General features: G+C 42.4%; 40 protein-coding genes, 1 other RNA gene, 1 pseudogene and 1 riboswitch (1 of these 43 only partly in view). Of the genes and pseudogenes, 5 read left to right on the top strand and 37 right to left on the bottom strand.

Features of this window, described 5'->3' with window-relative positions; all coding sequences use genetic code 11:
- Both G630_RS0110250 and G630_RS0110245 read right to left on the bottom strand, forming a co-directional pair.
- Positions 1-1,559: the 5' portion of a DUF3298 and DUF4163 domain-containing protein gene (locus G630_RS0110250; RefSeq protein ID WP_026498518.1), read on the bottom strand. It extends 325 nt beyond the left edge of the window; 1,559 of the gene's 1,884 nt are visible here — the first part of the coding sequence; it begins with the start codon at positions 1,557-1,559; its stop codon lies beyond the left edge, outside the window.
- 166 nt (positions 1,560-1,725) lie between these two features.
- Positions 1,726-2,835: a cation diffusion facilitator family transporter gene (locus tag G630_RS0110245; RefSeq protein ID WP_026498517.1), complete on the bottom strand. Its 1,110-nt coding sequence runs from the start codon at positions 2,833-2,835 to the stop codon at positions 1,726-1,728.
- Between the two features lie 91 nt (positions 2,836-2,926).
- Between G630_RS0110245 and G630_RS21455 the strand changes: the two genes are divergently transcribed.
- The gene (locus tag G630_RS21455; RefSeq protein ID WP_049946166.1) at positions 2,927-3,568 is read left to right on the top strand and encodes an NUDIX hydrolase; all 642 of its coding nucleotides are present in this window, start codon (positions 2,927-2,929) and stop codon (positions 3,566-3,568) included.
- 24 nt (positions 3,569-3,592) lie between these two features.
- Here the strand turns inward: G630_RS21455 and mnmA are convergent, their stop codons facing one another.
- From mnmA to thrC, 13 genes are all read right to left on the bottom strand, one after another.
- A complete protein-coding gene (gene mnmA, locus G630_RS0110235) occupies positions 3,593-4,678 on the bottom strand; it encodes a tRNA 2-thiouridine(34) synthase MnmA (RefSeq protein WP_026498516.1) in 1,086 nt (361 codons plus the stop codon).
- A gap of 76 nt (positions 4,679-4,754) precedes the next feature.
- Positions 4,755-5,387 carry a hypothetical protein gene (locus G630_RS0110230; protein ID WP_022760549.1) on the bottom strand — a complete coding sequence of 211 codons (633 nt, stop codon included), beginning with the start codon at positions 5,385-5,387 and terminating at the stop codon, positions 4,755-4,757.
- A gap of 91 nt (positions 5,388-5,478) precedes the next feature.
- Positions 5,479-5,802 carry a metal-sensing transcriptional repressor gene (locus G630_RS0110225; protein ID WP_026498515.1) on the bottom strand — a complete coding sequence of 108 codons (324 nt, stop codon included), beginning with the start codon at positions 5,800-5,802 and terminating at the stop codon, positions 5,479-5,481.
- 38 nt (positions 5,803-5,840) lie between these two features.
- Entirely contained in the window at positions 5,841-6,587 is a 747-nt protein-coding gene (locus G630_RS0110220; RefSeq protein WP_026498514.1) for an energy-coupling factor ABC transporter ATP-binding protein, read from the bottom strand.
- 61 nt (positions 6,588-6,648) lie between these two features.
- Positions 6,649-7,422 carry a cobalt ECF transporter T component CbiQ gene (gene cbiQ / locus G630_RS0110215; protein ID WP_026498513.1) on the bottom strand — a complete coding sequence of 258 codons (774 nt, stop codon included), beginning with the start codon at positions 7,420-7,422 and terminating at the stop codon, positions 6,649-6,651.
- Complete coding sequence (locus G630_RS0110210; protein ID WP_022760545.1) at positions 7,422-8,432, bottom strand: energy-coupling factor ABC transporter permease; 1,011 nt, start codon at positions 8,430-8,432, stop codon at positions 7,422-7,424. Before G630_RS0110210 ends, cbiQ begins: the two co-directional genes overlap by 1 nt.
- 448 nt (positions 8,433-8,880) lie before the next feature.
- Positions 8,881-10,794 (bottom strand): YgiQ family radical SAM protein, encoded by a 1,914-nt coding sequence (locus G630_RS21450; protein WP_044959089.1) that lies wholly within the window; start codon positions 10,792-10,794, stop codon positions 8,881-8,883.
- 11 nt (positions 10,795-10,805) lie between these two features.
- Positions 10,806-12,107 (bottom strand): aminotransferase, encoded by a 1,302-nt coding sequence (locus tag G630_RS0110200; protein ID WP_026498512.1) that lies wholly within the window; start codon positions 12,105-12,107, stop codon positions 10,806-10,808.
- 186 nt (positions 12,108-12,293) lie between these two features.
- Positions 12,294-13,520, bottom strand: coding sequence for an EAL and HDOD domain-containing protein (locus G630_RS0110195; RefSeq protein WP_026498511.1), 1,227 nt, complete (start codon positions 13,518-13,520; stop codon positions 12,294-12,296).
- A 128-nt stretch (positions 13,521-13,648) separates the two neighbouring features.
- A non-coding RNA gene (ssrS, locus tag G630_RS24200) (6S RNA) lies at positions 13,649-13,858 on the bottom strand.
- Positions 13,859-14,008: 150 nt separating this feature from the next.
- Complete coding sequence (locus G630_RS0110190; RefSeq protein ID WP_026498510.1) at positions 14,009-15,826, bottom strand: aminopeptidase P family protein; 1,818 nt, start codon at positions 15,824-15,826, stop codon at positions 14,009-14,011.
- 70 nt (positions 15,827-15,896) lie between these two features.
- Entirely contained in the window at positions 15,897-17,270 is a 1,374-nt protein-coding gene (locus G630_RS0110185; RefSeq protein WP_026498509.1) for a citrate/2-methylcitrate synthase, read from the bottom strand.
- 30 nt (positions 17,271-17,300) lie between these two features.
- Positions 17,301-18,785: a threonine synthase gene (gene thrC / locus G630_RS0110180; protein ID WP_026498508.1), complete on the bottom strand. Its 1,485-nt coding sequence runs from the start codon at positions 18,783-18,785 to the stop codon at positions 17,301-17,303.
- Positions 18,786-18,970: 185 nt separating this feature from the next.
- Between thrC and G630_RS0110175 the strand changes: the two genes are divergently transcribed.
- Both G630_RS0110175 and G630_RS0110170 read left to right on the top strand, forming a co-directional pair.
- On the top strand, positions 18,971-19,801 hold the full coding sequence (locus G630_RS0110175) for an AP2 domain-containing protein (protein WP_026498507.1): 831 nt from the start codon (positions 18,971-18,973) through the stop codon (positions 19,799-19,801).
- Positions 19,802-19,860: 59 nt separating this feature from the next.
- Entirely contained in the window at positions 19,861-20,946 is a 1,086-nt protein-coding gene (locus tag G630_RS0110170) for an FAD:protein FMN transferase (RefSeq protein WP_081667862.1), read from the top strand.
- Here G630_RS0110170 and G630_RS0110165 read toward each other — a convergent pair.
- From G630_RS0110165 to G630_RS24190, 7 genes and pseudogenes are all read right to left on the bottom strand, one after another.
- Positions 20,943-21,608 carry a flagellin gene (locus G630_RS0110165; RefSeq protein ID WP_026498505.1) on the bottom strand — a complete coding sequence of 222 codons (666 nt, stop codon included), beginning with the start codon at positions 21,606-21,608 and terminating at the stop codon, positions 20,943-20,945. The genes G630_RS0110170 and G630_RS0110165 overlap by 4 nt on opposite strands.
- Before the next feature lie 288 nt (positions 21,609-21,896).
- Positions 21,897-24,176 (bottom strand): DUF6449 domain-containing protein, encoded by a 2,280-nt coding sequence (locus G630_RS0110160; RefSeq protein WP_026498504.1) that lies wholly within the window; start codon positions 24,174-24,176, stop codon positions 21,897-21,899.
- Entirely contained in the window at positions 24,151-25,053 is a 903-nt protein-coding gene (locus tag G630_RS0110155) for an ABC transporter ATP-binding protein (RefSeq protein ID WP_026498503.1), read from the bottom strand. Before G630_RS0110155 ends, G630_RS0110160 begins: the two co-directional genes overlap by 26 nt.
- Before the next feature lie 70 nt (positions 25,054-25,123).
- Positions 25,124-25,489, bottom strand: coding sequence for a GntR family transcriptional regulator (locus G630_RS0110150; protein ID WP_022760532.1), 366 nt, complete (start codon positions 25,487-25,489; stop codon positions 25,124-25,126).
- A gap of 134 nt (positions 25,490-25,623) precedes the next feature.
- Positions 25,624-26,478, bottom strand: a complete 855-nt coding sequence (locus G630_RS25820) for an NADAR family protein (RefSeq protein WP_442855945.1) — start codon at positions 26,476-26,478, stop codon at positions 25,624-25,626.
- Positions 26,461-26,946, bottom strand: a pseudogene (locus G630_RS25815) (macro domain-containing protein); the annotation flags it as partial. The gene G630_RS25820 and the pseudogene G630_RS25815, both read right to left, overlap by 18 nt.
- A gap of 39 nt (positions 26,947-26,985) precedes the next feature.
- Positions 26,986-27,585, bottom strand: a complete 600-nt coding sequence (locus tag G630_RS24190; RefSeq protein WP_026498501.1) for a DUF4234 domain-containing protein — start codon at positions 27,583-27,585, stop codon at positions 26,986-26,988.
- An 89-nt stretch (positions 27,586-27,674) separates the two neighbouring features.
- Between G630_RS24190 and amrA the strand changes: the two genes are divergently transcribed.
- Positions 27,675-29,138 (top strand): AmmeMemoRadiSam system protein A, encoded by a 1,464-nt coding sequence (amrA, locus tag G630_RS0110130; RefSeq protein ID WP_026498500.1) that lies wholly within the window; start codon positions 27,675-27,677, stop codon positions 29,136-29,138.
- A gap of 56 nt (positions 29,139-29,194) precedes the next feature.
- Here the strand turns inward: amrA and G630_RS0110125 are convergent, their stop codons facing one another.
- The 4 genes from G630_RS0110125 to G630_RS0110110 all read right to left on the bottom strand — a co-directional run bounded on the left by G630_RS0110125 (position 29,195) and on the right by G630_RS0110110 (position 36,496).
- Positions 29,195-29,659, bottom strand: coding sequence for a hypothetical protein (locus G630_RS0110125; protein WP_026498499.1), 465 nt, complete (start codon positions 29,657-29,659; stop codon positions 29,195-29,197).
- A 159-nt stretch (positions 29,660-29,818) separates the two neighbouring features.
- Positions 29,819-31,348 (bottom strand): 4-alpha-glucanotransferase, encoded by a 1,530-nt coding sequence (malQ, locus tag G630_RS21435; protein WP_044959085.1) that lies wholly within the window; start codon positions 31,346-31,348, stop codon positions 29,819-29,821.
- Positions 31,349-31,451: 103 nt separating this feature from the next.
- Positions 31,452-34,613 (bottom strand): hypothetical protein, encoded by a 3,162-nt coding sequence (locus tag G630_RS23550; RefSeq protein ID WP_026498498.1) that lies wholly within the window; start codon positions 34,611-34,613, stop codon positions 31,452-31,454.
- 230 nt (positions 34,614-34,843) lie between these two features.
- Positions 34,844-36,496, bottom strand: a complete 1,653-nt coding sequence (locus G630_RS0110110) for an aminoacyl-histidine dipeptidase (RefSeq protein ID WP_026498497.1) — start codon at positions 36,494-36,496, stop codon at positions 34,844-34,846.
- Between the two features lie 239 nt (positions 36,497-36,735).
- Between G630_RS0110110 and G630_RS23545 the strand changes: the two genes are divergently transcribed.
- The gene (locus G630_RS23545; RefSeq protein ID WP_049946165.1) at positions 36,736-38,202 is read left to right on the top strand and encodes a methyl-accepting chemotaxis protein; all 1,467 of its coding nucleotides are present in this window, start codon (positions 36,736-36,738) and stop codon (positions 38,200-38,202) included.
- An 86-nt stretch (positions 38,203-38,288) separates the two neighbouring features.
- Here the strand turns inward: G630_RS23545 and G630_RS21420 are convergent, their stop codons facing one another.
- The 11 genes from G630_RS21420 to infC form a co-directional block, all read right to left on the bottom strand.
- Entirely contained in the window at positions 38,289-38,939 is a 651-nt protein-coding gene (locus G630_RS21420; protein ID WP_022760523.1) for a sortase, read from the bottom strand.
- Positions 38,940-39,046: 107 nt separating this feature from the next.
- On the bottom strand, positions 39,047-40,240 hold the full coding sequence (locus G630_RS0110095) for a Cna B-type domain-containing protein (RefSeq protein WP_022760522.1): 1,194 nt from the start codon (positions 40,238-40,240) through the stop codon (positions 39,047-39,049).
- Positions 40,241-40,246: 6 nt separating this feature from the next.
- Entirely contained in the window at positions 40,247-41,125 is an 879-nt protein-coding gene (locus tag G630_RS0110090) for a class C sortase (protein WP_022760521.1), read from the bottom strand.
- 245 nt (positions 41,126-41,370) lie between these two features.
- On the bottom strand, positions 41,371-42,810 hold the full coding sequence (locus G630_RS0110085) for a SpaA isopeptide-forming pilin-related protein (RefSeq protein WP_022760520.1): 1,440 nt from the start codon (positions 42,808-42,810) through the stop codon (positions 41,371-41,373).
- A gap of 114 nt (positions 42,811-42,924) precedes the next feature.
- Entirely contained in the window at positions 42,925-47,601 is a 4,677-nt protein-coding gene (locus G630_RS0110080; RefSeq protein ID WP_022760519.1) for a Spy0128 family protein, read from the bottom strand.
- 34 nt (positions 47,602-47,635) lie between these two features.
- On the bottom strand, positions 47,636-48,319 hold the full coding sequence (gene lepB / locus G630_RS21415; protein ID WP_022760518.1) for a signal peptidase I: 684 nt from the start codon (positions 48,317-48,319) through the stop codon (positions 47,636-47,638).
- A gap of 147 nt (positions 48,320-48,466) precedes the next feature.
- On the bottom strand, positions 48,467-49,534 hold the full coding sequence (locus G630_RS23540) for a hypothetical protein (protein WP_022760517.1): 1,068 nt from the start codon (positions 49,532-49,534) through the stop codon (positions 48,467-48,469).
- 165 nt (positions 49,535-49,699) lie between these two features.
- Positions 49,700-55,864, bottom strand: a complete 6,165-nt coding sequence (locus G630_RS0110065) for a Cna B-type domain-containing protein (RefSeq protein ID WP_022760516.1) — start codon at positions 55,862-55,864, stop codon at positions 49,700-49,702.
- 91 nt (positions 55,865-55,955) lie between these two features.
- Positions 55,956-56,035: riboswitch (cyclic di-GMP riboswitch) on the bottom strand.
- A gap of 360 nt (positions 56,036-56,395) precedes the next feature.
- A complete protein-coding gene (gene rplT / locus G630_RS0110060) occupies positions 56,396-56,752 on the bottom strand; it encodes a 50S ribosomal protein L20 (protein ID WP_022760515.1) in 357 nt (118 codons plus the stop codon).
- 63 nt (positions 56,753-56,815) lie between these two features.
- A complete protein-coding gene (gene rpmI / locus G630_RS0110055; RefSeq protein WP_022760514.1) occupies positions 56,816-57,016 on the bottom strand; it encodes a 50S ribosomal protein L35 in 201 nt (66 codons plus the stop codon).
- A gap of 120 nt (positions 57,017-57,136) precedes the next feature.
- Positions 57,137-57,649, bottom strand: coding sequence for a translation initiation factor IF-3 (gene infC, locus G630_RS0110050; RefSeq protein ID WP_026498495.1), 513 nt, complete (start codon positions 57,647-57,649; stop codon positions 57,137-57,139).
- Between the last annotated feature and the right edge of the window lie 22 nt (positions 57,650-57,671).

Genomic DNA, 57,671 nt, shown 5'->3' with positions numbered 1-57,671 from the left:
TAGCAGGTATAAGTACCGAGGCTGTTAAGCACCTGACCGAAATGCATATTATCAGGATTCGAATATAACGTATCTATGTCAAAACCACCGTAGATAGACTCCTCCAGGTAATGGAATCCCTGGTCTCCGACATAAGTCACTCTTCCGTCTGTTATATCAAATACGTTAAGATAGTAGTAGTCATTTTCCATCGGAATTATGACATAAATATACTCTCTGCCCTCCGGTGTGCCGACTCTGTAGGATTTCAGACCTCTATCACGTCTTATGCTAAAGCCGCCTCCGATTTTTGCACTGCTGCCGTTTTCCATAACAAGCTCAAGATCCTCCGCGGAGATCATTTCGTCATCCATATCATCGTAATCTGTAGGATAGTAGTTGTAGTGGATGTAATGAATATCTGAGTCATAGCCTTTTTTCCAAACCGGGATATCTTCTCTTCTGCAATAGCCGGTGTTCTCCTCGGGAATGAATCTGCTTTCAACAAGTCCGGGATATTCTTCATATCCGATCATGATATCCTGCATACCGTCGGCGTAGGACGCTATTTCATAGACATTAAATATTATATGAATGCCGTCACCAGCCATATACCATATATATTTGTATTCATGGGTATCCGAATTCACGTCAAATTCCGCATTATACCGATAGTTTTTAAGGCTATCCTCTGCCATTGAAAACTGTCCCTCGTACTCCTCGATTTCGTGAAGCTTTGAAAGAATTATCTCATTAAGCTGCTCTTCCGAAAAGGTCACAACATCCCCGAGATCAAGCTCTTTTCCTGATTTCACATCAAAGGTCTGGCCTGAAGCACCATAAATCCCATGAGCTCCGCCGGTAAACTCATAGTTAAAGCAATATATGCTAAGCACAGTATTATCGGAACGCTTTATACTGTAATCATCCGTATTTTCAAATGGGCCGAAAAATGAGTATCCGTTTTGTGCGCTGTCTTCGTACTGGGCCTTTGCTTCCTCCGCTGTACTGTTTGCCCATCCATCAGCCTTATCGATTACATTCTGAGTCTGGTCATACAGAGTTTTATAGAGTTCCGGATATATATCCTTCCACTCCTCATCCATCAGTACCGACTGCGTTACTCCCTCGAACAATATTCCATTGGAATAATCCTTGCTGTTTTCATTATTTTCAGGGAAGGTTACATCACCATCATATTTTATACTGTATTCTTTGGTTACAAGCTTGTAGGTAGGTCCGCCGACAGTATATGCGGTGTTTACGCTCTGATCGGATGACATTTTTTCATCTGTATTGTCTTCTTTCTCACTACCTGTTTCATCTGAGAAAAATCCCGGAGCATCCTGACTACCATCATCTCCGCTTAATATATTTGTATGCTCACTGCTGCCAATACCGTCTTTAGTATCAACCTTTACCTGTTCTTCAGTCTGTGTATCTGAGTTTTCCGACTCACCACTATCCACTACTGCGTCAATCTGTTCCTGCGGATTAGCTATGCTGCAGCCGCTAATCATTGATGCCGTAAGCACCAGGCTCATCATTGTTCCAAATGATCTCATTTTCTTATACATCATACTTCCTTAAAACCTCCCCGATATGCAGTAATTGCCCTCGGTCTCTCCTTTTTTCGTAGTATACCGTTTATTGTTACCCTAAAACGGCTTCACTTATAATACAAATATCCCCTCTATAATGTTGCAAAAAACACAAGAAAATATTTAGTTTTCTTCATATTACATCTTAATCACTAAAATCCCTGTCAAGATTTATCTGGAACGAATACTCCGGATATACGCTCTTTAATTCAGAGATGACATCATCATGAAGTTTTTCTCTATTGCTCTCCTTGAAAGAAACAACCATGTCAAAAGCTACGATGTTCTTGGTTTCATCAAGATAAAAACCGTGGATCTGTTTTACTGTATCGTGCTTGGAGAGTATATTCTTAGCAATATTATTTCTGAGCTTACCTGCTGCCGAAGAATCCGAATTCTGAGAATATATACTGATACCCTCAATCGCAACGCCGTGCTCCTCATAGACCTTGGCTGCTATTTCTCTCTGAAGCTGATCGAGTCTGTAAATTGTGATATCCTCCGGAACTTCGATGTGCACCGAACCAATGTACCTGTCCGGACCGTAATTATGAAGGAGTAGGTCATAAGCTCCCTGCACCTCAGGAAACGATGCTATCGTCTTCTTGATTTCACTTGAAAGTTCAAAGTCAACTCTCTCCCCGAGAATCAGCGACAGATTATCGCGAAGCATCTCAAGGCCCGCCTTAATGATAACTATAGAAATCACTGCAGCGAGATACGCTTCAAGACTGACTCCGCTTGCAAGAAAAATTATGGCTGCCAGCAAAGTAGCTGCTGAGATAACCGAATCAAGCTTCGCATCCTGACCTGACGCAACAAGAGATTCGGAATTAACCTTTTCTCCCACCTTTTTCACATAGGTTCCGAGAACTATTTTTACAACTACCGCAACAGCAATGATTACAATAGACGCTGTCTGATAAGATGGCTTTTCAGGGCTAATGATTTTCTTTATAGATTCCACAAAGGAAGTGATACCGGCATAGAGAACAATTACCGAAATCATAGCCGCACTAAGGTACTCGATTCTTCCGTAGCCAAGGGGATGCTTTTTATCTGGCTCTTTTCCCGCAAGCTTCGTTCCAATAATTGTGATAACTGATGAAAGCGCATCGCTCAAGTTGTTCACCGCATCAAGAACGATCGCGATAGAGCCGGAAATTATACCAACTGCTGCCTTAAAGCTTGCAAGAAGAATATTGGTAACAATTCCTATTATGCTTGTTTTGATGATTGTCTTATTTCTGTCCATACGTATATCTCCTCATGCTGTTTTCTTCTGTAAAGCCATAATACTTTTCCCATTATAGCAATAAAAACGTCTTAAGTACTATAATAGAGCTATGAATAAAAAAGAAATCCTTGAAAAAATAGATAAACTTAATAACACACCTGCCGTCTCTAAGGGAAGCTCCGCTGTTATCATCCCCCTAATTGAAAAAGATGGTGAGATGCACATTCTCTTTGAGGAGCGCTCTCATAAACTTGAATTTCAACCGGGAGAAGTATGCTTTCCGGGAGGTCGGATTGAAGAAGGGGAGACGCCAAAAGAGGCTGCCATAAGAGAATTCTTTGAAGAATTGTTTTCAAAGCTCGATCATGATAGATCTGAAGAATACATCGAAATCCTCTCAGAGCTTCCGCCCATAATGGGCCCCACAGGTGCAATAATCTATCCGTTTGTTGGACTTGTAAAAAAAGACGACTTCACCTATTCAAAAGATGAAGTCGAGAAACTCTTTACCTATCCGGTGTCCTATCTTCAGGAGCACCCTCCTGTATGTTATAAGATGCAGAAGAAAACATTTGCGCCGGACAATTTCCCTTTTGAAAAAGTTACCGGCGGAAAAAGCACCTATGGTTTCCATGTTCAAAAGTATGACATGTGGATCTATGAGGATACCGATCCGATCGTCTGGGGCTTTACAGGAAGGCTCCTTCACAGCTTCCTGGAACAGATTAACAGCAAAAAACCGGCTGAATAAGCTGGTTTCCTTATTTGCACGCTTCTACTGTTTGCAGATTATCCCACCTCCAAGCACGATATCTCCGTCATACAAAACCGCTGACTGACCTGCGGTTATCGCGCGCTGAGGTTCGTCAAAAAGAATTTTGCAGATTCCGCCCTCTTTTTCGGGAAGGGTTACGGTTGCAGGTTGTTCCTTATGCTTATATCTTATCTTGGCGCTGCATCTGATATCGCCCTTTGGCATTTCTCCTGTTATCCAGTGGAAATCCCTGACTGTCACCTCACGCTTAAAAAGATCCTCGTTGTCAGACAGAACCACTCTGTTTTTCTCGGTATCAATCTCCGTGACATAAAGCCTTTTGTCTGCAGGAACCCCGAGACCTCTTCTCTGTCCGATGGTATAATTGATAAGCCCATAGTGGTGTCCTATTACATTTCCGTTCTTATCAACTATATCTCCGTCCGGATATTCCTTACCTCTGTACCTTTTTATCATGGATGCGTAGTCTCCGTCCGGCACAAAGCATATATCCTGGGAGTCGCTCTTGTGAGAGGTCACAAATTCATTTTTTTCCGCAATCTCTCGAGCCTGCGTCTTTTTAAATTCTCCAAGCGGGAACATCGTGTGTGACAGCTGTTCCTCTGTGAGATCATATAGGACATAGCTCTGGTCCTTGGTATCATCCACTGCTTTTTTCAGATAAAAATGGCCGTCCTTTTCCTCTATCCTTGCATAATGTCCTGTGACGATGTATTCACAGTCAAGCTCCTTCGCCTTTTTATAAAGAATATCGAACTTCAGATACTTGTTGCATCTTATGCAGGGATTAGGTGTCTCTCCGCGCTCATAGCTGCATACAAAGGGCTCTATTACGTTATCTATAAACTCTTTTTCATAGTGAAAAATGTGATAGGGAATTCCAATCTTCTCCGTCACGGCTCTGGCATCATCGGTGTCCTTTTTGCTGCAGCAAGTGCCGAAAAGATCCTCGCCTATCATGTCATTTTCATATAATCTCATTGTACAGCCTATGCATGAAAAGCCCTTTTCGCTCATAAGCTCAGCTGCAACGCTGCTGTCCACTCCGCCGCTCATGGCAATGAGTGCTGTCTTTTTCTTGTCCATCTTTCTTCCTTATACTGATGATTAAGGCATCGACGGCTCACAGTGATCTGAACTGTTTACCTCGATGCCCTTTTTCTTAACTCCAGATAATTGTCATATCCACGCTGTCTTTTTTAACTCCGACGATAACATCCTTGGCAAGACTTGCAACTATTGATTTCTCAAGCTCGTCATTTGCCTCCTTAACATCATCCTCTTCATCATCGGCTTCATCCAATGCATCTTTATAGTTGCTAAGCGACCAGATAAGCGGATCTCCCATAGGAGGAAGCTCGCCCGGAGCACCCATTCCGCACATCGTAAAATCGGCTGCTCCTCCGCCATATTCCTGCTGAAGGGACATTACTTCATCAAAATTGAGAAGTCCGTTCTCTATGATATCCCCGATTTTTCCCATGAAGCCTTTAGCGGCTGCATTTTTCTTGGAGGTTGCTACAGAGAGAAGCTCTTCCTTTTTCTCAAGATTCATCTTCGTCTTAGCAAGCAGTTTAACTCTGTACTCGCCGTCTTCATGCTCCATCCAGAAAAGTGCCTGATAATCGCCGGTCATGGCCTTAACCATTCCGATTGTCTCTTCGGCAAGAAGTCTTAAATGAATAGCCCTTTTGCCTGAAAGCCCCTGATGATTAATAAAAGCATCCACTGTATCAAGTGCCTTTTGTGCCTTCTCTTCTGTGTCACTGATGTACAGTTCCTTAGTTTTATCCAACTTTTTAAACCCTCCTCATAAAGAAAATTTAAGAAAATAATCTATATAGTTTATCCTACCATTTTTCGATGTATTCCACAAAACAATTCTATTAAATAAACTTCTGAACAGCCTTCTGAAATTCTTCCACCGCACTGGTGTCGCCATCCTCTATGGCATGAATTATGCAATGAGTCATATGCTCGTTGATTATTTCCTTACCAAGGCTTTTAAGCGCTGAATTAACTGCTGATAGCTGCATCAATACATCTGCGCAATCCTCATCTTCTTCAATCATGGCTTTTACATGATTCAGATGTCCGATAGCTTTGCTAAGCCTGTTTATCTGCTTCTTTTTTATCTCCGGAGAATGATAGTGCGCATGACTATGAATATGTTCGGAATCGTGTTCGTGTTTATGTTCACCTTTTTTCATTATTAGACCTCATACTGCATGTTACTTTTTAAACCATTTTATACCTTCTGAAACCTCAGCGGCAATTCCAATCCGTGGTCTTCCAAAAGCTTCTTATCTCTTAGTATATCATCTGTTTTTCCGTCTGCCTCTATCCTGCCATCATATAGCAAAACCACTCGCTCGCAGGTATCCATTATGAAATCAAGATCGTGGGATGCAATTATTATAAGGCATGAAAGCTCGTTCAAAACACCTATGAGATTGCGCCTGTTCCTTGGATCAAGAGCGATTGAAGGCTCATCCATAAGTATTATATCAGGTTCCATGGAAAGAATCGTAGCTATTGCGGAGAGCTTTTTCTCACCTCCGGAGAGCTTGAAGTTCTGCTTTTTTCTAAGTTCCTCGATATGCACCTTTTGAAGTGCCTCGGTCACTCTCTTTTCAACCTCATCCTTGGAGAGCCCATAGTTTCTTGGTCCGAAGGCCACATCATCTTCTACTGTCGATAAAAAGAGCTGGCTGTCGGAATCCTGAAAAACGTAGCCTATGTGCTCCCTTATATGGTTTAAGTTCTTGCTGTTTACAGGATGACCTGCCACCTCAAGTTTCCCGTCATAATCAAGGTACAATCCCACAAGAAGCTTTAATAATGTGGACTTTCCGATTCCGTTCGCGCCGATAAGTCCGATACTCTCTCCTTCGGATGCATGAAAATTGATATCAAACAATACCTGGGCATTCTTTTCATAGGAAAAGTTCAGGTTTTCAATTGTTAGTAGTTCGCCGTGTACTCCGGTTTGCATATAGGTCCCCTCATCCGCCCTTCGGGCACCTTCCCCCTGTGGGGGAAGGCTTTATTATTCATCATATTTTAATTATATTTCTTATAAATACAAATATCGCTATCCAGGCGATTGTGTATATTATATCAAAAGGCCTAGCCTTAATTTCTTCCATGTCAAAATCTCCTTTAAAGCCTCTAAGGAGCATACTCTCATAAACAACACCCGCTCTGTCCATACTTCTTATCAGCCACATTCCAACGAGGGTTCCCCAGGCCGAGTAGTGGATTCCCTTCTGGCGCGGTGCTCTGAGCTTATATGCGGTGGCAATTCTGTCTGCCTCTTCGCCCATTATAAAAAAATATCTCTCAATCAGAAGAATTACAATGACTATAATCTTTGGAACATGTATCAGTCTCAGCGCATGACACAGTTTTTCAATGGATGTCGTAGCAATCAGTATATATGCGGCAAGCACTGCATAAAAACCCTTCAGCATAAGCGTGATCATTGAGATAACTCCGCCGCTTATACCAATCTCACCCACATAAAACAATATATCTCTGTCAAAAAACGGATTGAGAATTCCAACGAAAAGTACAAGCGGCAAAATAAGTCTCATGCGATAAATTCCCATTCTAAGGGACAACTCACCGACTATAAATCCGAAAGCAGGATATACAGCCATCAAAATAAGTGGTGCCAGGGCATATTTATCAAAGGATACCACAGTAAAAATGTACATAACGGAAATAAGCAGCTTTCCCAGAGGATGAAGGTCATTCATCCAGTGGGAACGCTGCCATAACTCCTGTATCTTTTGAAATTCACGTAATCTTTTTTCTATTGAATCCATTAAATATTTCCGACAGGTTTATCCTTCTTAAAGAACTTAAATGCATAGCATGCACCGATCAGGATAGCAACAACTACCAAAGCACCTACTATTCCTGAAAAGCTCGTGCCGACAGCTGCTTCGCTGTTCTTAAACGCATAATCGGGAAGCAGTGATGTTGCTGTCTGAATGCTGTCTGCAACCTCATAAGCGCCGCCTGCTGCTTCAAGTTCTGCTGTTCCCGCAACCTTCTCCATAGACCACTCAAGTCCGTCCGGAAAAGCTGAAGCGAAAAGTGAAACAATACCGCCGCAGATAGCTGCAATAACACCAAGAACCACAATAGTATTCTTAAGTGAAAGTTTTCCTTCCTTTGCCTTGCTCTCATCTCCAACTCCCCAGAGAAGCTCAGGTCTTGCCTCATTTACAAAAATAAGTACTGCTGCTGTAATAAGGCCCTCAACCGCTCCGATTGCAAGGTGAATCGGCTGCATGGTAGCAACAAATACCGAGAACGGAAGCTCTGTAATTCCTGAAGCCAGGGTTTCAAGAGTAACTGAAAAAGCTCCCATCTGAAGTGTCAAGACGCAGCCAAGTATTGAAGCTAAAAGTATTTTTCCTCTGGTTGCTCCTTTTTTCATAATGGTCTTCCATATCAAAAGGGCACCTACAAAACACCCATAAAAGGCCATATTCCATACATTACACCCCAAGGCTAGCAGACCTCCGTCCGCAAACAGCAGACATTGTACCAAAAGGACTCCAATCATGGTAAGGAATCCTGCGTAAGGACCAAGAAGAGCTGAAAGCATCATGCCTCCGCAAAGATGCCCCGATGAACCTGTGCCCGGAATGGTAAAGTTGAGCATCTGTGTTGCAAAAACAAATGCACCCATAACGCCCATTACAGGGATTTTTTTAGGATCATTCTCCTCTTTAACCTGTTTGATTGAGTAAGCTGCCGCTCCTGTGGATAGTACATACATAGTGCCTGCTACTGCAGGTGAAACCAAAGCATCCGCCATGTGCATAGTAAAAAATCCTCCTGATTTGTTGAAAATACGTGGCAAAAAGCTCTTCAAAACTTTGAATTTTCTTTTTGCTCAAGAAGAATTATAGCTTTACAGGCAGAAGTCGCAAGCCCCCCAGGGGGTTATTTTTCGCCAAAAATCCGTATTTTTATGTATCGTTATATTTTATGAGATATATTATGGAATACGATAAACAGAAAAGTTACAATCATATTTAAGAGTATATTTTGCATTATTAGTTTAGTTTATGATTTTATTATAATTAGTTCAGACTTTGGTTATAAATCTTATGCTTCTTTTAGGCTATGTACATACTTTAGACAAACATTAAAGGTATTATACAAGTATCAGAAGTGAGAACTTCTGACTCCCCCAACAAAACTTTTTTCATACCAGAGCTGTCAGATTCCCCATCTGACAGCTCCTCCTCCATTAATGGGGGATTTTTTTATTTTCGCCTTTTGTTCTTAGGGTTAGATTCCCTCATCCGGCGCTTCGCGCCACCTGTTTTATTAGAAGTTCTTTTTGAAGCATTTCCTTTTTCTTCATGCTTTATGCTTTGAGAAGGCTTGCGGGGCGGAATAAGGAACTGCGGTCCGAAGCCGATAAGGTCCTCTCTGTGCTCGCGAAGAAGCGCTTCCTTAACAAGATCGTAATTCTCAGGTCTTCTAAACTGAATGAGTGCTCTCTGCATCGCTTTTTCATGCGGATCTCTTGCCACATACACACTCTCCATAGTAAGCGGATCAAGACCTGTGTAGTACATGCAGGTAGAAACCGTGCCGGGCGTGGGATAAAAATCCTGAACCTGTTCGGGGCTGAGCTTATGCTTGCAAAGATACTCAGCAAGAGCTATGGCATCCTTCAGGGTGCTTCCCGGATGCGATGACATCAGGTAAGGCACTGCATACTGCTGCATTCCAAGCTGCTTGTTTACTCTATCGAATTTTTCAATAAAACGATCATAGACCTTAACGCCGGGTTTACCCATCTTACTTAGAACATTATCGGAGATGTGCTCAGGAGCCACTCTCAGCTGCCCGCTGATGTGGTGCTTACACAGCTCCCGTAAAAATGTATCATCCTTATCCGCAAGCAGATAATCGAATCTTATTCCCGACCTTACAAAGACCTTTTTAACCCCGGGCAGTGCGCGGAGCTTCTTTAAAATGCTGAGGTAGTCCTTGTGGTCCACGTCCATGTTTTTGCAAACCTCCGGATGAAGGCATTTCTTATTCGGGCATGCTCCGAGCTTCATCTGCTTTTTGCAGGCAGGTTTTCTGAACTGAGCCGTGGGGCCTCCGACGTCATGGATATAGCCCTTGAAGTCCTTTTCTTCAAGAAAAAGCTTGGCCTCTTTAATGATGGACTCATGACTTCTAGCCTGAACTATTCTCCCCTGATGGAAAGTAAGAGCGCAGAAATTGCACTCCCCAAAACATCCTCTGTTGGAGGTAATGGAATATTTTATCTCATCAAAGGCAGGTACACCTCCCGCAGCATCGTATACGGGGTGCCAGGCCCTCATATAATCTCTCTCATAGACATCGTCAAACTCCTGCTGTGTAAGCGGTCTTGCAGGGGGATTTTGCACCACAAAAAGGCTGCCGTCATAGGTTTCATACAGTCGTTTACCGTTAAAGGGATCCGTATTTTTATACTGTATGCTAAAGCTTTCGGCATACTTTCTTTTATCTGACTTAATCTCTTCAAACGACGGAAGCTTAATCGCATCGTATATGTCTTCCTCGTTTCTGGTCTTATAAACAGTGCCGTTTATGAAGGAAACATCAGCGATATTCATGCCTGAAGCCAGGGCATCCGCTATCTCGACTATGCTTACTTCGCCCATTCCATAGGATATAATATCAGCCCCGGAATCAAGCAAAATAGAGCGCCTTACCTTATTCGACCAGTAATCGTAGTGTCCTAGTCTTCTAAGGCTTCCCTCAATACCGCCCACGATTATGGGCTCATGCTTATAAACTTTTCTAATGAGATTACAGTATACGATAGTCGCATAATCGGGACGAAGTCCCATCTTGCCGCCCGGACTGTAGGCATCAGTCTTTCTGCGCTTTCCTGCAACTGTGTAATGGTTCACCATGGAATCCATATTACCGGCAGAGACCAGAAATCCGAGTCTGGGCGTTCCGAGAACCGTTATGCTGTTTTCATCCCTGAAATCGGGCTGACAAATAAGGCCCACGCTGTAACCGTGAGTCTCTAATGTTCTTGTTATGATGGCGGCACCAAAACTTGAATGGTCTACGTAGGCATCGCCGCATACATAGACGAAGTCAAGCTGATCTATACCGCGCTCTTTCATGTCTTCTTTGCTGATTGGAGGAAATTGATTCATTCTTACCTCTTTTATGCGTTCGCTTCGTTCATCTCTTTTAAGAGTTTGTCTGCATATACAAGCTTAACACATACCGTGAAGATCTCCATTGCTGTGCGAAGATCCGCAAGTGAAGGATATGTAGGAGCAATACGGATGTTGCTGTCCTTGGGATCCTTCTTATAAGGGAAGGTTGCACCGGCACCTGTCATGGTAACTCCGGCCTTCTTAGCTCTGTCTACAATAGCCTTAGCACAGCCCTCAGGTGCATCAAAGCTGATAAAATAGCCTCCCTTGGGTCTTGTCCAATCACCGATCTTATAGGGAGCCAGATCCCTGTCGAGAATCTCAAGAACTGCTTCGAACTTAGGTCTTATGATCTCGGCATGTTTTTTCATATGTTCCTTCATGCCCTCGATGTCGCCGAAGAATCTCACATGACGGAGCTGGTTAACCTTATCGTGTCCGATGGTCTGGTTTGAAAGCTGAGCCTTGATCTCCTCAAGGTTATTGAGAGAGGTTGCAAGGGCAGCGATTCCGCTTCCGGGGAAAGTGATCTTGGAAGTCGATGAAAACTTGTAAACCATATCGGGACTTCCGGCCTTCTTACACTCTTCAAGAATCTCAATCAGATAATCCTGATCATCATCATAGAGATGGTGAATTCCGTATGCGTTATCCCAGAAAATTCTGAAGTCTCTTGCAGCGGGGCGAAGTCTTGCAAATCTTCTAACTGTCTCATCTGAATATGAATATCCCTGAGGATTGGAATACTTCGGAACGCACCAGATTCCCTTTATTGATTCATCCTCGGAAACAAGCTTCTCTACCATGTCCATATCCGGTCCTTCGGGTGTCATGGGAACCGGAACATTCTCTATTCCGAAATACTCTGTAATTGCGAAATGTCTGTCATATCCCGGTACAGGGCAAAGGAACTTAACCTTATCAAGCTTACACCAGGGAGTATTGCCCATGATTCCGTGGGTATACGCTCTTGAAACTGTATCATACATTACATTAAGTGATGAATTGCCGTAGATAATGATATTTTCAGGCTTATTCTCCATCATAGCTCCGATGAGGACCTTAGCCTCGTGTATGCCGTCAAGCACTCCGTAATTACGGCAGTCTGTTCCGTCTTCACAGGAAAGATCAGCGCCGGAATTAAGCGCGTCCATCATTCCCATGGAAATATCAAGCTGCTCGTGGCAGGGCTTACCTCTCGCCATGTTGAGGGTCAAATCCATGGCCTGGTATCTCTTGTACTCTGCTCGCATGTTGGCAAGCTCGCGTTCAAGCTCTTCTTTATTCATCTCCTTGTAATCTTTAATCATAACTGTAGGCTCCTTACTTCGATTTAAACTCTAAAGATTATACAACAAATATAAATAAATAGGAAGAAAATAAAAAAGCTGCTGCATTTTTATGCAACAGTTAGAGTCCCTCATCCGGCGCTGCGCGCCACCTTCCCCCAAAGGGGGGGAAGGCACTATAGACTATTAACACTAAAAATATAATCAAATTGGATCAATCAAATCTCTGTACCACTTGAGTGCATCCGTGTAAGCTTTGTAGGTCGCATCCATGTCGATTTCTTCGGTAATCATGAGACGTGAAACCTCCTGCCAGGAAGCATTCTCATATTCGAACATGAACTGTAATACAGGCCACAGATCACCTGTATGTCTAAGGAGAGCATCCTCAATCTTCTTGGATACATGCACCAGCTTAAGTGACTGTTCCATAGTCTGGTCAAGCATGACATCAAGAAGTGAAAACAGTCCGGCTAGGAAGAGCTCCGGTGCAAGGCCTTTTTGCTTAAAGCACTCAGCAAGATTTTCGGCAAATTTTGCTCTCACCATGGAAATACGTGTAATCTCACTTGGCTTATCGGAGCAAAGTTCCTTCGTTACCGCTGTATTTATCCATCTCTTAAGCTCTTTTTGTCCAAGCATTGCAGCCGCATGTCTTACGGAAGTAATTTCAGAATTGAGGCTCATGTGGTTAACCATTTCCAGCATAGAAATGACAAGAGCGGCATCCTTTCCGATTACATCAGCAGCAGCCTGGAGATCAAAATCAGGATTGTTGACAACATTCAAAAGCTCAATATATGTAACCTTCAAAGGAGCTACGGTCTTCTCGGATTCTTCTACCGGAAGTCTGAAGAAAATACCTTCATACAGATCATAGGCCCCGTCTGAAGTAAGTCTGTCGTAGTCCTCCTTGGTGTCCACGCCAACAGCGCATAGCTTGATGTCAGGATAAGCTCTGGTAAAATATATCTTTGCACTTCTGATATTCACCTTGCGGTGGTCAAGAAGAATATAATCGCACATCTCCAGAATAGGCTTATAGGTCTCAAACTGATTACCTGCAAGCTTTCTTATCGCAATTTTGTACCCCTGTCCTCGAAGATCCCACAGCCTTGACAGATAAGGCTCCTCAGGAAGCACCGAAGTATCCAGAAGAAGAACTATTATGTTCTTAGGTGCTCTGCACTGTTCCTCTATATTGGCAAATAGTGAAATATTGTTGATCTCAACGAAGACTTCCTTACCTCCGGAAAGGACATTTGTTCCAACGCTGTCCACAATGTCAAGACCTACAATGTTGACAACATTATCCAAGAACCCGGTCCCCATCAGATAAGGATTCATCAGATGATTATCTCTCTGTGCAAATACAGAATAGGCACAGACTTTCATTTCATCATCAAACAAAGGAATCAATGAAGCAAGCATTTCAATACTCCTTTCAAAGTTCGCGTACATTTGTCTGTCAATTTATTATATCATTACGAAAAAACATACACAATTGTTTCGTTTATTAAATATGTATGAAAAAAAAACAGCCCCTAAGGCTGTTTTGAAATAATCCCGAGAATGCCGGTTCCGGTTATTTGACTCCTAGCTAACGCCAGGTGGGTTACCGCAGCCCTTTTCGCTGTCTTCCTCTCCCATAGCTTGTCTGCACATGTGCAGGGCCGGAGGCGTGACATTGGAAAATGCAATCTAGGTGTCCCGTTTAAAGTAAATGTAGGTTCAAATTACACCGGAGTTGTCGAGCATCCCAGGCGAGCACTTGGCTCGAAACGCTGATCTGCGTCAGCTTCTAATTACATTATAAACCTACACCCCGCTAAATCAATAGATTTTGCCTAAAAAATTATTAATTTAATATGAAGAAAAGCGCATGAAATCTACACTTCACGCGCTTTTTTATGAAATAATTATTTAATCGGTCTGGTCTGTTTTTTAAGCCATTCTTTTATCTCATTCTCTTCGATAAGAGGTGAGATTGTATCATAAACCAGTTTCTGATATTCATTGATTGCATCAATCTCGCGAGGCTGCAGATACTTTTTATCAATGGCATCAGGGTCGAGAGGTACATAGGTAAGATGGCGGAATTCAAGGAACTGTCCGTCACTATTCTTCTCACCGTATACAACCTCAAGGATATTCTCGATGCGGATTCCATGCTTACCCTCGATATATACGCCGGGCTCATCCGACATGATCATACCTACCTTAAGCGGTGCTTCATCCTCAGAAGATCTGGACTTCCATCTTATGCTGTGAGGTCCCTCGTGAACATTAAGCATATATCCGATTCCGTGACCTGTTCCACACTTGTAATCGATTCCGATATTCCAAAGGGGCTGTCTTGCAAGAATATCAAGGTTTCTACCGTTGCAGCCTTCAAGGAAATGTGCATTGGCGAGCTGAAGCATTCCCACAGCGGTGAGTGTGTAGTGCTTTTTCTCTTCATCGGATACGGGACCGAGAACTATGGTTCTTGTAACATCAGTTGTTCCGCCCATGTAGGTTGCTCCTGAATCAACAAGCAGGAAGTCCTCCGGCTTAAGCTCTGCATTGGACTGCGCTGTTGCTTCATAGTGCATCATAGCAGCATTATCCTTATAGGCACTGATTGTCGGGAATGAAAGCTCAATGAATCCGGGAATCTGAGATCTCATCTCATCCAGATGCATTGCAGCGGTATACTCGTTCAATGTGCCGTTTTTAACTTCATTTTTAACCCAGTAGATGAACTTCGTAAGAACAGCGGAATCCTTTATGTAAACTTCCCTGATGTTCTTTATCTCAGTCTCATTTTTGCATGCCTTCATCATCTCTGTCGGATCGTAGATGTTCTTGATATTGGCACCGCTGCTTTCTGAATTATCCTTTATTGTTCTGTAAACCGAATAGCTTACATTTCTCTCATCATAAAGTGTTAAGCCTTCATACTCATATTCATCGAGCCAGTTTATTATCCTGTCATAGGAGATAATCTCGATTCCGTTATTGGCACAGTAAGCGCGGACCTCATCATTTAACTCTTCAATCTGTACAAACATGCTTACAGACTTTTTAGTTATGAACAGGTAACTGAGTATAACGGGATTGCATTCCACATCATTTCCGCGAAGATTCGTAAGCCAGCAAATATCGTCAAGTTTGCAGAGAAGATATGCGTTTGCTTTCTCCTCTTCCATAACTTTTCTGATATCGGCAAGCTTGTCCGCAAAGGACTTGCCACAGAGTTCATCCGACAAAACATATATAGGATTGCAAGGAAGAGCAGGTCTTTCACTCCAGACTTCTCCGGCAAGATCCTTGTCGAACTTTATCTTTACCTGATTCTTTTTCAGCTTCTTTTCATAAGCAAGTCCCTCTCTTGCAGGAACCACTTTTCCGTCAAAACCGAGAACCTGTCCGTTCTTCATATTCTCAGAGAGGTATTCTGAAATTGTGGGAACGCCTTCCTCTCCCATCTTGTAAAGAGTAACTCCTGTACCCTCCATCTCTCTCTCGGCCTGAATAAAATATCTTCCGTCAGTCCACATTCCGGCCCAGTCGGCGGATACCACGAGAGTTCCGTTTGAGCCTGTAAAGCCGCAGAAATACTCACGTGCTTTGAAAAAATCGGCTGAGTATTCCGAGTTATGGTAGTCGGAAGTCGGCATCAGATAATAGTCAATGCCGTTTGCTGCCATTTTTTCTCTAAGGGCGGATAATCTGCCCATTATTAAATCATTCATCTTATTTTTTGCCTCCAAAAATCCCCTCATCCGGCGCTTCGCGCCACCTTCCCCCTAGGGGGAAGGCATTTTACCTGTCTTCCATAGGGATATAGTCTTTATAGTCGCTTACTGCCATATAAGCAGGGCGAATAATCTTGCTGTTGTTAGCAAGCTCTTCCATTCTGTGAGCACTCCAGCCGACGATACGCGCAATTGCAAACATCGGAGTAAAGAGCTCCTCGGGAAGCTCGAGCATCTTGTAAACAAAACCTGAGTAGAAGTCGACATTTATACTTACGCCCTTGTACATCTTGCGCTCTGCGCTGATAACCTCGGGTGCAAGTCTCTCAACAGCTTCATAGAGAGCAAGCTCTTTTTCCATGCCCTTCTCCTCAGCAAGCTGTACAGTGTACTCCTTAAGGAGCACTGCTCTTGGATCGGACTTTGAGTAGATAGCATGTCCTACACCGTAGATAAGTCCTGCTTTATCAAAGGCCTCCTTGTGAAGAAGTTTCTTCAAATACTCCTTGACCTCTTCCTCATCGGACCAGTCCTTAAGCTCTTTTTCCATCTGCTCAAACATGTGAATAACCTTGATGTTCGCGCCGCCGTGACGGGGTCCCTTAAGTGAACCGATAGCCGCAGCAATAACGGAATAAGTATCTGTCATGGATGAGCTCACAACGTGAGTCGTAAAGGACGAGTTGTTACCACCACCGTGCTCCATATGAAGAATCAGGCAAATATCTAATAGTCTAGCCTCCAGCTCAGTATACTTACTGTCCGGACGAAGCAGATACAAAATATGCTCAGCCGTAGACAGTTCTGCCTTCGGCGGATGTATAAAAAGGCTCTTCCCTTCATGATAATGGTTATAAGCCTGGTATCCGTAAATAGCAAGGAGCGGGAACAGACTTATCATCTGAAGACTCTGCCTGAGTACATTGGGCATAGAAACATCGTCAGCATGATCGTCATAGGAATAAAGCGTAAGTACACTCCTTGAAAGGGTATTCATCATATCACGGCTGGGTGCCTTCATGATGATGTCTCTTACAAAGCCTGTGGGCAGAGATCTGTAAAAGCCCAGAAGCTCAGTAAAGCCCTGGAGTTCATCCTTATTGGGAAGTTTTCCGAATAAAAGAAGATACGCTGCTTCCTCAAATCCGTACTTTGTCTTGCTTGCTGTTCCGTGAACAATCTCTTTAACATTTATTCCGCGGTAGTACAGTTCACCGTCTGCCGGTACTCTCTCTCCGTTTACCTCTTTTGTGGCATTGATGGTGGATATATTTGTAAGACCTGTCAGTACGCCCTTACCATTTAAGTCACGCAGTCCCCTTTTTACATCAAATTTTGTGAAAAGCTCAGGATCTATCTGATCGGCGGTCTCAACAATCTGCGCGAGACCGGATAACTGTGGTGTGTTATCTGTGTAAATGTTTGTCTCGTTATGACTCATTCCCATACAACCTCCTGTTTCATCATACCCTCATCGAAGGAAATCCCTAACTGCGTCAGCAAGTGCGTCCTTTGCCACAACCTTATCATGTCTAACCTTAGCGTCGCGAATGCTGGTAACTGCTTCAGGAATCTCCACCCCTGAAACCTCTGAGAGCTTGTCTGCAAGCTGGAAATCGTCAAGACTTGCATCGTCTTTTCCGAGAGCCTGCATAACGCTTCTGGTGAACTTGTAAGGACTTGCGGTAGATGCGATAACCGTAACAGTCTTATCGCCCGTATCCTTTACATATCTGTCGTAGACGCTTGAAGCAACTGCTGTATGTGTATCGATAAGATATCCTGTGTTGTCAAAAAGATTCTTTATTGCGGAAGCTGTCTCCTCCTCTGTGGCAAATCCGCCGTAGAAGCAGTCAAGCTCCTTTCTCATAGAATCTGTAATCTCATATTTTCCGTTCTCAGAGAGCTCCTTCATATAGGAAGCATCTGCATTTGCATCATCACCTGCGATGTGATAAATAAGTCTCTCAAGGTTAGATGAGATGAGAATATCCATTGAAGGTGAGCTTGTGAGCACGAACTCACGGTTTCTGTCATACTCTCCGGTCTTAAAGAAATCATATAAAACCTTGTTGGAGTTTGATGCGCAGATAAAGGTCTTGATCGGAAGTCCCATCTTACTTGCATAATATGCAGCGAGGATGTTACCGAAGTTACCTGTGGGAACCACAACATTTATCGGGTCTCCCTCTGCAATTCTGCCCTCCTTAAGGAGTCTTGTGTATGCATAAACATAATATACAATCTGAGGAACAAGTCGTCCTATATTGATGGAGTTAGCTGATGAAAACTGGAAGCCCTTCTCATCAAGTTCCTTTGCAAAATCAGGATCTGTGAATATCTTCTTAACTCCGGTCTGAGCATCGTCGAAGTTACCCTCAATTCCGATAACGCAGGTGTTGTCTCCCTCCTGAGTTACCATCTGCTTTTCCTGGATAGGTGATACGCCATTCTTGGGATAGAATACGCAGATTCTTGTTCCGGGCACATTAGCAAAGCCTGCAAGTGCAGCCTTACCTGTATCTCCGCTGGTAGCGGTAAGAATAACGATCTCATTCTTGATCTGATTCTTCTTGGCAGCTGTGGTCATAAGATAAGGCAGAATTGAAAGTGCCATATCCTTAAATGCGATGGTTTTTCCATGATAGAGCTCCAGATAAAATGCTCCGTCAGCCTCGGTCATGGGTGCCATCTCAGGTGTATCGAATTTGGAGTCATAGGCATGTTCAATACAGTAGCGAAGCTCTTCCTCAGTAAAATCGGACAGTAAAAGCTTCATAACCTGATAAGCTGTCTCGCGGTAATCCATCTCCTTAAGCTCTGAGAGACTCTTATCAAGCTTCGGAATGCTGTCGGGAACAAAAAGTCCTCCATCCGAAGCAAGCCCCTGCAGAATAGCCTGTGAAGCTGTTACCTTCTTCTTATCACCTCTGGTACTTGAATACATAACGTTCATGTTGCCACGCTCCTTTGTTTTTCTTATTTTCTAAGTGCTGTCTAATATGATAGAATAATGAAAAGACGACTCTACACTGATGAGTGTTTGAACGATTTTCTTATGACATTACTTTGAGTACAAAGTATACCACAAAACTGCATATAAATACACAACTGAATTTAAGCTTATGGGGGTAAACTTAAATGACTGGTAAGGTTACGGGGGTGTATGAAACAAGTTTGAAGGACGGGACGAAATCCTACAGAGCGTCCATCACCTTCAGGGGGAAGCACATAGCATTGGGGTCCTTTGCCGATAAGAAGACCGCGGGGAAGGTCTACGATCAGGCTGCAGCCGTACTTTCTGACAGCAGCTGCACAATTGACTCCTATAAAAAGGGGCAGCCTCTGCCCTTTGAAAAGTTTGTGGTTCTTATCAACTTCAGAGACAAAGGGCTTTATATTCCTACGCCCATCTATCTTGAAAAAAAGTACTTTTTCTACTATCTCTCACCGAGCCACACACTTATTTTTGATATTGACGATCTCTTCTATTATTCATCACATAAGATAATGAAGAGAGGTTCACATCTTTTCGTGGCTGACTATGGCTCCCAGATCAGCATCCTAAGCCGCTACGGAATCCGAAGTTATGCGGTTGAAGGGCGTGACTACCGCTTTGCCAACGGTAACTCCAATGACCTTCGATATGAAAATATCGAGATCCTTAATCGCTACCACGGCGTAAGACAGTACGCTGAGCGCGGATTTCTGAAGTATAAGGTTGTGATTCATGTAAACGGAAATTTTGTGGTAGGAAAATACAATACTGAAAATGAAGCTGCCATCGCCTATAATAAGGCAGCCGATATTTTGAAGAAAAACGGTTACGATAAAAATTATATGCTTAATTATATAGAGGATCTGTCCGCTTCGGAATATGCAACCCTCTATACCAGCATCCGCATTTCACCCAAGATCATGAAGCTCTCCTCTCCTTCCGGTAAATCAGAGCGCATGGCCATGGATGCATAAATAATCTTCGAAGGATCATATATTTTATGCAATCACATACATTAAAAATACAAAACAAAATGTCAGTAAATACCCGCAATTACCTGCGGGTATTGTTTATGTTCATATGCTTTTTTACCGGCTCTATGCTCTCAGGCTGCAACAAGGTCCCGAATGATGAGGCAAGTCAGAAAGTCGGTTTCTTCTTTGATACCGTGATAACTCTTACCGCCTACAACAAGGACTTTGTATCAGAGGATTCCTCGTTTTTCACAAGAAACTCTGATGCCGAAAAAAGCTGCGACGAATTTCTATCTGAATGTCTTACCGAGTGCTCCAGATATGAGAATCTGTTTTCGAACAAAAAGGAAGGAAGCGATGTCTGGAACATCAATCATGCCGGCGGCAGCGCCGTAGTGGTTGGCAAAGACACCTATGAGCTCATAGAAAAAGCGCTTGAATATGCCGAGCTCTCCGAGGGCGCTTTTGATCCTACGATCGGAACCGTTACCGATCTTTGGAATTTTCATGCAGATTCCGACAAGGCAATTCCGGAATCTTCTATCATGTCTGATGCTCTTTTACATGTAGATTATAAAAATGTCGAATTAAATGAAGACGATGGGGAGTATACTGTCCGCCTCCTTGATAAAGGAGCCGAGCTTGATCTTGGCGGAATAGCCAAGGGCTATATCGCTGATAAATTAAAGCAGTTTTATTTGGAAAGAGGCATAAACAGCGGGATCATAAATCTTGGCGGAAATGTGCTTTTGATTGGCCAAAAGCCGAATAAATCAGGTGGTTTTACAGACTTTACCACAGGTGTTCAGAGGCCCTTTGGCGATGAAAATGATCCCATAACAACTCTTTCTCTTTCAGACAAATCCGTTGTAACCTCCGGAATTTACGACCGCTATTTTGAAAAAGACGGCGAACTCTATCATCATATTCTGGATTCCAAAACCGGTTTTCCGATAAAAAATAATCTGTACAGTGTTACTATAATATCTGACTCTTCAGCTGACGGTGATGCTCTCTCAACTATTTGCTATATTTACGGCATAGAAAAGGGGATGAAGCTCATTGAGTCCATCCCCGATACCTACGTAATGTTCATTACGGATAATTATGAAGTTGTAACCTCAGAAGGTTTTCCCACTGATTAAAGCATAAGATTCATCATGTTGCTCTTTTGCTGCTCATCATCCTGCTGCTTCTTCTGCATCTGCAGACGATATGCATCCAGTGTCTGGTTCTTCTTAAGCTCTGTAACCTCCTGGGCAATGTCGGTATCAGCTATTGAGCTCTGAGCACTTAAGAGATTCTCTCTTGCAATGTTGCTGTAGCTTACATTGTGCTCAAATCCGTTTGTTACTGCACCAACCTCGCCTCTTGCATTGCTTACATTCGCAATTGCTGCATCAATGGAATCGAGATCGTTAACATCAAGCTTATCAAGTCCCAGTGATTTCATCTGGGATGAGTCAAGCTGCTGGCCGATTCCCTGCATCAGCTGTGAATTTGCATTTGCAATATCGCTCCTGTCGCTTGTTGAAAGTGTTCCATTCTGAGCATATACTGCGTTCTCACGAATGCTCTGAAGATAATCGGTAACACCATCCAGTACGCCGTCCTTAATGTTCAGCTGGCCAATGTTCTCCAATCCGTTCCTGGCCTGAACCTTCATGGTTCTCTGCTCTTTTTCCATCTTCTCATTGATAGCGAGTCCGGCAGCATCGTCAGCAGCACTCTGTAACTTCTTACCGCTAGCTATCTTGCCGTATTGCGAGTAGTTGGAATAGCTATTATTACTTATGCCTCCTATCATATGTGCGCTCCTTTCTTTCCTCCGTGAAAAAGGATAAATCCATTTTTGCGCCGCAGCCTCATCTCCGGTCCCCACCATTAACTGACTGCTCGTCACACCATCTGCAGAGTGATAATGTGATTAGGATCCTTCCCAATACTCCGCCACTCAGGGTAGAGTAACCTATAGTTATATAATAGAATAACATTTTGCTGTGATTTTGTAAATAGTATTTATTATGTGATTATCTATAAAAATATATAGCCATTTTAGGTGATATTCCCCTCATCCGTCTGCGAAGCAATACATTTACCTTAATGATACGCAGTCTGTCCAGCCCACGTTTCCGTTATCAGCCTGTCCTACTTCATCCTCAGCCGCATCCGGGAAGCAGAGATCTACAACAGCCTGGGGAAGTCCCTTTTCATTGAAGAGGAGTGTAGATAATGACCTTGTTTCATTGCTGCCCTCAATATCTGTGCTGAAGCTGATATTCGCAAACTTCTCACGGTCATAGGTGAAGCCTCTCCACTTTTCATTTACATCGCTTGTAGCTCCATAAAGTGATTCCGGTACGGTGTATTTGAGAACATCATTTATCTCATTTGTATTCTCACTGGTCCAATACTCATCATGACCGTATTCACCGTCTTCTGTATAAGTTGTCACACCCACTGTGGCCTTAACAATCTTATCCTGTCCATCCTTCCAATCGGTGGGAATTCCGTTCTTTTTGAGGAACTCTCCTGTCTTTGTAAAGGACGGGAATATGAAGAAATTATATAAATAATTACTGTCATACGGATTATCGGTATTCTTTAAACCTGAAATTTCTATGCTTGCAAGCTCCTTTGTCAAATCGTCAAAGGTCTGATTCATCACATCTTCTCTGTAAGCCTCAAGGAATTCTTTCATTTTTGCAGAGCCTATATTCTCTTCAAAATAACCTGAAAGTGTTTCATAGCCAATCTTATCGATCTCGTTTGGCTCCATAGTCAAAGCAGGGAATTTCCCGTATTTATACTCATCACTATTGTAGATAGCTTTGTAAGCATTCACCAGTTCATCGGTATCAAGATCAACATAGTATGTTCTTCTGATCTTTTTACCGTTTTTCATGTTCCACTGAACATTTATTATTGTGTTATAGGCTATTTTCCCGTCCTCTCGAATCACAGCAAGTTCACTCTGGCCATACCGGTCACCACGATAAGCTACTCTGTGGTTATTCTTGGCATTTATGGCTCCCTGTTTTGTCAGCTTTTCAACATTTTCCATGTCCTTAAGCTTCATGTTTCGGAAAATGAACTCGGAATTACTTGTCCCCCAATCGTAATATAAATTATCCTCGGGATTATCCATTGTTCTGTACAGAGGACAGTGAAGATTTGCAAATACCAGGTAATCATCGATTGCAACACTCTCAACTTTGTCAGGCATAGGCTGCCAGCTCTCATAGCCAAAGATATCAAACATAAGCGCAAGCAGTAAAACCGCAGCAATTCCCGTGCCAACAAAAAATGAACCAAAGTGCTTAAAGCTTGCCTTAAAATCAAATTCATATATTGTCTCAATTACAAAGTGTACCACAATAAGGCCGCATACCATTCCGAAGATAAAGCTTCCGAGACTTCTGGTATCACCGATGTAAAACATTGTTATTCCACCACCAAGAGAAGCTACCACAAGCATAACAACCTTAATAACAGGCTTCGTAATATCAAAGGCCATCGCTTTTCCTGCAGCCTCAGCATGTCTCTTTGTGATCAGAAACCTTGAAAGGCCATACCCTGCCACTGCAATAAGAATTGTTAATATAAATGGTACTATTGCACGGCCAAAGCGGAATGCTATCTCATACTGTCCGTCCCCGCGAAGTGCATTCACAAGATCAGTCGACAGTGTTATGGGTGAGCCCTTAAATAAACCTGATCTGGGTACGTCAGATGCATAACTTCCGAAAAATGTTCCCATCAGTACTTCTTTCAAAGTGGCCACAACAGGACCAAGGAAGAAGAATACTCCGCAGCCAAGAGCCGCAATCACAACATGTCCTGTAAGAACTGCGGCGAGCACGCAAACCTCGTAAAACATAATATAAACAAGTATTACTATCAGAGCAGATGCTGCATAAAGGGGAAGCGTTTTTGCCTCAACATAGCCTCTTGAAAGCCCCATAAATACTGTTATTATGTGGCAGATAATATAAGGCACCGCAAACACTATAATTCCCATGAGATTGGCAACATCAAAGAGCTTAGTCCTTTTGACCGGAAGCGAATAATAAAGATCCGTCTGCCTGGAGTCAAAGAGGTAACTGTAGCCCTGGAGCGCAATTAGCAGAGAAAGCCCAAGAAGAATTAAGAAAATCGCAACATTCTGCATTCCACCGACTTCGTAATAGAATGCTCCTCTCACATCATAAATTGTTGTTCGCCCATCGATAATTCTTTCTTTGTAGCGTCCTATCATCAGAACCGCCAGAACTATCTGTGCAAAAAAGTTTGCCGAAATTGAAAGTGCGATGGGCCAGAGCCTCCTTTTGGAATTTTCCTTAAGCAGATCAGCAAATAATCTTTTTGATGTCATATCCCTCTACCCCCGTTTCGCTTATAAATATCTCCTCAAGAGACAGCGGAAGAATTTCCATAAAAACAGGACTCTCCGCTCTTAAAGCGTCGTTTATTTCATCCTCCTGACCTCTGATAGTCATTGTAACGAGTTTTCCCCGTTCCTCCGTAGTGAGAATACACAACCTCTCTTCTATCCTCTTTCTGCTGACGTCATCCCTGAATACGCACTGCAGCTTATGTACATCCGCCTTAGCATCATCAAGGTTTTTGGATAAAAGTATTCCTCCCTTGTGAAGAAGTCCTACTGTATCGCAGATATCCTCCAATTCTCTGAGGTTGTGGGATGCGATAATAGGTGTGAATTTTCTCGAAGCCATGTCTCCCATGAAAAGACTCTTAACCGCCTGTCTCATCACAGGGTCAAGACCATCGAAGGTCTCATCGCAGTACAAATATCTGGTATTTGCTGCGATACCAAGTATAATTGAAAGCTGCTTTTTCATTCCCTTTGAAAAAGTCTTTATTTTTCTGTTTTTATCAAGTCCAAAGTTTCCCATGAGAGTATCAAATCTCTTCATATCATATTCGGGATAGATGCAGCCGTAGAAAAAGGCCATCTCCTTCGGTGTTGTATTGGGAAAGAAAGCGGTGTCATCCGAAATATAGAAAAGATCCTTTTTCACCTCCGGATTCTCATAAACAGGTCTTCCGTCAATTATTATAGAACCTGTATCCGGCTTAAGAATTCCTGCCGCCAATCTTAAAAATGTACTCTTACCTGCGCCGTTTGTCCCCACAAGTCCGAAGACCTGCCCGTCGTCTATGGTAAGATCAATACCGGCAATCGCCTGTATATCATCAAAGCTTTTGGATAAATTACTTACCTGAATCATACACTTCCTCCTGTTTTTTCATTTCTTTGTCCTCACATTCCTGTGAGGTTCCCCTCCGAAAAAAGTGGTGCTAAGTGGTCATTTTCTTACTGACTCTGTCGATTAGTTCTGCAGAAGTCATACCGATCTTTGCGGCCTTATCAACAACTGCGTCAAGCTCATCCAGTATCTCCCGCTTCTTCGCAGGAAGTACTTCGTCTGCCGATGCTGCGAATCTCCCCCTTCCCGTGACAGAGTAGCATAGCCCTCTCTGCTCAAGAGCATCGTATGCCTTCTGAATCGTGTTGGGATTGATGGAAAGATCCATGGCAAGCGACCGAACAGACGGAAGCGCTTCATCAGCACTTATCACGCCGCAAAGGATCAGCTCTTCAATTTTCCCTGAAATCTGCTCGTACAGAGGTCTTTTGTCTCTGTAATCAATCTCTATCAGCATGTCATCCTCCTGTTTGGTGTGTACTATTGTAACTAGTACACTTAGGATAATAGTTTATTTAGTAGAGTTTGTCAAGCGCAATAAAAAAGCCTTCCCCCTTTGGGGGAAGGTGGTGCGCAGCGCCGGATGAGGGGCTACCTGTCCTTAAACCAATCTCTCACTGCCATGAGGACGAAGCCCAATTCATTCTTGGCCTGAAAATCGGATTCTTCTTTATGCCAGTTCTGCGGTGGAATAAGAAGTTCCCCGCTCTCGGACAGCAGTTCTTCTTTCGATAAACCTGCTCCGTAGATATCATCCGTGGGGCTTGCTTCTATCAGCACAGCATCACCTGTAGCCAGCAGTGCATCAGCAAAGTCTTTATCGGAAAGGAACTTCCCGATATTACCGTTAAAGATAATTTCGCGGTTGCAGCTTCTCCATACAGCCTCATCAAAATTTGAGATTTCTCTGCCAAGCTTTTTGCAGATGGCAGGATCCTCTTCATTCATAATCTTACTGTAGGTATCGAAATCATTAAAAAGCAGGGCCTTTTCAGACATCATATACTGCTCCGCAGTGCTATATTTTCTTCCGTTTATGAAAATCGGTTTTCCCTTGTACCACTGAGAAAGCTGGCAGTATTCACTGGTTTTTTCAGCAAGAAAGAAGCATACATAAGTATGTTCATTGCCGTTTGCAACCTCGTCAATCAGCCAGTCGATATGATATTTATTGTAAGGAGCACCGGGCAAAGAAGGAGAAACCGTTGGGACGGGCAATTCTATATCCGGCACTTCGCTCATCGAAGTAGTTTCTACAGCTTCATTTTCTGCAGCTTCATCTGTATTCCCCGTTTCATTAGCGCCATCTTCACTCCCGGGCTCGATGTCTGCGACTTTTTCTTTAGCCTTTTTTGCGCTCTTTTTCTTTGGCTCCGCCTTTTTCTTAGGCTCTGTTTTCTTCGGTGCAGCTTCCTTTGCAGCCTCAGAATATGTATTAAAGCTCAGATCATCCGGAACAACAAAGCTGATATCATCAAAGGCGTCCGGATTTTCGGCAACAAAATCAGAGACTGTAGCTATAGCAAGCTTTGCAGCCTTATCAACGGGATAGCCATATTCACCTGTAGAGATGGAAGGAAATGCGATTTTGCGAATGCCATTTTCGAGGGCGATTTTCAAAGCGCTGACATAGCAGGAGGAAAGAAGCTCCTCCTCGCCTGCCGTACCGCCCATCCATACAGGACCCACGGAGTGAATTATGAAATCACATGGAAGGTTATAGCCAAGCGTAAGTTTGGAATCACCGGTCTCACAGCCGTTTAACCTGCGGCATTCCGTTTTCAGCTGAGGGCCGGCGGCTCTGTGAATAATTCCGTCGAGACCGCCTCCACCCAGAAGAGAGTTATTAGCCGGATTAACGATTGCTCCAAAACCTGTAACTTTTGTGATATCACCTTGCAAAACGTGAATCATGATGTCCCCCTTTAGGTCTTGTATGTATAGAATTAGGGATTAACCCTGGAATCCAACTGCTTTGTTGATTGCATCCTGTGCAAGTGCATAGTTTACGATACCGAGACCAACAATCTGAAGAATGATAAACAGAACAGCAGAGCTTCCGTTCGGAGTATTCTTGATCTGATCAGTCTTCTCACCCATCTTGTAAGCCCAGTACCATCCGTAAATACCACAGGTAATAAAAGTAAGCAGGAATGCAATTACACCTGATGTCTCATGGCTGCGTCCGCTGAGCTGATTGGACTCATCTGTAAGAACAATAAACCAGTAAATACTGTAAATACCACAGGTAACAATTGAAAGAACGATTGCAAGAGCAATGCTTCTGCCGCTTATTCCGCCGCCGTAATAGGGAGCTGGCTGATTAGGCTGAAAGCTGTTGTAACCGCCTGAATTCTGGGGATCAAAGCCAACAGGCTGATCATTCTGAGGTATAAAACCGCTATTCTGATCATTCATTGAACCCATGCCCGCATTCTGATTAACCTCGGGACCTGCACCCTGACCCGGATTCGGAACTCCGAGAGGCGCACCGCAATTGGTACAGAATTTGGAGCTATCGGGATTTTCTGCTCCACAATTAGTACAAAACATTTCTGACTCCTCCTAAATATAGTTGTTTGAATTACCTGCTTATTATATCACAATATAGTGTATAATTATGCTAAAAGGGGGAAAAAAATATGCCGATTTTAGGAGCTTTCATGGTACCTCATCCGCCTATTATCCTACCCGAAGTAGGTGATGGCGAGGAGAAAAAGATTTCCGAAGTAACAGCAGCTTATGAGAAGGTAGCTGACGAAATTGCAAGCCTCAAACCTGATACTATCGTTATCTCCAGTCCTCACAGCATCATGTATGCGGATTATTTTCATATTTCTCCCGGGAAAACTGCTTATGGGGATATGGCTCGTTTTAATGCTGAGCAGGTAAGCTTTGACGCCGAATATGATGAAGAATTGGTAAGCACCATCTGCCGGATTGCTGAAAAGGGCGGCATAGACACATCTGACAAGACGAACGATTCAGATAGCGAAGGTCAGGGCGGTCTGGCTCTGCATGAATTCCCCGCAGGCTCTATGGGCGAGCGCGACCCTTCCCTGGATCACGGAACAATCATTCCGCTTTATTTCATTTGCAAAAAATATACTGATTTTAAACTGGTTCGAATCGGACTCTCCGGCCTTCCTCTGGCACTCCATTACCAGATGGGGCAGATTATTCAGAAGGCTGTGAACGAAACCGGAAGACGTATAGTCTATGTTGCAAGCGGTGATCTCTCTCATAAGATGAAAGAAGAAGGTCCCTACGGCTTTGCTCCTGAAGGTCCACAGTACGACGAGCGTATAATGGACGTCTGTGGCAGCGGCGACTTCAAGCGTCTGTTTGAATTTGAAGACAGTTTTTGTGAAAAAGCTGCTGAATGCGGACACAAATCCTTTGTAATGATGGCGGGTGCGCTTGACGGTCTCTCCGTAAATGCCGAGGCTCTTGTCCACGCTGCAACCTTTGGAGTAGGCTACGGAATCTGCCGTTTTGAGGTAGGCGGCCCTGATGAGAGCAGGCATTTTCTTGATATATGGAGAGATGAAAAGTTAGATGAACTAAGAGAGAGGCAAAAGGATGAAGATCCTTATGTAAAGCTTGCCAGATTTTCACTTGAGAACTACGTCAACGCAGGTAAAACCTTGCATGTAAAGGACGTTATGGATATGGATCTGCCCAGGGAAATGTATAAAAACCAGGCGGGCACTTTCGTCTCGATACATAAAAACGGTGCCCTTCGAGGCTGCATCGGAACCATAGCACCGACCTGCGGCTGCATAGCAGAGGAAATCCTGCAAAATGCTATAAGTGCTGGGACTAACGATCCGAGATTCCCGATGATAACGCCGGATGAACTCCCCTGGCTTGAGATAAGCGTGGATGTTCTTGATGAGCCGGAGCCCATATCATCACCGGACGAGCTTGATGTTAAGCGCTACGGAGTAATAGTTCGAAGCGGATATAAGCGCGGTCTTCTCCTTCCTAATCTCGATGGAGTTGACAGTGTAATACAGCAGATAAATATTGCCTGCCAGAAGGCGGGGATCCCCAAAGGGGAAGAAATTAGTCTTGAGAGATTCGAAGTTGTAAGGCATGAATAAAAAGCAATAATATCAAAAAAGCTTATCCATCAGGCCTGTTTTTCTGATGGATAAGCTTAAATATTTTTATCTTTTTCAGATTTATTATCTGTAATGCTATCTATCCCGTTTTTCATGGCTTTGGATACCTTGTTGTCCATCTCAGAGTTTATCTGTGTACTTAGCATGTCCATGATCCTGCTACTGCCCTTGGAGAAATTCATGGCCGAGTGGCGATCCATGGACTGCTTTTTTCTGTCCTCTTTGTGATTCATATCATAGCTCTGCCTCATTGTATTATTCAGAGTACGCATAGCCTGGAGTGAATCATAGACATCGGAAAACTCTTTTCCCACCTTCTCTTTAGCTTCGTCAGCTTTTGAAAAAGAACTGGAAATAGCATCTACAGCGCTCTTTTTGTTGCCTTTTCCAAGTCTGTAAATGCCATCGGAAGAAAGCAGTGATCCACTGCCCGAAAGTCCTGTCTTATCAAGATATAAATCTGTCAGTCTTCCCATAGAAGAGGATAAATCGTAACTCATAATATGCCCTCAGTCCAAAGTTTCCATAAACTACTAGCCATTATCACTCATACATCTAACTCTCATGTATACTTTCGCTATATATATCGGCATATTTTTGCCAAAAATAAACCCACATCACCAGGCATAAGCCGGCAGATATGGGTTTATATATCATCTTTATTCTTCTGATTCTTCCTCTGATTCGTTCTTAGGCGGTGCTGCCGGTATTCTGCTGTAGGTCTCTGCCATCAGTCTTATGCTTCTGGCAAGATCCTCCGACAGATAGTTTGGCAAAAGTCTCCACATCCAGTTGCCGTCAGCTGTTCCGGGCGTGTTGATTCTTGCTTCTTTTCCTTTACAAAGATAATCCACAAGAGGAACTATACACAGATCCGCCACCGATCTGTATGCTTCTCTTATAATATCCCAGACAAGAGCACCGTAGTTCGTATGCAGCGAATTGATATATCTTCTGGTAAAATCGCGCTCTCCGTCCGATATCTCCTGAACCCATGCAAAGGTCGGAGTATTATCGTGAGTTCCGGTATATACTACACTGTTTCTCGTGTGCCTATGATTTACATAGATGCTGTCCCAGCTTGTAAAGCCGTATTGCAGAACCTTCATCCCGGGGAATCCCGAATCCTCAAGGAGTTTAATATTCTCCTCTGTAGTGGTACCGAGATCCTCAGCAATCATATTAAGCTTACCGAGCTGTTTCTCCAGCGCCTTAAACAGATCCATTCCGGGACCCTTCATCTGCTTTCCGCCCCTTGCATCCTTATCGCCGTAAGGGACCTCATAGTACTCAGCAAAGCCATGAAAATGATCGATCCTGATGACATCAAACCATTCGTAATTGCGCTTTATTCTCTTTACCCACCAGGAATAGTCGTTCTTTTTAAGATAGTCCCAGTCGTAAACAGGATTACCCCAGAGCTGACCATCCTTTGAAAAAGCATCCGGAGGACATCCGGCAACCGCCTTAGGAACAAGATCCTTATCCATTTGGAAAACCTCGGGGTGCGACCAGCTATCAGCACTGTCCATAGCCACATAGAACGGAAGGTCACCGATAATCTTAACCTTGTGTTCAAGGGCATATTTATGAAGCTTTTTCCACTGTTCATCAAATTTAAACTGCTCAAAGCAGATAAATTCTATCTCGTCCTTAAATTCGCCTCTTGCCTTATCAAGAGCCTTGGGGTCTCGTTTTCTTATATTCTCAGGCCAGTCAAGCCATGATTTTCCATCCTGAGCAGCCTTTATCGAAACATAAAGCGCATAATCCTCAAGCCAGTATTCATGCGTTTTCCTATATTCCTTAAAGGCCTTCATATCACCTTTTTTGAGGAAATTCTCATAGGCTTTTTTGAGAATTAATGGTCTGTTTTCATAAAGCTTTCCGTAATCGACTTTTTCCTGATCACTTCCAAAATCGATACCGTTAATATCGTCCCAGGTCAAAAGGCCTTCCTCTATAAGCTTCTCCGGTGAAATAAAATAAGGATTGCCCGCAAAAGCTGAAATGGGCTGATACGGAGAATTTCCAAAACCTGTCGGTCCAATAGGAAGAATCTGCCAGAAGCCCTGATAAGACTTTTCAAGAAAGTCCACAAAATCATAGGCTTCTCTTGAAAAACAACCGATACCAAACTTAGACGCCAGTGAAAAAACCGGCATCAGAATTCCGCTTTCTCTGCTCATAATTCTCACTCCCCTCTCAAAACTTATACAGCTATTGTAGCATAAAAAATGCAGAGCGCCACACTTCGTGACGCTCTGCGTTGTCAGATTTTATGAAAAGCTCTTACTGCACTTCTCGTTTTTTCTTTTTTCCTACGAAGAGAAGAATTGCCAATGCTGCAGCTGCTCCTATAAGAACAAAGAGTCTTGCTGTATTTGTGGAATCTTCTGTTGCTCCTCTTCTTGAGCCAAGTACTTCACCCTTCTCCTCAGAACCGTTCATAGGTCTGATAGCACCAAGAACCTTCTTTTCCTCTGTGGGAGGATTATCGTTATTCGGTGTAGGATCATAGTGGTTAGTTTTCTTCGGCTTATCAGGCTTTTCATTCTTATTGTGCTTCTTCGGCTTATCAGGCTTTTCAGGAGTCTCAGGATCCTTCGGCGGATCACTCTGCGGATTCTCCTTAACGGTAAGTGTTCCGGTAACCTGCTTAATACTGTAATCAAGAGGCTGAACTACATTCACAAGCTTATAGTTGAATGTATTAGGTGTGCTTCCAACCTCAGTCTGTGAAGCGAAGTCAGTATACTCTGCGCTGTCGCCTGTTGCAAATCCGTCTGCACCTACTGTGATATCAGTAGCTGTAAGAGGTGTTCCGTCATAAAGCTTCTCTGCTGAAGGAGAAACAAGCTCAACCTCTCTGGGAAGGATATACAGATGTCCGATTACGGCACTTGTAGGCTGCTTCTCTTCTGCATTTACTGAAATTCCGGAATCAAAAACTATCTTGAACTTATCGGATATGTCTTTCTTAAGTCCTTCAACAGTAATCTTCTTATTCTTGGTCTCAACAGTTATCGGATATCCTGCTCCATCAGGAAGAACGTGCTTACCATATCCACCTGATACTGTAAGTCCGCTTACAACAACGTTAAACTTGATACCATTGTCAAGATTAACCTCGACTCTCTTATCATCAACAGCAAAGACCTTATCTTCCTCAGCAGCACCATCATTGAGTGCTACAGGTTTACCTGAAGAAAGTGCTTTTATCTGCAACGCTTCCGAAAGCGAAGTAGCTTTGGTCTCAGGTGTCACATCACTACTGTTAAGATCCAAACCGGCAAGAGCATTCTTAATAGTTTCTGTATCAACAACTACGTCGACATCCATGTTTCCGCGGTGGTTTGATCCATCATACTTAATATATGTATCGCGACCGTCCTGATCTGATGCAGCCTTGATCTTAATAATAATTGTTATAATCGAATCGGGCAACCAGACTGCATAGAAGTCTGTATCACTCATAAGAATTTTGCTGTCGCCGGGATCATAGTATTTTCCGTCTTTATCCATCCAGCAAAGGAATGAATATCCTTCAGGTGCCTTTGTAAATACTCCTTTATCATCACTTGCATCTGTTTTGGAATATTCTTTAAGTACATGTGATGATCCTGTCAGCTGTTTCTCAAACGGAACAACATCCGGCTCACCCTTTACATCTTTAGGATAATTTGCATGATATCTAACTGTTACATAAGCGCGGTTGATGTATCCATCAATATGATATGCCTTTTCACCTTTAGCTTTATCTCCAACATTTTTGTACACATACCATGTGATATCACTTGCCTTAGGACTTCTTAATTCATTAGTTGTTTCATCAAGAACTTTATACTTCTTCAATACGTCATCGTTCACAAAATCCGCATCTATCAGATCTGTCGGCACAGTATCAATTTCAGCATTAATCCTGGCTCCTGTAGGATCCCAAACGTTTCCGTTCCCGTCTCTTTCACTATCGGGTATTGCGTAGAGATCTCTCTGTGCGGTTCCAAGCCACTTCTCATAGCTATAACCTTTGTTCATCTCGGGATAATAATTCTTATCATCCTGCTGAGTTGAATTAGCCGGTATTGGCTGATTAGGAAGAAGCACATAATATGCTACCTTTGTTTTTCCTAATGATTTAGGATCCACCTTGTAATATATTACAAAAACATTCGTATCAGGATCATTATTCGGATTATCTACTACTTTGTCGATAGTAGTAACATTGTTTTTATTTTCCTTATCGAATCTATATATAGTGTTTCCAAGAGATACATTATTCTCCGGAGTGAGAGTTAATGACTTATCAACTACAGCTTCCAGGTTACCAAAAGGATTTACCTCATCAGTTGAGTTGAACACAAATGAAGGATCATCTGTATATTTGCCATCATTATCGCTTATAAATATTTTTACATTATAAGTTGTTATTACAGGCACTTCAGTATTTCCACCTGATGTTTCACCCTCACCAGTTGTATTGCCACTACCATTTCCACCGGATGTTTCATTTTTTTCTGTCTTTGTGCCTTCAGCATTTCCATCTGACGGACTCTGAGTATAAACAGTATTTGCAGGAGTATAGGTCTCTTCTACAGGAGCATCGGGATCATCAATGATTGCGCCTTCGATAAACCATTTTTCTCCTGTTACATGAGAAATCTTATTCCACTCAACTATCTTATTCTCGCCAGGAATAACATTGGCAGCTGCCCAATTGTAGAAGCCTTCTGTAAGTCTTGCAGCAACAGCATCTTTCTCAGTAATATCTACATTACCTGCCTCATCGGTAGGATCTATAGAAGTAAAATAGTCAGTCAAAGTAACTTCTGCGCCTGTGTCCTGATTAAAGGTATCGAAATATATTGTCTCGCTATCCTTAATAACAGAAACAACCAGCATGCCCTTCTCTACAGCAGGAGCTTCTTCTACGGTCTCTCCGCCTTCAGCGGGAGTTACAGCAGGTTCTTCTGCAGCAGGAGCTGCTTCTTCAGCTGCAGCGGGTGCTTCAGGCTCTGCAGGAGTTTCTCCGTTTTCACCATTTGCAGGTGTCTCATCAGGAGCTGCTTCGGGAGCTACGTTTTCACCCTCTGCAGGTGCGGGAGCCTCTTCGACATTTCCTTCTTCAGCACTAGGTGCGGTAGCCGGCTCTTCTACTGTCTGAGGTTCTTCTGTAACTACCGGTTCCTCTGCCGGCTGTTCCGGTTCCTCTGCAGGTGCTTCAGGTTCCTCTGCAGGTGCAGCGGGAACTTCAGCTATCTCAGTTTCTTCAGTTGAAGGTTCTGTGTTTTCAAACACTTCGCTTAAGCGAACTGTTTCTTCAACTGAGGTTACTTCTTCATTTGTCCCCTCGTCCGCTCTTACACCAATGCTGTTATAGTCAGACACGAAGGTCCGAAGCATCAGCACAAGTACAAGTGTAAAAGCAAGTTTTCTCACTATGCTCTTCTTCATAATCCCTCCTAAGATTAAAATTTTCATTCGACTATATAATTATATGAATTATTTTTTCACTTTTGGTTACGAAATATGAATAATTCTGTTCATAATTCGTACTTGACAAGAACATTTTTTTGTGATTATCCGATTTTTTATTATCAGTTTCCTAGTGCATAGAAAAAAGCGCAGGCCTTTATTATTCCTGCGCTTTAGTTTCTTAATATTAATATCAAATTGGTATGAAATTACAGTGCTTTAAGTACCTCACACAGGTACTCCCAGGTTCTCTTTGTAGAAGCAACGCTGAGTTTCTCACCTGTAGAATGAATATCCTGCATATCAGGACCTATTGAGACACAATCAAGGCCATCGATTTTTTCGGAAAACAGACCGCACTCAAGTCCTGCATGAATAGCTTCAATTCTGATATCCTTTTTATAGAGTTCCTTATAGACCTTGGCCATTGTATCTCTAAGCTCAGACTTCTCAGCATATGCCCATCCGGGATATTCTCCGGTGACTTCAAATATTCCGTTAAAGCCCTCGATTATTATCTCCATCTTACGGATAAGAGCTTCCTTTGCGGGAGCAACCGAACTTCTGACAGAATAGTCAAGAAGGAAGGCCTCATCCATAGTTCCGGCGCTCTGGCTCGCAGCGCCTTTTCCTTCAACCGCTCCGGTCTGACTGCTTACTATCTTCAGTATGCCCAGATTCAGTGAAGTCTCAACCAGACCTTCAATGGATGAACTCATTGACTGAACACCGTAAGGCATAGCACATATGCATCTTGCGAGTTCTATAACCTCTGCGCACGGAATAACTCCTGAAACCACTTCTCTCTTCTCATGAGTCTCCGTAAAGGTATCAACACTTGAATCAAGATTTACGGACGCCATATTTGAAATATCGGTCTTTTCGGGCTCGAGAGTCTTTTCGTGTACTTCTTCTACCACAATTGAAAGTCCCGGATCTCTGCTTCCAAGTTCTGCCTTGAAATCAGATTCCACTCTATAAGCAATTGAAGACAGTTTTCCGAAAAGTGAGAAGAAAGATACATCGGGTCCTACAATATTACCGTGCATCTGAGAGGCCAGTCCCATAAGCAAAAGCTCAGCCTCACAGTCTGTAGCAATCGCGTTGTCGGCAACACCGCCGTTAAGACTTATAATACCAACCTCGAGAGCATCGGTTATCTCGAGAAGAAGTCTGCCCATGATCACATTGGCATTGCCGCGGCCTTTTCCTATCATTTCACCGGAATGTCCACCCTGAAGCCCCTTAACACGTATCTTAACCTTTATTCCGCTCTTATTCTCTCTTGTCAAAGGAAGATATCCATGAAATCTTGCGCCACCTGCACAGCTTACGATCATCACGCCTTCTTCCTCGTTGTCGATGTTTATCATCCTCTTGCCTTCGATGTCATCGCATTTAAGAGCCATTGCTCCATCCATTCCAACTTCTTCATTAGTAGTAATGATGACTTCAAGGGGCGGATGCGGAATCTTTTTGCTGTCAAGAAGCGCCAGACAGTAAGCCACAGCTATACCATCATCTCCGCCAAGACTGGTCTTATCAGCCCATACAAACTCTCCGTCGGTTTTTACATCAAGTCCGTCCTTCTCCATATTGATCTTTGCGTCTTTTTCCTTAACCGCAACCATATCCATATGTCCCTGAAGGATAACCGGAGCATGCTTCTCATAGCCCTTGGTTCCCGGTTTTTTTATTATTACATTAAGATCGCTGTCCTGACGAACGTACAAATCTCTGTCCTTTGCAAACTTTACAAGAAAACTGCTGATCTTCTTCAGATTTCCCGATCCGTGCGGAATATTACATATCTCCTCAAACCATTTAAATACCTCTGTAGGCTGTAATTTTTCAAATGCCATTGTCCATACCTCTCATCTCTATAATCAATATTTGTTGAGCAAACGCTAACATCTAAATATATCATCTACCATAATAACACACTTTTTATTTTCTGCCTTCGCGGACGATGGTTTTATCGTTTTTTTATTATTTTTTTAATCCCTTTTCAGTAAATTTGCACTGGGTGCATGTTAAAATCAAAATGATATATAGTGAACATTTAACATGCACGAATTAAGCGTAGCAGAAAGGATGGCCTATGAATGCACAACAGTACAGGCGCGCCAATAAAGTCAGTTTTATTGTTTGTATTATCATTATTGCCAGCGGCACAGTTCTTGCATTGAATAATCTGCTTGGTAAAGGACAAACGCTTGGTGTTATAGCTATAATTATCAGCGCCATATTCGGCATACTTATGGTGGTTGCAGGCAATTATAAATATCCCGAAGTAAAAAAGGGATCAGTACTTATCATGGGCGGTGCTACAATCTTCTACTTCGTTTTGCTTATCGCGTCCGATGATCTGATTTACTTCGCATTCGGACTCCCAATTCTGATCAGCAGTATGATCTATTTAAATATCAGACTTTCCCGAATTGGTATTGCTGCAATAACCCTTTCCTTTGCAATTACCTGCATCAAGGCTCTTGCCTCAGGCAAGCTTTCTCTTGAATATGTACCTCCGCTTATTACTCTTGCTCTTGCATTCATCACAAGCTTAAGTGTTGTAGGTCTTCTTACCAACTTCAACAATGAAAATAATGATAAAATCAATCGTCATGCTGAAAAGTCGTTGAAAACCGGTAATCAGATGGCTGACATTGCTAATACAATTACAGATCTTTTCAACAACTCTCAGAGCAACTTATCCAGCCTTCAGGAGATCATCGAGTCTCAGCAGTCCGGAATGAATGATATAGCTACCAGCATGGAAAGCACCTCACAGGCCATAAGCCATCAGGCCGACAAGGTTCAGCAGATTCAGTCCGAGACACAGACCACAGAAGAACACACACAGGAGATGTCCCGTGTATCAAAACAGACCCAGGATACGGTTCAGGAAGGTGTGAGGGTTATCGAAGAACTCAAGGAAAAATCACAGAATGTAGCTGCTACCAGCCAGGTTACAGTAGAAGCAACTCAAGCCGTTATCAATAAGGTTGAAGAAGTCCAGAAAATTGTTGGCGCTATCATGTCAATTTCCAAACAGACTAACCTCCTGGCACTAAATGCCAGCATTGAGGCTGCCAGAGCAGGTGAGGCCGGAAAAGGATTTGCGGTTGTTGCTAATGATGTCCGCGACCTTGCAGGCGAAACCAACAACGCTTCAACCGAGATTACAAGAATCATAAACGAGCTTACCGAAGATGTTCAGAAAGCTATGGCAAGTATCGATGACAGCATTTCATCCGTAACAGAGCAGAATGAAATGATTGAAACCGTAGGAAACAATTTTGACAGTATTAACGCAAATGTAACGGATATGCTTAACAGATTCAGTGATATCGAGCGAGGCATGCAGACTATTGCATCTTCTACCACTGAAATAAATGATGGAATCAGTAATTTGTCCGCAACAAGCCAGGAGGTTGCCGCTCTATCCAATGACGGTGCCCGGGCTGCCGATACAGCTGTAAGTCAGTTTGATGACTTCAAGGGAATACTTCTCGAGATATTCCAGCAGGCAAATAAACTGCAGGATATGCAGACAGATAAGGATTGATACATCAGATAATAATCACTGCAAGGTGTATAAAAAATCCGGTTCGAGAAAAAAACTCGAACCGGATTTTAATATTTATATCTTCTTTATTGATTTTCATCTGCTGAAATAGCGTCTTCTATTTCCTTGGTTATCTCGTCTCCGGAGCCCGGTGCTTCAACCTTAACAAAATCGCATCTTACAGTCACACGGCTTGCGCCTCCGATGGTACAGGTAAATACTGTGAAATCCCAGGTTCCTTCATCCATCTTGTCGACTTCATAGGTTCCTATGTCCTCAATATAGGTAACCTCGTAGTAGTACTTTCTTCCATCTACATCGGTCACAATGATTGTATCTCCTGCAACCAGGTTTTTCAGATTACCAAAATGCCTCTGATAGTTATGTCCCGCAACAATCAGGTCGTTCTCATATACAGAACCCTTATATCTGCAGGGTGAAGTCTTGGCATTCACGGAAGACCACTCTGTCTGTATCGGAAGTCTTATGTCAATAGTCGGGATATCAATTATTCCTATAAAGGACTGTCCATTTACATCAACTGATTTCATCGGTCCCGTAGGATTCATATCAATAGGAGCATTTGTTACCTGTGCCTCAACCCCTTCAAGGAGCCCCGCTGCACTTACTCCGGCCTCAAGATCCTCGTTCTGGTTATGCACTATGATATTAGCGGCAATTCCAAAACACAGGAATCCCATAAGGATCATTATTCTACCTTTTGTAATTATTTTCATGTTAAGCCCACCTTTTATTCTTAAAGCAAGCCCCCATTATTTGTGTCATGTCCAAATCATCTTAGGACTATAAACACTTTTTTCTACCTTATCTCCAGCTGTCAGATTTATTTTCTGTGCTTCTCACTTCTAAATCCAAAGACTATAAGAAGTATACCCAGAATAGCAAGTACAGGAATCGGCCACCAAAGCTGTCCTGTCTGAGGAAGTCTTCTTGCACCTAAAACCTCGGGAAGCTCTCCGATAAAGTCTCTGATAGCTCCAAGTACATCAGGCGTATCATCCGGTGTCGGATTATTCGGTGTATCCGGGTTTTCCGGTGTCTTAGGTGATTCCGGATTATCAGGTTTTGTAGGTTTACTTGGCTTGTTCGGCTTATCCGGTGTTTCAGGAGTTTCAGGATTCTTAGTATTTACAACAATGAATGAATTCTCATTTCTTGAAACATTTGAAGTATAATCATCGGTATTCATTACTTCTTCTACCGTAAAATTATGCCCCTTTTCATATTGCCAACTGTACTGCCAGTTATTTTCATTTGAAAGATCTACAGTCTCGAGAAGGTTTCCATCACAGTAAATCTTAACTGTAATTGACTTTGGTCTGTCCTCTCCGCCGTTATCAATCCACTGCTTATACACACTGAAAGGTTCCGGATCATCTTCAAGGTGAACAGCCTCTCTTTTGGGAATAGCAATTACATCATAGGATGCATTTGACCATGTTCCGTCCCATCCGTTACCCTGATTCTCTTCGAGGTTGTTAGGCCCCGGAACTACTGAAAGGAAATCCCAGTATTTATACTGAATCTGATCAATTACAAGCGGATCACTTATTCCAAGATAAAGACCCTTATCAACTTTTCCGAATTTTGCATAACCTTCTGCATCGGAAGTAGCTGTATAACTGGGCTGAACACCATTTGCCGCGATACATTTGCTCGCCTCTGTAATGATGTTATTCCACTTATCCTGGTCTGCTATTGAATACATATCTTTAATATCAAGCCCAAGACTGTCAAAGGGTGATACAACAGTAAACTGACCTGTCTCAGATATGGATGCAATCTTGTAGGCTTTAACGTTAACTCCTGCCATCTTTCCATACTCAGGAATATCTCCGTAGGAATTAAAGTAGTAGTAAACCGACAATGTAGCGTCCTTATTCATGTCAATGGTACCAAGTCCGTTGTTATTATTCGAACTTGCACTCGCTACCACTCCCGGAAGCAGGAACATCGCTGACATGCTAAGCGCCGCAGCTCCTACTATCAGTTTTTTCACCTTCTCAAAAATCTTCATAAAAACTTACCTCAAATGTCTGCGTAAATCCTCTACTGTCGCAGATTTTTTCTTTTTCCCATGGTCTGATGTACTAATCACAAACCAAATAAACAGAACTAATATTATCGGTCCTGCGATAAACGGTGCAACAAGAAGATTATTTATCTTTGTCGCATCAGCAGGTACTATAAGCCTTGATTCTTCATTATAATCAACACGCCTGCCCCTTACGAGCATTCTGTGAGTGTTTACACCGTAAGGTGTACACGTCACCAGCGTGACATAGTCTTTGTCAGGATAAATCGTCAGGCTCTGCGTCTCCTCAGGAAGTACTATAGAAATATTATCAACCTGATATGCAAAAGTCTGATTCATTATATGCAGAAGGAAGGTATCTCCTTCTATCATCTGATCCAAGTCAGAAAAAAGTTTAGCGGACGGAAGTCCTCTGTGTCCGGACAAAATCGCATGTGAGCCTGTTGTTCCGGCCGGAAGCGATGATCCCGGTATATGTCCGATGCCGACCTGCAAAACAGATTCGGTAACATCGTGATAGATTGGCAGGTCAACTCCAAGCTTTTCTATTTCAATATGTCCCATTACTCCGGTTCCGGTGGGATCAAGTATTGAATGGTACTCTGCCAGTTCTTCTTCTGATAAATTAAAATTCATTCCGCGAGAAGCAATTTTCTCATTATACTCTTGAGCCTCATTCCAAAACTTCTCGTAGTCCGCACTTGTTAAATCTTCCAGAGCCTCAGAATATGTATCAATGGCTCTTGTCTGGTTCTTGGTATTAATATAATTACTTACGGACGGATACAAAAATATACCAAGTCCAACAACAAATATTGCTGTAAATATGATGTTTGGTAATTGCTTAGCAAAGCCCTTACTCTTCATAATTTTTCCGTCCAAATTTACAAACAATCGATAGTCAGTCAGGCTATAAAAGCCTTCCCCACAACAAAATTCTCCCCCTTATTCCTATAAAGCCCCTCCGAAATAATATATCTGTATCCCGGATCGGGCGGATGAGCCCGAGCCGGTGTACAGTATGTTTCTATATATATTGTCTACAGAAACAAGATTCAATTATTCCAGTAATAAAATACGTGTAATAATCCCTCTACTTCAACGAACTTGAATTACTCAGCGTCAGCCTTTCTGCGTACTACGAAGAATACAACAGCTGCTACGATGAGAAGTCCACCGATGATGTAGAAAATTGTTGTACCGATACCACCTGTTGAAGGAAGTGTAGCACCGCTATAGTTTGCAATCTCTCTGAGATTCGCAGGGTTGCTGACAGATCCATCAGTTCCTAATGTATCGTCCTCTAAATCAAGGTTGAATACTGCATCATCACCTGCAGGAAGGTTATATCCTTCAGGAGCCTTTGTCTCTCTCAGCTGATAATTCTTGCCATCCTCAAGACCACGAATAATGATCAGACCATTAGCATCAGAAACAACTGTTGAAGATGCATCAGCTTCATCGCTGGGATAATATACACCATTGTCATGCTTAACCACTTTAATCTCTGTTACTTCTTCTCCATTTACCATCTCAAGAGTAAACTCAGCGCCTGCAAGATTAGCATTTGTAACACCATCATACTTATGAGCACCGGTCTTCTTTAAGCCATAAGGAACCTCATCCTTTGTAATGTAATTACCATATCTAAGCTCTGCTTCGTTCTTTCTGCCTGTATCAACGATAGCATCCTTAGTTACTCTAGCCTTGAAAGTGATTTTACCTGCCTGAGAAGCTGGTTCTGTAGATGTTGTTTTAGCAAACTTAAAGCCAAAACTATATCCTTCAACAGCATATTCCTCATAAGAAGTTGAAATACCAGAAACTTCAGGAGTTCCAACTAATTCAAGACCGGAAGACATCTTATCCAAAACTATAATATCTTCACTTGTGTTGTAAGGTACAGTAACATCAATGCTATATTCAATAATGTCTCCAACCTTAACTACAAGTTTATCGTCTGAATAATCTCCTACGTTCTCTTTTCTCTGTTTCTTATCAAGAGTAGGATAAACATTCTTCTCTTTTACAGTACCACCATCAACAAATGTGTTAGCGATAAGCTTTGTACCAACAGATGAAATAATAAGATAGTATCCGTCATCGCCTACAGGAATTTTTGTCGCGCCTGCTGTAGCCGGTACATTAGTTGCAACTGCAGTAAATGCGTTTGTACTAAGCTTCTCCTGAATAGCCTTAGCTAATGCATCTCCATCAGTTCCTGTAAAGTTTGCAAGATATCTTGTCTCTCCGTTTACTGATACCTGTGAAAAAGTAAAACCGATCTGCTCAAGAACAGCTTTCTGATTAGTGTCTGTTACATAATATGTATACTCATTATTGTCTGCTTTCTCAGCACTGAGAATCTTATATACAGTGTAAGTCTGTGCTTCTACTGCAGCTTCATCCACGCCTGTCTGAGTAGCTGAAGAATCTCTTGTGATTGTGATGTCAGCAGCATTTGCTGTCATTGCGGAACCTGCAGTAAATGTTATGGAAAATGCCATAGCACCGGCAAGGATTCCTGTGATAAATTTCTTTAAACCTTTCATGTAAAACCTCTCTCCTTTTGTCTTGAATCTTGTCTGTTTTAGACGTTTTTTAGTTGCTTTGTTACTACTTATATCAGGTGCAAATGAGCACCTTGTTAAAATGCTTTTAGCATTTTAATCCTTTTTTCTGCGGCCAAAGAGCAATGCTCCTGCTGCCGCTGTTATCATAACAATTCCGATTATCATGAACGGAACCGTTCCCATGCCGCCGGATGATGGAAGTACATTTACAACAAGTATTCTGTTCGTAATAGTTGCATTTCCATAACTGTTTCCATCTCCAAGACTCATTACGAATCCCGGTTGAACAGAATTGTTATTGTATTTGTAGGAAATATCATATGTATCATATGCTTCTTCCTCAACAGTGTACTCATAGGTATTACCCTGAGCATCGATGATAGGAAGTCTCTCCTCATTCCAGGTCCATCCGTTTTTATCAGTGAGCTGAATGGTTTTATAAACCTTCCAACCATTATTATTTCCGGCAATCCTCTGCTTAATGTAAGCTGTAATTTCCTTAGGTATTACTTCTCCGTCATTAGATTCGGGTTTAATCCACTCTTTCTTGACTGTAAGAGTTCCATACGCTGTGTTATTAAATACAACCTTGCTTGTAGCATTTGAGCACCTCACCTTATAAGCTGATGTGTCAAGCGCACCTGTCTTCGGATTTGTTCCAAGGTAAACCTCACAGGTTTCTACAAGCTGTGTGCAATTTTCATCCAGGTAATAATAAACATCCGCACCAAGATAATGGAATTCTTCCGTCTGATTCGTCGAATTAGGTATACCCGGATTAGCAAGCTTCGAGTATGTATAACTCTTAGTGAAATAGGTGTCCTTCTTACCAACAACAACTACAACATAATATGCCTTGGTATCATAATCCACCCCGGAAGCATCACCTTTTTGCTCCGTAATCTTGTACTTGTATGTACCCTCGTATCTGTACAGGATATTTCCGAAATCAGCTATAGCAACGCCATTTGTCTGTTTATCCTTACCCACTGTCACAGTATTATGCTCAGGCATAGGTTGAGGATCACTGTTTGAATACGGCATTCCCTCAGAATTTGTTATATTGTATCCCATAGGTGTAATTTCAAAGGTGAATTCCATATCATCAAGCCAATTACCACCTAAAAGATTCTTAGTAGCCCTGATAGGAGCAAACGGAGGACTGTAGTAATTTGATATCTGTACAGTTTCTGTAGCACCACCTACATGGACATTTTCAGGCGGATTGTAACTCTTATTCTGAACATTTGATGAGAAAACGGCTCTAAAGTTATTTCCGCCGTCGCCCATGTATTTGCCACCTTCAGAGTCAACTGTAACCGCATAATGCGTAACACGTGTCAGCTCTGCGTCCTGCTTAACAGTGATTGAATCATTTGAAGGATCATACTCGAATGTAAGTCCATCTCCAACCTCTGTAACTGTATAAGTTCCTGCAGGAAGGTCAAATATAGTCCACTGCGCACTGTCGTTATAGACGACTCTGTATTTGATATCCTGTTTAGTCTTTTTATCCTTCTTAGGCTTATGCTTAGAGGTGTATTCATAAGCATAGTCTTCTTTTCCGGCACTTCCTACAAAGCCCCTAAACCAGATATATGAGTCGTCTCCCTCTCTCTGCAGTTTGAAGTAAACATTCTGCAAGATTGCAGAATTTCTGTCTTCTCTTACCTGCTTTTCTCCAAACTCGTTAACAACCATCTTATGAATACGAAGGTTACCCGTCGCACTGTCATGAACGTTGTTAATGCCGATACTTGCCTCTTCATTGAGACGCTTTCTTACTGTAAGCTTATGTATTTCCTTCTTCTGGTAAATATAGTTTGCAATAACAGCTCCGGGAACTGCTCCATTATCAATAATCACCTTAGCCTCAGGAGCAAGGAATGTTCCTGATACTGTATTCAGAGAAAGCGTACCCTGATAAGGAAGTAAATTATTGTTGCTGTCACGCTGCAATGGATTGATGATTATCTGATTTGCAATCTCATTCCAACCCTGTCCCGTGGGAATTATATTTCCCGCAGCATCTCTTACAGCGAACTGCGTGATATCATAATTACCACCACAAAGTGTAAGATCAAGATTTATTACAAGAAGCTTATTACCAAGATCGATACCATATCTTGTCAAATAGTTATTAACAGTATCTTCATCCAGTGTATTCTTATAAGCTTTTGTAACATCCTTTCTAAAGCCATCACTTGTTCCAATAGCATTTATAACTATTACGTCATCGCTACTCTTTAAAAGAGCAAGCTGTTTAGAAACATTCTTAGCTGTATCAAGTAGCTCTGATGCTTTATATACTTTTCCTTCATAAGTCTTTCCTTTACTGTTATTAGGGAAAGAGTACTCAGTATAAGAGCCATCTCTATTCTTAACAACAACCGTATTTCCATCGATTGTCTTCAGTGCATCATATAAGTTTGTACCGGTCTCATTGCTCTCAACAAATGAAGTACTGAATGTTCTGACTATATCCTTGTCACTTTCAGTAACGAACGCATTTGAGTCATACGTTACGGTAAATTCAGTATTATTACTCTTGAAAGTACCTCCGTTAGGAACTATGTTTCCACTAGCCGGATCAATCTCATACACATAAAATCTTCCATATGATTTCAGTGTTTCTTTACTAAACGCATCTAATAGACTAACCGTTTCAGATTGACCTGTAACATTTATTCCGAAATATCCAATATTCTTTGGATTGGTATTCTTCTTGGTATATTCCTCAGAATATAAACCGAAGTAGAAAACACCGGGTTTTGTGGAGTATTTTGTAATATTGTATCCATCATAGGAAACATGTGTATAAACCTCTGAAGAATTACCAAAATCAATAATTTTCTTCAAATGATTAACAGCTATGTTAGCCTCGATGTCAGCATCTCCGGATCCCTCGTAAGTATCTGCTACAGCACCAAACATTGTGCTGTCACCAAGAGACCTTACAATCTCATCCGCAGACATTGTGTTCGTTCCTTCCCAGGAAATGATATTGCCCCACAAATAAACCAATGCATATGTTGAGAATGATCCTGAATCAAATGAAACATTATCTGATTCTTCTTCGAACTCAACCTCTACGTTGTTTTCTTTTTCATCAAGGACTTCTACTTTAACATCTTCAGCAGTAAAGTCAGTTGCTTCACTCGTAGCATCTACATTTTCCATAACAGCTTCGGAAATAGGCAGATGAACAATTGAGACATCCTCGGGCTTTACAAATCCATTGTCTTCTGAAATAGGTTTCTCATTCAGCTTCATGGATACTGTAACCGCACCTGCCTCAGGCTGATATTCAACCCCGTCAAGTTTGAAAGCTATGTCATAAAGAAGAGTATTAGTCTCATCGAAAGTCTGAGCTTTTTCTTCCTCATTACGATCTGCAATCTTATCAGCATTGTCATTCATCGCCTTAAGATATGCATCATAGTTATATCCTTCTGTCTTAGCATTGATCTCGGTAACACAAAGCTCTATGCCTTCAGGGAAAATACCCTGTGAGTTCATAGTCGCAACAACTGTTACCTTATCATCAGAATATGTAAACTCTGTCTCTGTACTTGCCTTGTAATATGTGAGGATTATCTCAGCATCTTCATTTACTGTAATGATCTGTCCGTCTTTAGTTGTTAACTCGTAAGAAGAAGCTTTGTTTGCACCCTCAGCAGCATTACCATCAGAAACTGCTGCATTTTCTCCAAGTACAGCCTTTATTGATGTGATTTTCTGATTGTTATAAGCAGCGCCAATATAGAAGTAGTTCTCGATAGCTTCAACATTTTCTTTCTTTGAAATGCCAAGCTCTTCACCTATATTAAGCTTAGTTGCTTCTCTGAGTTCTGCTCCATCCTTATCAACATACTTAGCAGTAAGTGTTATATCGCTTTCTACTACCAGCGCATATGTAAGAACTACCGTCTTGTTTTCCTTTATGGAAACAACTGTTTCATCTTCAGCAGTAACTTCGTAATACTTGTGATCGTTTGCGTCCTTCTTTGCTACGATCTTGGTGATTACTGTTCCGTCGATTGCAGCATTTACAAACTCATAACCTTCCTGCTTGGGAGCTTCGGTAGTAAAGTCGAGGCTCTCGGAAAGGTTGATCTCTTTTTCGTCAGCAATCTTCTCGCCAGCTTCATTCACATAAGAAACTGTGAGAACAACATCCTCTGTAAGCTCGATGTCATTGTTGCTAGCAAGCAATGAATTATCTTCTGTATTCTCAGTCTGCTCTTCAGTTACAGCTTCCTCGCCTGCTACGTTCTCTTCTGTGCTTTCACCCTCAGTAGAAGCATTTACTTCTTCTGTAACAGCAGTCTCTTCTGTGCTCTCACCTTCATTTGAAGTTTCAGAATTCTCTGTATTTTCTACATTCTCAGTCTCTGAAGCACCTGTCTCACTTCCAGCGGAAGCCTCTTCACTTGTATTTGCGCTTTCAGCTTCTTCACTTGAAGCAGATGCATTCTCCTCAGAGCTTTCACCTTCTTCACTATTTTCTACAGGAGTCGCGTTTTCTGTGCTTTCTTCTTCGTTTGTAACTCCGGCTTCTTCAGTTCCCTCTTCGCTGCCTTCACCGGTAAGCACCATTCCCACATCTTCTGCGGTCTCCTCAGATACTGCGGATGCCGCTTTATTAAGGGCATACATTGTTGTGCAGGTAACAAGTAGTGCTACAACAAGCATCACAGATATCCATCTTTTTAAGAAAATGTGCTTTTTTACAAACCCCTCAACGCGATTGTTATCTAGATTCCTCATTCTTTCCTTCCCTTAACCTGTTCTCCATCCCGTTTTACTGCAATTCCGGCTCTTCCATGCTTTCATTGCCGGTGCTGGCCTTACTTTCAATTCCCCCGAAATCCTTAAAAGGATATATCCTGAAAAACACTCCGCCAATCAGCTGTTCTGCGGAAACGCATCCAACTGTGGTGGATCTTGAATCAATCGAAACCGATCTGTGATCTCCCAGAACAAAGTACCTCTTATCCGGTACCTGATACGGGAACTCAACCTTGTCGCCTTCTCCCATTCCGGCAGCATACTGACTCGGATCCGAAATATACGGTTCATCAAGTTCTACGCCATTGACAAATACCTTGCCGGTCTCGTCAATGTTGATCCAGTCTCCCGGAGATCCAACAACTCGCTTAACAAGCACCTTGTTATTGTAGTAAAAAGCGATCAGTTCTCCTGTTTTGAACTCAGAATAGTTATTCGCTATTACTATCTGTCCTGTCTCCAGAGTGGGAGTCATGCTGTCACCGGTAACCTTAAGAACTGTGATAAAAAAGCTTGATACAAGTACCGATAGCGCCGCAACAACTACGATAACCACAAGAGTATTCCTTAGGGCTCTCTTATAGTCGTGCTTTCTGTATTCGCGCTTAAGCTCTGCCTTCAGTTCATCCAGCGACGGTTTATTCAATTGATCATTTGGAGTTTCTTCGACTTGGACTTTTTTGATTTCCGTATCCATATTACTCCTTGTTTAGTCCAGGCTAAAACGCACTTGAATAAATGCGATTCAGCGGGTAGCTTTTTCATTATAAGTGAGGTACAAATTTTTATGTTTACGAAATATGAAATGATTTATTCATAATTCGTACTTGACAGCGTTGATTACTCATGCTTCATCCGCAGCGGCGGGGTTTTCAGTGGTGGTTGAATTTTCAGTTTCCTCAATTTTTTTTGCTTTTTTTGATTGAGTTTTCTTAACCTCAGCTATTTCACCGCTTTCAGCCTCATCATCTGTCTTAGTTTTCTTGGAGGTGGCTTTCTTTTTTGTGATTGAGTTTTTTTCGGCTGTTGTTTTTTTAGTTGTTGCTTTTTTAGTTGTCGATTTTTTAGTCGTAGTTTTTTTCGCTGTCGTTTTCTTTACGGTTTTCTTTTCAGTTTTTTCATCGGCAGCTTCCGAAGTCTTATTCTCATCAACATCAGCTTCAACTAACTCTTCAGGGTCAGCGGCCTTTTCAGCTGCCTCTGCCTTCTTAAGAGTTCCTGAAAGTCTCTTAATCCTGAGCATCTCCTCGGATTCGCCCTTTTCCTCAGGTTTAAATCCGCGCTCAGCTTCTGCTATTCTCATAGCCTCTATCTTCTTTACAGTCTCTTCATACTGCTCTGCGGCCTTCTTGGCAGCCTCAAAGAAGCCGTTTATGGAAAGCACCGCCTCAGCAAGTGTGCCTGCATCTTCTATCTGTTGTAACTTCTTCTCTTCCTCAGCGTGAAGGGCATCTCTTTCTCTCTCAAGGCGTGCATGAAAGCCCTTGAACTCTCTTTCATGCCTGGCCCTTAGTCCCGTGATATCCTTTTGGAAAAGTGCCTCTGCCTTTGCCTTCTGTTCATTGAATTTTTCACGCATCTCAGCCTTCTCTTCGTTGAAGCTGTTAAGAAGCGCAGCTCTTTCAATGGCGGCCTGCTGCATATATGCTGCCTTCTCCTTTGCGTACTGGGCCTGAAGTTCTTCCTTTTGCTGCGTGAATTTGCTTCTCATCTCAGCCTTCTCTTCATCGAACTTGGCCAAAAGATCCGCTCTCTCGTCAGCCATCTGCTGAAGGAGCTGTTCTCTCTCCTTGTCGAACTGTTCCTGCATCTCCTTCTCGTGGGCTCTTATTGCCTCACTTTCTTCGGAAAATTCAACAAGCATCTGAAGAAGTTCTTTTCTGTTAAGTTTTCGTAATTCTTTCTGTGCCATGGCTCACCTCTATGAACACCAATCTTTGATCGCAACAATTATTAGATTATGACTTAAAGAATACATTACAAAAAACGCATACACATTATAGCCCAGTGCTATTATTTTCGTAATAGTCATTTTTGACTATAATTTATAAACTTTTTAACCAAAAGTATAATTGTACTACAATTTTCTATGTCCGTACTTCTTCAGCAGCATGATGGCCAGGCCTGCAAAGGCAAGCATAATAAGAGCCAGTCCGCCAAGATAATATCTCATCGTGCCACTTCCACCGGAATTAGGAAGTGTATAACCTCCGCGCTCATTTACTACTTTAAGCTTAATGAACGGGAAATTGTTTCCCGAAACATAGGCAAGGTTCCAGGTCGTCGTACCCTGACTTCCTCCGTTATTCCTATCCGTAAATCCACGCGCATACCTGTAATCGGAGAGTTTTGTCACATTATTGTAATTGTAATCATAGTAAGTACGCAGATTACTGTCGGGATAAGGATTTCCGTCTTTATCACACTCACGGATATAGTATACATACTGCTGCTCCGCATCATGCTTTCTTTCAACCGCAACCTCATAAGTCCAGTCATTATCTGCAGATAAAACAATCGCTGACTGTATTAGTTTTATACCATTTATACCGCTTGATGCATCACCCTGATATGCTCCGTCATCGCCGGAGTTTCGATAGGACTGATAAAGGTTTACGAAAACAGCACCAAAGCTCTTTGCACTTTCAGCAGAAACAGGCTGACCGTTTATTGTCCACTCCTTCTGAATTATGAGGTAAGGAGTATTGTGGAGAACAAACTGTGTTGAGCCATCTTTTGCTTTCTCAGTATATTTGTCGGTAAGCTTATATCCGTTTACTGTCGCTCCGTTCAAAGTAAGCTCTGTTTCCTGGCCTTCATACATACAGTACTCTCTTACAAAGTACTCTATCTTGTTGCCCTTTGAGTCATAAGCCGGCATATCCTCGAAAACTATCGGGTTGGATCTTCCTGTCCATACGCTCGGATATCCGCCTCTTCCGCCAAGTCTTTCCTTCTTTGAATCAGCGGTTGAATTATCGGATACGCTAATGGTCTTGGTTCCGACCAGTGTCTCTTTTCCATCCTCTTTCGAATAGAGCTTAACTATTACATCGAAAATGTTATCAGGTGTCCAGGAATCCGTAAGCGGAGGTCCCACAAGTGAATCCCATTCCTTCACAACATAAATATCCGCACTTGCACCGGTCTTATTTTTAAATGCCACATCATCATCTGTCACTTCATTTGTGCAATATGATGGCGCCAGAGAATTATTGGCAAATAATGCATCAGTATCCGAGGACTCATAAACTTTGTAATAGTGAATTTCAGCTGTGCCTATCGCTGTATAATTCACCTTTGCAATTATTGCACCCGGATCCATCGTGCAGGTAGTTTTATTGTTTTCGTCGCACTTACCCTCTCTGAAGAGGAAGTAGTAAGTTCCGCCAACCTTCATTTCCCATGCAGCTGGATCGATTTCATAATCAATTGCTTTTCCGTTATTTGCGACCCAGTTGTGATCCGGAAGATATCTTCCCTTACAATCGCCTGTCTCTTCATCATACATCCTTACCCAGAAGTAGTACTTCTCGGTTCCGGGATCCTTTGCATCAAGAAGCTTGTTCATATGCAGCTTAAGAGACATTCCGGTATTGGTAATGCTTACTTTCCTTAGTCTCTCGCATCCTGTGCTCGAATCCTTATAGTTTTCCGTGATAGTAGTTACCTTCTTACCCTCTGTCTCAGCATCTGATGAAAATCCCTCAGGAATCAAAGTCTCTTTTGCATAGTAAACTATCGGCTCTCCCTGGGAATCAAAGGCAGGAAGTGTCTTCCAGGTGTATGTCCATGCCGTGTCAGCACCTTCAACTGTAGGCGTAATATTATCAGTTACCACAACCGGCTCAATACCTGTTGCCTGATCCTGGATATTTGCTGAATTCATCCAGAGCTCTATCTTTACCAGACTCTTATCCGGAAGATTTTTCCCATCAAGTATCCAGTTCTTTGTAACCTCAAAGTCTATTACCTGAGTATTGGTTATTGTTACTTCGCCGCCGTTACCGTCAACAAGCCCAACTCTCTGCCATGAGCTTCCGCCATAGGTAGACTTCATATTCGGAACCGTAGTGCTGTAGCTTACCACATATCCATTTGAAGCTTTGCTTATTCTCACATCTCCGCCCGGAAGTACTGCACTTTGCCCGTCCGAATACTTAGTGACATTATTAGCATCAGTGTCACCATCGTCATAGAGAAGCAATCTGTGGTCACCGGCATTAAGTCTTGCAAGAATTGTATTGTAATCCAGCACGTTGCCGTAAGCATCTATCGCATTTACTTCTGCAACCCTGTAGATAATAGGACTACCCTTTGCAGTAGCTGTTGTCAGGTCTGTAATTGTTTCAGTCCAGTTATTCTCCCAGCTGAGCGTTACTAATCTGCTTTCTGAAGTAATATCCTTACCACCTGCACGTCCGCATACATACACATAAATGAACGGATATTTAAAGGAATCGTAGTTCCAAACTTTCTTAATCGTAAGACTTCCGCCCTTGGTGTTATTGAAAGCGATATCATCATCATAAACACGGTGTGCAGTATTGCAGTAATTAGGTGCCTGAGAAGGATTCTGAAGAACATCACTGTATCCGTAATATACCTTCTTTTCGCCTTTTTCATCCAGTATAATCTTACCTTCCGTGTCCTCCTCATACATCGGAACGCGGTAATAGTTTATTTCCTGCTTCGCCGTACGATAATCCTTAACCTTCACTAGGATGAAGGATCCGTCCTTAGTGTAGGGCGAATTGTCAGGAAGTTTATTTTCTGTAAATCTGAATACATAGGTCTGTCCGACAGTCATATCCTTAAGATGATCATTTAGAGATATATCCTCAACCTTAAAGCTTATGTTGCTGCCTGCGTTTTTAATATCAGATTCAACCGTATCCCATCTGGTTTTATTGTCAACAAGTCTCTCCAGCTTGAAGGAGAATGTTTCCGTCACATTTTCTTTTGAGCCGTTGATTTTTTTAATAACATTAAATTCGAGTGATCCGCCTACTTCGCCTTCGCCGTCGCTGATTGTAACGTTGCCTTTGAGCGTAAGGTATCTCTGAACAGTAATCTTATGAATCTCACCGCTTGCATGATTTACAGTACTTCCGATGATTGTTCCGACGTGGTTACCGGATTCGTGCTTGACGTATGCCGAAGGCGCAACAATCGTGCCGGAGGTTGTCTGAAGAGTAAGTGCTCCTGTATAGGGCACATATTCGCCGTTAACCTTCTGAACAGGATTTATAATTATCTGATTTGCGACTTCTTCCCAGTCCTGACCGCTCTTCGAGCCGTTCGCAATAAACTGGGTTATTGCATAACCCTTATCTACAAACCTTGTAAGATCAAGATTTATTACCAAGAGCTTGCCGCCAAAACTAAAGCCTCCGTTTTCGGCTGTAATCCAGTTCTGATCTTTTCCGAGGGCATTACCCACATCTTCCCTGAAGTTTCCTGTTGTCGCCTTAATATTCACAACTTCAACCGAATCATTGGTCTTTATATATGCCAGAGATTTTGATAATGAATATGCCTGCGAAAGAAGGCTTCCAACATTTACAGGATAAGGACTTGTTAAAGCCTCATCCTTAACGTCGTCTCCCGTTTTCCTGTAAACCTTGTTCTCATTCTTTACATAGAGATTGATTGTCTGTCCATCCACTTTCTGAATGACATACTGAGGAGAATTACCATTCATGTTCTCTACATAGTTATCGCTGAATTTTCCGATAAGGGAATTATCTCCTTTGCCGTTATCCGTAGAAACATACTTTGCTGAATCAGTTATAGGCTTACCCTGAGAATCAAGCTCAAACACGAAAAGATTAGTATACTGCTTAGCATCTACAGGAACGGTATAGGTTCCGCTTCCACCGTTACTGGTAACATCTATGCTGAAAGTATGAACCGGATTACCCTCAGCCTTGGAATTTGAGTAAATCGCAAAATTATATCTTCCGGCTCTTGATGCTTTTCTTGTAACCGTGAGGTCAAATCCGCTGATGTGAGTATAAACATTCGTAGAATTACCAAGTGCATTGCCTGCGGCGCCACCTTGAAGATTTACAACGGCAACGTTTCCTTCAGAGTGAGTAGCTAGCGCAAGATCATTTGCAACAACGCTGAAATAAATGTTATCGCCAAGTCCCTCTGCAATCTGGGAAGATGACATGCTATTATTTCCGGTCCAGGTATAGGTTCCGTTGATAGTTATAGCCCAGGCTGAGAAGGAATCTGTTTCAAACTCAACACTGTCCTTGTCTCCTTCAAGATTTGCATTGCTTTCAGGCATAACTTCGATGGAGATATCTCCTGAGGAAATGTTTGTAGCTTCCTCAGTTGAATCAACATTCTGCATTACTTCCTCGGATACGGGCATGTGGATTACAGTTACGTCCTCCTCATTTTCTGCGCCGAGATCCTCTGAAAGCTGATTCTCTATAAGCTGCATGGAAACAGAAGCTGTTCCCTCTGCAGGCTGATACTCAACGCCATCCAGCTTGAAGCAGATGTCATATATAAGAGTATTGGATTTGTCATAAATCTGAGCCTCTTCCTGTCCGCTGGCAGAGGCAATGCTTTCTGCATTCTCGTTCATAGCCTGCAGATATGCATCATAGTTGTATCCGCCGGAATTCTCATTAATTTCGGACACTACAAGTTCCACTCCCTCCGGAAGTGATCCGGGATTGGAGAGTTTAACTGTAACAGTTACCTTGTCATTGGTTACAGTGAAGGTATCCTGAGTATTAGCATTAAGATAAGTGAAGGAAATCTCGGAGTCCTCTGTAACCTCGATAGTCTCACCTTCAACAGTAACAACCTCATAGGTCTTATATGTGGTTGCACTGCCTTCCTCTATCGTTCTGGTTCCATCCTCAGCTTCCACGATTATCACAATATTCTTTCCTGTGGAAGATGTACCTGAAGCTTCGGAAGTTTCACTATCAGCAGCTGTTTCATTAGCTGCATCTTCCGCTGCCGTTGCAGAACTGTTTTCAGAAGAATCGCTCGTTTTCTTCTCCGTCAGCTCGACAGACTTGCCTTCTTCGATGGCCTTGTCGATCATTTCATCAGTGATGTCTTTTTCAACAATGTTTACCGAAGCTACTTTCTTATCCTGATAAGTAACCTCCTTAAAGAAATATCCATCTATCTTTTCAGTCTCTTCCGCCTTGGAGAGATCAAGATTTTCTGTAAGCTCAAGTTTCTGGTCTTCCTTGATATGCTCGCCTGCAGAATTTACATAAACTGCGGTAACAGCAACATCATCGATTATTACCTTTGATCTCTTGCCTTCGATCTCTGCCACCTCCTCTTCGGATTTAAGATAGGTGATTACAAGCTTAGCATCGGAAGTGACATCATAGGTATTTCCGCTTTCATCGGTAGCTTCGTAATACTTAAATCCGCTTTCTTCGCCTTCGGATTCAAGTCTTTTAACAGTAATTCCGGTTACAGGCACGTCATCAAGGGCTGCACCTACATAGGTGTAACCCTCTATTTCACGCACATCGCTGCTTCCTGCTGTAAGATCAAGTCCCTCTGAGAGGTTCATCTCTCTTTCATCAGCTACAGCATTTCCTTCCTCATCCTTAATAAGTTCGCCTGCTTCGTCAATATAAGAAACTGTGAGTCTGACATCTGCTGAAAGTTCTATACTATCAGGTGCTTCCTCTGCAAGCTCCTGTGTTGTTTCTTCGGTTGTCTCTTCAGCATTTTCGTCTTCTATAGTCTCTTCAGAGCCTTCCTCTATACTTTCATCATTTCCCTCTTCTCCTGAAGTCTCCTCATTTTCCACAATTTCCTCAGAGCTCTGTTCGGAATATTCCTCAGCTTCTCCGGCATCAGCAACATATTCTTCCTGATTTTCTGCGGACTCCTCGCCGCTGCCTTCTTCGGTATATTCCTCCTCAAAAGATTCCTCAGATGACTCCTCGAAGGATTCTTCTGCAATCTCTTCACCGGACTCCTCACCGGATTCTTCCTCAGAGCTCTCCTCTGCGGATTCCTCTTCACCGCCCTCAGGACTACCCAGAGCTTCGGGATTAAGGACCATACCAACTTCCTCAGCTCCCTCTTCGGTAACAGCTGAAGCCGCCTTATTCATGGCATATAAAGTAACGGTAGTAATCAGAAGACCGACAACCAGCATTACTGAAAGCCACCTTCTTAAAAAGTCGTGCCTTTTAGCATAGTTTTCTACTGTATTTTTTCGGAAATACCGCTTTGCCATAAATATCCCTCAAAAAAGAACGCCCTGTTTGAAGCTTCTCAAACAGGGCAAATCATCACTGCGAATTTAACCGCGCTCCTAAAATAAAAGCGCAGGCAGCTGGCTGTCTGAAAAGCCTCAGACCCTGTAGCTTTGCGTCACTACCTCACGATAGCTTTGCCCTGAATTCCATCCATATTAAACTACGGACTAAAAAGTCAACCTGTTTGGAAAACTTTTCAATCATAATTGAAACACATTTTCACGCGTTTCGCTTATTTTATGATATTATATTTGATTTAAAAAATCAACACTAAATGTCATTTTTTAAATGTTTTTTTCATATTTTTCCATTTTTATGATCACTTCTCTATCTTGTACTTTACCCTTACAAGCCAGTATTTACAAGGATTTACATACTTTTTTCCCAAAGAATTTATGCTTGTTTATAAAGTTTATTCTAGGTTAATCATTCTTTCAAAATGTACGAAATTTGAAAGTTTTTGGGCATAAAAAAACCGCTCCCAAATCATTGGGAACGGTTCGTAATAGTTATGCTATCTTCTGCTTAGCGATCTCTGTAAGAGTCTTGAATCCTTCAGGATCATTTACAGCCATCTCAGCAAGCATCTTGCGGTTGATCTCAACCTCTGCAAGCTTGAGGCCGTGCATAAGGTTTGAATAAGACATTCCGTTAAGACGAGCTGCAGCGTTGATACGTGTGATCCAAAGAGATCTCATATCTCTCTTCTTCTGCTTACGACCAGCGAATGCTGATGTAAGTGCTCTCATAACTGACTGCTTAGCAACTCTGTACTGTTTTGATCTAGCGCCTCTATAGCCCTTAGCGAGCTTTAAAACTCTCTTATGCTTCTTCTTGGCATTCATGCCACCTTTAATTCTTGCCATTTCGTTTTCCTCCTAAATTAATTTCGAATAACCGGTACTGCTCTTATACGATAATACTTAAGATTAAACGTAAGGCAGAATCTTCTTCATTGTCTTTACATTGGTAGCGTCAACTACTGCTGCCTGTCTGAGATTTCTCTTTCTCTTTGTAGACTTCTTTGTAAGAATGTGACGCTTGTACGCCTTGTTACGGATCAGCTTACCTGTGCCTGTTACCTTGAAACGCTTGGCAGCAGATCTGTTTGTTTTCATCTTGTGCTGCATAACTAAATCCTCCTATGCTTGTAAATTATTTCATTATCCGTCCGAAAGGACAGTGTAATCATCCAATAATCAAGCTGAATAATTACTTATATATGTAACTTGCCTTATGAGCAAGAGACATTACTTCTTCTCGGTAAGGAACATGGTCATAGAACGTCCCTCAACCTTAGGCTGCTTATCAATCACAGCGATATCAGCAAGAGCCTCAGCAAAATCTGTAAGAATATGCACACTTGCTCCCATGTGAGCCATCTCACGTCCTCTGAATCTCAAAGTAACTTTAACTCTGTTACCCTTCTCGAGGAACTTCTTAGCAGCGTTAACCTTTGTATTAAGGTCGTTAGTGTCGATATTGGGTGAAAGTCTTATCTCCTTAATCTCGACATTTTTCTGCTTCTTACGTGCTTCCTTCTCTTTGCGAAGCTGCTCATACTTGAATTTACCGTAATCAACAATACGGCAAACCGGCGGCTTAGCATTGGGTGCTATCTTAACCAGATCAACTCCGGCCTCATCAGCAAGCTTTCTGGCATCCTGAATTGACATAACGCCAAGCTGCTCATTGTCTACCCCAATAACACGAACTTCTTTGTCTCTGATCTGTTCATTGATGAATAAATCGTTATTGCTAATAGCTTTGTACCTCCAAAACTTG

It is taken from the genome of Butyrivibrio sp. WCD2001 (genome assembly GCF_000424485.1).
GTDB lineage: Bacteria > Bacillota > Clostridia > Lachnospirales > Lachnospiraceae > Butyrivibrio.
The sequence above is the reverse complement of the archived record's forward strand: the minus strand, read 5'-3'. Positions and strand labels throughout refer to the sequence as shown.

Bases quoted from the DNA above. Each gene is read 5' to 3' on its own strand.
- G630_RS0110245 (WP_026498517.1), bottom strand. From the start codon at position 2,835: ATGGACAGAAATAAGACAATCATCAAAACAAGCATAATAGGAATTGTT.
- G630_RS21455 (WP_049946166.1), top strand. From the start codon at position 2,927: ATGAATAAAAAAGAAATCCTTGAAAAAATAGATAAACTTAATAACACA.
- mnmA (WP_026498516.1), bottom strand. From the start codon at position 4,678: ATGGACAAGAAAAAGACAGCACTCATTGCCATGAGCGGCGGAGTGGAC.
- G630_RS0110225 (WP_026498515.1), bottom strand. From the start codon at position 5,802: ATGAAAAAAGGTGAACATAAACACGAACACGATTCCGAACATATTCAT.
- G630_RS0110220 (WP_026498514.1), bottom strand. From the start codon at position 6,587: ATGCAAACCGGAGTACACGGCGAACTACTAACAATTGAAAACCTGAAC.
- cbiQ (WP_026498513.1), bottom strand. From the start codon at position 7,422: ATGGATTCAATAGAAAAAAGATTACGTGAATTTCAAAAGATACAGGAG.
- G630_RS0110210 (WP_022760545.1), bottom strand. From the start codon at position 8,432: ATGCACATGGCGGATGCTTTGGTTTCACCTGCAGTAGCAGGCACTATG.
- G630_RS21450 (WP_044959089.1), bottom strand. From the start codon at position 10,794: ATGAATCAATTTCCTCCAATCAGCAAAGAAGACATGAAAGAGCGCGGT.
- G630_RS0110195 (WP_026498511.1), bottom strand. From the start codon at position 13,520: ATGCTTGCTTCATTGATTCCTTTGTTTGATGATGAAATGAAAGTCTGT.
- G630_RS0110190 (WP_026498510.1), bottom strand. From the start codon at position 15,826: ATGAATGATTTAATAATGGGCAGATTATCCGCCCTTAGAGAAAAAATG.
- G630_RS0110185 (WP_026498509.1), bottom strand. From the start codon at position 17,270: ATGAGTCATAACGAGACAAACATTTACACAGATAACACACCACAGTTA.
- thrC (WP_026498508.1), bottom strand. From the start codon at position 18,785: ATGAACGTTATGTATTCAAGTACCAGAGGTGATAAGAAGAAGGTAACA.
- G630_RS0110175 (WP_026498507.1), top strand. From the start codon at position 18,971: ATGACTGGTAAGGTTACGGGGGTGTATGAAACAAGTTTGAAGGACGGG.
- G630_RS0110170 (WP_081667862.1), top strand. From the start codon at position 19,861: ATGTCAGTAAATACCCGCAATTACCTGCGGGTATTGTTTATGTTCATA.
- G630_RS0110165 (WP_026498505.1), bottom strand. From the start codon at position 21,608: ATGATAGGAGGCATAAGTAATAATAGCTATTCCAACTACTCGCAATAC.
- G630_RS0110160 (WP_026498504.1), bottom strand. From the start codon at position 24,176: ATGACATCAAAAAGATTATTTGCTGATCTGCTTAAGGAAAATTCCAAA.
- G630_RS0110155 (WP_026498503.1), bottom strand. From the start codon at position 25,053: ATGATTCAGGTAAGTAATTTATCCAAAAGCTTTGATGATATACAGGCG.
- G630_RS0110150 (WP_022760532.1), bottom strand. From the start codon at position 25,489: ATGCTGATAGAGATTGATTACAGAGACAAAAGACCTCTGTACGAGCAG.
- G630_RS24190 (WP_026498501.1), bottom strand. From the start codon at position 27,585: ATGTTTTGTACTAATTGTGGAGCAGAAAATCCCGATAGCTCCAAATTC.
- amrA (WP_026498500.1), top strand. From the start codon at position 27,675: ATGCCGATTTTAGGAGCTTTCATGGTACCTCATCCGCCTATTATCCTA.
- G630_RS0110125 (WP_026498499.1), bottom strand. From the start codon at position 29,659: ATGAGTTACGATTTATCCTCTTCTATGGGAAGACTGACAGATTTATAT.
- malQ (WP_044959085.1), bottom strand. From the start codon at position 31,348: ATGAGCAGAGAAAGCGGAATTCTGATGCCGGTTTTTTCACTGGCGTCT.
- G630_RS23550 (WP_026498498.1), bottom strand. From the start codon at position 34,613: ATGAAGAAGAGCATAGTGAGAAAACTTGCTTTTACACTTGTACTTGTG.
- G630_RS0110110 (WP_026498497.1), bottom strand. From the start codon at position 36,496: ATGGCATTTGAAAAATTACAGCCTACAGAGGTATTTAAATGGTTTGAG.
- G630_RS23545 (WP_049946165.1), top strand. From the start codon at position 36,736: ATGAATGCACAACAGTACAGGCGCGCCAATAAAGTCAGTTTTATTGTT.
- G630_RS21420 (WP_022760523.1), bottom strand. From the start codon at position 38,939: ATGAAAATAATTACAAAAGGTAGAATAATGATCCTTATGGGATTCCTG.
- G630_RS0110095 (WP_022760522.1), bottom strand. From the start codon at position 40,240: ATGAAGATTTTTGAGAAGGTGAAAAAACTGATAGTAGGAGCTGCGGCG.
- G630_RS0110090 (WP_022760521.1), bottom strand. From the start codon at position 41,125: ATGAAGAGTAAGGGCTTTGCTAAGCAATTACCAAACATCATATTTACA.
- G630_RS0110085 (WP_022760520.1), bottom strand. From the start codon at position 42,810: ATGAAAGGTTTAAAGAAATTTATCACAGGAATCCTTGCCGGTGCTATG.
- G630_RS0110080 (WP_022760519.1), bottom strand. From the start codon at position 47,601: ATGAGGAATCTAGATAACAATCGCGTTGAGGGGTTTGTAAAAAAGCAC.
- lepB (WP_022760518.1), bottom strand. From the start codon at position 48,319: ATGGATACGGAAATCAAAAAAGTCCAAGTCGAAGAAACTCCAAATGAT.
- G630_RS23540 (WP_022760517.1), bottom strand. From the start codon at position 49,534: ATGGCACAGAAAGAATTACGAAAACTTAACAGAAAAGAACTTCTTCAG.
- G630_RS0110065 (WP_022760516.1), bottom strand. From the start codon at position 55,864: ATGGCAAAGCGGTATTTCCGAAAAAATACAGTAGAAAACTATGCTAAA.
- rplT (WP_022760515.1), bottom strand. From the start codon at position 56,752: ATGGCAAGAATTAAAGGTGGCATGAATGCCAAGAAGAAGCATAAGAGA.
- rpmI (WP_022760514.1), bottom strand. From the start codon at position 57,016: ATGCAGCACAAGATGAAAACAAACAGATCTGCTGCCAAGCGTTTCAAG.